General features: G+C 39.2%; 44 protein-coding genes and 2 riboswitches. Of the genes, 22 read left to right on the top strand and 22 right to left on the bottom strand.

The features are described 5' to 3' along the window. Nucleotides 1-361, top strand: a 361-nt coding sequence (locus ACGLXV_RS19395) for a cation diffusion facilitator family transporter (protein ID WP_391559962.1), incomplete at its 5' end; no start/stop codon positions are given. Nucleotides 362-402: 41 nt separating this feature from the next. Here the strand turns inward: ACGLXV_RS19395 and ACGLXV_RS19390 are convergent. The 4 genes from ACGLXV_RS19390 to ACGLXV_RS19375 form a co-directional block, all read right to left on the bottom strand. Then, nucleotides 403-1,107 (bottom strand): TerC family protein, encoded by a 705-nt coding sequence (locus tag ACGLXV_RS19390; RefSeq protein WP_391559961.1) that lies wholly within the window; start codon nucleotides 1,105-1,107, stop codon nucleotides 403-405. A gap of 28 nt (nucleotides 1,108-1,135) precedes the next feature. Then, nucleotides 1,136-1,292: riboswitch (yybP-ykoY riboswitch) on the bottom strand. A gap of 120 nt (nucleotides 1,293-1,412) precedes the next feature. Beyond that, entirely contained in the window at nucleotides 1,413-2,123 is a 711-nt protein-coding gene (gene chbG, locus ACGLXV_RS19385) for a chitin disaccharide deacetylase (RefSeq protein WP_391559960.1), read from the bottom strand. Between the two features lie 11 nt (nucleotides 2,124-2,134). Then, on the bottom strand, nucleotides 2,135-3,451 hold the full coding sequence (locus ACGLXV_RS19380) for a 6-phospho-beta-glucosidase (protein ID WP_391559959.1): 1,317 nt from the start codon (nucleotides 3,449-3,451) through the stop codon (nucleotides 2,135-2,137). A 72-nt stretch (nucleotides 3,452-3,523) separates the two neighbouring features. Continuing rightward, nucleotides 3,524-4,894: a PTS sugar transporter subunit IIC gene (locus ACGLXV_RS19375; protein ID WP_391559958.1), complete on the bottom strand. Its 1,371-nt coding sequence runs from the start codon at nucleotides 4,892-4,894 to the stop codon at nucleotides 3,524-3,526. Nucleotides 4,895-5,077: 183 nt separating this feature from the next. Here ACGLXV_RS19375 and ACGLXV_RS19370 point away from each other — a divergent pair, with 183 nt between their 5' ends. From ACGLXV_RS19370 to ACGLXV_RS19350, 5 genes are all read left to right on the top strand, one after another. Beyond that, entirely contained in the window at nucleotides 5,078-5,815 is a 738-nt protein-coding gene (locus tag ACGLXV_RS19370; protein WP_391559957.1) for a GntR family transcriptional regulator, read from the top strand. Nucleotides 5,816-5,964: 149 nt separating this feature from the next. Further along, nucleotides 5,965-7,176, top strand: a complete 1,212-nt coding sequence (locus ACGLXV_RS19365; RefSeq protein ID WP_391559956.1) for an MFS transporter — start codon at nucleotides 5,965-5,967, stop codon at nucleotides 7,174-7,176. A 186-nt stretch (nucleotides 7,177-7,362) separates the two neighbouring features. Beyond that, nucleotides 7,363-7,464, top strand: a riboswitch (purine riboswitch). Nucleotides 7,465-7,586: 122 nt separating this feature from the next. After that, the gene (locus tag ACGLXV_RS19360) at nucleotides 7,587-8,180 is read left to right on the top strand and encodes a xanthine phosphoribosyltransferase (protein WP_119709733.1); all 594 of its coding nucleotides are present in this window, start codon (nucleotides 7,587-7,589) and stop codon (nucleotides 8,178-8,180) included. After that, a complete protein-coding gene (locus ACGLXV_RS19355) occupies nucleotides 8,180-9,487 on the top strand; it encodes a nucleobase:cation symporter-2 family protein (RefSeq protein WP_119709734.1) in 1,308 nt (435 codons plus the stop codon). Before ACGLXV_RS19360 ends, ACGLXV_RS19355 begins: the two co-directional genes overlap by 1 nt. Nucleotides 9,488-9,572: 85 nt before the next feature. Further along, entirely contained in the window at nucleotides 9,573-10,664 is a 1,092-nt protein-coding gene (locus ACGLXV_RS19350; protein ID WP_391559955.1) for a DNA alkylation repair protein, read from the top strand. A gap of 62 nt (nucleotides 10,665-10,726) precedes the next feature. Here ACGLXV_RS19350 and ACGLXV_RS19345 read toward each other — a convergent pair whose 3' ends face one another. Then, on the bottom strand, nucleotides 10,727-11,197 hold the full coding sequence (locus tag ACGLXV_RS19345) for a hypothetical protein (protein ID WP_391559954.1): 471 nt from the start codon (nucleotides 11,195-11,197) through the stop codon (nucleotides 10,727-10,729). 143 nt (nucleotides 11,198-11,340) lie between these two features. Continuing rightward, nucleotides 11,341-14,427: an efflux RND transporter permease subunit gene (locus ACGLXV_RS19340; protein ID WP_391559953.1), complete on the bottom strand. Its 3,087-nt coding sequence runs from the start codon at nucleotides 14,425-14,427 to the stop codon at nucleotides 11,341-11,343. Between the two features lie 220 nt (nucleotides 14,428-14,647). On the opposite strand from ACGLXV_RS19340, the gene ACGLXV_RS19335 reads away from it, so the two are divergent. The 4 genes from ACGLXV_RS19335 (at nucleotide 14,648) to ACGLXV_RS19320 (ending at nucleotide 17,547) form a co-directional block, all read left to right on the top strand. Then, entirely contained in the window at nucleotides 14,648-15,499 is an 852-nt protein-coding gene (locus ACGLXV_RS19335) for a TetR/AcrR family transcriptional regulator (protein WP_391559952.1), read from the top strand. A 99-nt stretch (nucleotides 15,500-15,598) separates the two neighbouring features. Next, nucleotides 15,599-15,742 (top strand): hypothetical protein, encoded by a 144-nt coding sequence (locus ACGLXV_RS19330; RefSeq protein ID WP_391559951.1) that lies wholly within the window; start codon nucleotides 15,599-15,601, stop codon nucleotides 15,740-15,742. A 12-nt stretch (nucleotides 15,743-15,754) separates the two neighbouring features. Next, nucleotides 15,755-16,879: a metallophosphoesterase gene (locus tag ACGLXV_RS19325; RefSeq protein WP_391559950.1), complete on the top strand. Its 1,125-nt coding sequence runs from the start codon at nucleotides 15,755-15,757 to the stop codon at nucleotides 16,877-16,879. Nucleotides 16,880-17,013: 134 nt separating this feature from the next. Beyond that, nucleotides 17,014-17,547: a YceI family protein gene (locus tag ACGLXV_RS19320; RefSeq protein ID WP_391559949.1), complete on the top strand. Its 534-nt coding sequence runs from the start codon at nucleotides 17,014-17,016 to the stop codon at nucleotides 17,545-17,547. Nucleotides 17,548-17,589: 42 nt separating this feature from the next. On the opposite strand, the gene ACGLXV_RS19315 is transcribed toward ACGLXV_RS19320, so the two are convergent. From ACGLXV_RS19315 to ACGLXV_RS19305, 3 genes are all read right to left on the bottom strand, one after another. Beyond that, entirely contained in the window at nucleotides 17,590-18,354 is a 765-nt protein-coding gene (locus tag ACGLXV_RS19315) for an IclR family transcriptional regulator (protein WP_391559948.1), read from the bottom strand. Nucleotides 18,355-18,383: 29 nt separating this feature from the next. Continuing rightward, nucleotides 18,384-20,561, bottom strand: a complete 2,178-nt coding sequence (locus tag ACGLXV_RS19310) for a malate synthase G (RefSeq protein WP_391559947.1) — start codon at nucleotides 20,559-20,561, stop codon at nucleotides 18,384-18,386. Nucleotides 20,562-20,725: 164 nt separating this feature from the next. After that, nucleotides 20,726-22,810: a peptidoglycan D,D-transpeptidase FtsI family protein gene (locus ACGLXV_RS19305; protein ID WP_391559946.1), complete on the bottom strand. Its 2,085-nt coding sequence runs from the start codon at nucleotides 22,808-22,810 to the stop codon at nucleotides 20,726-20,728. A 161-nt stretch (nucleotides 22,811-22,971) separates the two neighbouring features. Between ACGLXV_RS19305 and ACGLXV_RS19300 the strand changes: the two genes are divergently transcribed. Then, nucleotides 22,972-23,745: a TraR/DksA C4-type zinc finger protein gene (locus tag ACGLXV_RS19300; protein WP_391559945.1), complete on the top strand. Its 774-nt coding sequence runs from the start codon at nucleotides 22,972-22,974 to the stop codon at nucleotides 23,743-23,745. Between the two features lie 26 nt (nucleotides 23,746-23,771). On the opposite strand, the gene ACGLXV_RS19295 is transcribed toward ACGLXV_RS19300, so the two are convergent. Continuing rightward, nucleotides 23,772-24,023 (bottom strand): sigma-G-dependent sporulation-specific acid-soluble spore protein CsgA, encoded by a 252-nt coding sequence (locus ACGLXV_RS19295; protein ID WP_391559944.1) that lies wholly within the window; start codon nucleotides 24,021-24,023, stop codon nucleotides 23,772-23,774. A 150-nt stretch (nucleotides 24,024-24,173) separates the two neighbouring features. Between ACGLXV_RS19295 and ACGLXV_RS19290 the strand changes: the two genes are divergently transcribed. Both ACGLXV_RS19290 and ACGLXV_RS19285 read left to right on the top strand, forming a co-directional pair. Further along, nucleotides 24,174-25,532, top strand: coding sequence for a S8 family peptidase (locus ACGLXV_RS19290; RefSeq protein ID WP_391559943.1), 1,359 nt, complete (start codon nucleotides 24,174-24,176; stop codon nucleotides 25,530-25,532). A gap of 91 nt (nucleotides 25,533-25,623) precedes the next feature. Beyond that, nucleotides 25,624-26,616 (top strand): potassium channel family protein, encoded by a 993-nt coding sequence (locus ACGLXV_RS19285; RefSeq protein ID WP_391559942.1) that lies wholly within the window; start codon nucleotides 25,624-25,626, stop codon nucleotides 26,614-26,616. On the opposite strand, the gene ACGLXV_RS19280 is transcribed toward ACGLXV_RS19285, so the two are convergent. The 3 genes from ACGLXV_RS19280 to ACGLXV_RS19270 all read right to left on the bottom strand — a co-directional run bounded on the left by ACGLXV_RS19280 (nucleotide 26,613) and on the right by ACGLXV_RS19270 (nucleotide 30,015). After that, complete coding sequence (locus tag ACGLXV_RS19280) at nucleotides 26,613-27,017, bottom strand: YugN-like family protein (RefSeq protein WP_119709748.1); 405 nt, start codon at nucleotides 27,015-27,017, stop codon at nucleotides 26,613-26,615. The two genes, ACGLXV_RS19285 and ACGLXV_RS19280, sit on opposite strands and share 4 nt — an antisense overlap. A 276-nt stretch (nucleotides 27,018-27,293) precedes the next feature. Further along, nucleotides 27,294-28,640 (bottom strand): glucose-6-phosphate isomerase, encoded by a 1,347-nt coding sequence (locus ACGLXV_RS19275; protein WP_119709749.1) that lies wholly within the window; start codon nucleotides 28,638-28,640, stop codon nucleotides 27,294-27,296. A gap of 211 nt (nucleotides 28,641-28,851) precedes the next feature. Beyond that, a complete protein-coding gene (locus tag ACGLXV_RS19270) occupies nucleotides 28,852-30,015 on the bottom strand; it encodes an iron-containing alcohol dehydrogenase (RefSeq protein ID WP_391559941.1) in 1,164 nt (387 codons plus the stop codon). Nucleotides 30,016-30,192: 177 nt separating this feature from the next. On the opposite strand from ACGLXV_RS19270, the gene ACGLXV_RS19265 reads away from it, so the two are divergent. Further along, nucleotides 30,193-30,426, top strand: coding sequence for a DUF378 domain-containing protein (locus ACGLXV_RS19265; RefSeq protein ID WP_160546205.1), 234 nt, complete (start codon nucleotides 30,193-30,195; stop codon nucleotides 30,424-30,426). Between the two features lie 40 nt (nucleotides 30,427-30,466). On the opposite strand, the gene ACGLXV_RS19260 is transcribed toward ACGLXV_RS19265, so the two are convergent. Together ACGLXV_RS19260 and yugI are read right to left on the bottom strand one after the other, a co-directional pair. Beyond that, nucleotides 30,467-31,663 (bottom strand): ornithine--oxo-acid transaminase, encoded by a 1,197-nt coding sequence (locus ACGLXV_RS19260; RefSeq protein ID WP_391559940.1) that lies wholly within the window; start codon nucleotides 31,661-31,663, stop codon nucleotides 30,467-30,469. A 139-nt stretch (nucleotides 31,664-31,802) separates the two neighbouring features. Continuing rightward, entirely contained in the window at nucleotides 31,803-32,201 is a 399-nt protein-coding gene (gene yugI, locus ACGLXV_RS19255; RefSeq protein ID WP_119709753.1) for a S1 domain-containing post-transcriptional regulator GSP13, read from the bottom strand. Nucleotides 32,202-32,355: 154 nt separating this feature from the next. On the opposite strand from yugI, the gene ACGLXV_RS19250 reads away from it, so the two are divergent. The 3 genes from ACGLXV_RS19250 to ACGLXV_RS19240 all read left to right on the top strand — a co-directional run bounded on the left by ACGLXV_RS19250 (nucleotide 32,356) and on the right by ACGLXV_RS19240 (nucleotide 34,980). Next, nucleotides 32,356-33,702, top strand: a complete 1,347-nt coding sequence (locus tag ACGLXV_RS19250) for a sodium-dependent transporter (RefSeq protein ID WP_391559939.1) — start codon at nucleotides 32,356-32,358, stop codon at nucleotides 33,700-33,702. Nucleotides 33,703-33,797: 95 nt separating this feature from the next. Next, complete coding sequence (locus tag ACGLXV_RS19245) at nucleotides 33,798-34,007, top strand: helix-turn-helix domain-containing protein (RefSeq protein ID WP_391559938.1); 210 nt, start codon at nucleotides 33,798-33,800, stop codon at nucleotides 34,005-34,007. Between the two features lie 115 nt (nucleotides 34,008-34,122). After that, on the top strand, nucleotides 34,123-34,980 hold the full coding sequence (locus tag ACGLXV_RS19240; protein ID WP_391559937.1) for a DegV family protein: 858 nt from the start codon (nucleotides 34,123-34,125) through the stop codon (nucleotides 34,978-34,980). Nucleotides 34,981-35,032: 52 nt separating this feature from the next. On the opposite strand, the gene ACGLXV_RS19235 is transcribed toward ACGLXV_RS19240, so the two are convergent. Together ACGLXV_RS19235 and ACGLXV_RS19230 are read right to left on the bottom strand one after the other, a co-directional pair. Next, a complete protein-coding gene (locus ACGLXV_RS19235; protein WP_391559936.1) occupies nucleotides 35,033-36,196 on the bottom strand; it encodes an aminotransferase in 1,164 nt (387 codons plus the stop codon). Further along, the gene (locus ACGLXV_RS19230; protein WP_119709758.1) at nucleotides 36,196-36,699 is read right to left on the bottom strand and encodes an Lrp/AsnC family transcriptional regulator; all 504 of its coding nucleotides are present in this window, start codon (nucleotides 36,697-36,699) and stop codon (nucleotides 36,196-36,198) included. The genes ACGLXV_RS19235 and ACGLXV_RS19230 overlap by 1 nt, the downstream gene beginning before the upstream one ends. Before the next feature lie 169 nt (nucleotides 36,700-36,868). On the opposite strand from ACGLXV_RS19230, the gene ACGLXV_RS19225 reads away from it, so the two are divergent. Next, entirely contained in the window at nucleotides 36,869-37,693 is an 825-nt protein-coding gene (locus tag ACGLXV_RS19225; RefSeq protein ID WP_119710704.1) for an alpha/beta fold hydrolase, read from the top strand. Nucleotides 37,694-37,734: 41 nt separating this feature from the next. Here the strand turns inward: ACGLXV_RS19225 and ACGLXV_RS19220 are convergent, their stop codons facing one another. Continuing rightward, nucleotides 37,735-37,995 carry a DUF1871 family protein gene (locus ACGLXV_RS19220; RefSeq protein WP_391559935.1) on the bottom strand — a complete coding sequence of 87 codons (261 nt, stop codon included), beginning with the start codon at nucleotides 37,993-37,995 and terminating at the stop codon, nucleotides 37,735-37,737. Nucleotides 37,996-38,082: 87 nt separating this feature from the next. Between ACGLXV_RS19220 and ACGLXV_RS19215 the strand changes: the two genes are divergently transcribed. Continuing rightward, nucleotides 38,083-39,249 carry a MalY/PatB family protein gene (locus ACGLXV_RS19215; RefSeq protein WP_391559934.1) on the top strand — a complete coding sequence of 389 codons (1,167 nt, stop codon included), beginning with the start codon at nucleotides 38,083-38,085 and terminating at the stop codon, nucleotides 39,247-39,249. A 78-nt stretch (nucleotides 39,250-39,327) separates the two neighbouring features. Here the strand turns inward: ACGLXV_RS19215 and ACGLXV_RS19210 are convergent, their stop codons facing one another. After that, the gene (locus tag ACGLXV_RS19210; RefSeq protein WP_391559933.1) at nucleotides 39,328-39,531 is read right to left on the bottom strand and encodes a hypothetical protein; all 204 of its coding nucleotides are present in this window, start codon (nucleotides 39,529-39,531) and stop codon (nucleotides 39,328-39,330) included. A 76-nt stretch (nucleotides 39,532-39,607) separates the two neighbouring features. Next, complete coding sequence (locus ACGLXV_RS19205) at nucleotides 39,608-40,324, bottom strand: peptidylprolyl isomerase (protein ID WP_391559932.1); 717 nt, start codon at nucleotides 40,322-40,324, stop codon at nucleotides 39,608-39,610. A gap of 95 nt (nucleotides 40,325-40,419) precedes the next feature. Here ACGLXV_RS19205 and kapB point away from each other — a divergent pair, with 95 nt between their 5' ends. Next, nucleotides 40,420-40,797: a kinase-associated lipoprotein KapB gene (gene kapB, locus ACGLXV_RS19200; RefSeq protein ID WP_391559931.1), complete on the top strand. Its 378-nt coding sequence runs from the start codon at nucleotides 40,420-40,422 to the stop codon at nucleotides 40,795-40,797. Between the two features lie 38 nt (nucleotides 40,798-40,835). Here kapB and kapD read toward each other — a convergent pair whose 3' ends face one another. Continuing rightward, complete coding sequence (gene kapD, locus ACGLXV_RS19195; protein WP_119709764.1) at nucleotides 40,836-41,459, bottom strand: 3'-5' exonuclease KapD; 624 nt, start codon at nucleotides 41,457-41,459, stop codon at nucleotides 40,836-40,838. A 262-nt stretch (nucleotides 41,460-41,721) separates the two neighbouring features. Between kapD and ACGLXV_RS19190 the strand changes: the two genes are divergently transcribed. Continuing rightward, nucleotides 41,722-42,897 carry an MFS transporter gene (locus ACGLXV_RS19190; protein ID WP_391559964.1) on the top strand — a complete coding sequence of 392 codons (1,176 nt, stop codon included), beginning with the start codon at nucleotides 41,722-41,724 and terminating at the stop codon, nucleotides 42,895-42,897. Nucleotides 42,898-42,926: 29 nt separating this feature from the next. Next, nucleotides 42,927-44,744 (top strand): transglycosylase domain-containing protein, encoded by a 1,818-nt coding sequence (locus ACGLXV_RS19185; protein WP_391559930.1) that lies wholly within the window; start codon nucleotides 42,927-42,929, stop codon nucleotides 44,742-44,744. A 36-nt stretch (nucleotides 44,745-44,780) separates the two neighbouring features. Here the strand turns inward: ACGLXV_RS19185 and ACGLXV_RS19180 are convergent. Continuing rightward, nucleotides 44,781-44,872, bottom strand: a 92-nt coding sequence (locus ACGLXV_RS19180; RefSeq protein ID WP_391559963.1) for a DUF5366 family protein, incomplete at its 5' end; no start/stop codon positions are given.

The following is a 44,872-nucleotide window of genomic DNA, read 5'->3' as shown; positions in this document are numbered from 1 at the left end:
GTATATCGCGGATCCCATTATTTCCGTCATTGTTGCTTTATTAATTTTACGTAGTGCATGGGGTGTCATTTCTCATTCTCTTCATATACTAATGGAGGGAACACCACCATCTGTGAATCAAGAGGAAGTTAAGAATGCCCTTGAATCAATTCAAGGTGTGATCGATGTGCATGATCTCCATATTTGGACGATCACATCTGGACTTCACTCTCTTACTTGTCATTTACTGGTGAAAGAGGAACACCATTCACAAACGATTTTACAAGAGGCGATTCGGACACTAAGCAGTCGATTCCACATTGACCATTCTACGATACAAATTGAAACATCAACCGATTTACATCAAGCCCTAAAAATATAAAAAAAGTGCTCCCTTTCTAAATTGGGAGCACCTTGCATATCTTAGTGAGAACCAGCTTTTTTCAGTTCAAATGTTTCTTCGTTCTGAGTTGCAAGCTGTTTCTTTTTCACGGTCATACGACCAGCTAATAAAACAGCAGCAATGACTAGGATCTCAAAACCATACTTGATAAATCCGTTAGCAAAAATTCCATTTAGGAATCCTTCTCCAACGATCATTTTTGCTGCTGTCCAAGCTAGAATAGCTGAACCAATGGTTACGATAACTGGGTAACGTTCGATCCATTTAATAATCATTGTACTACCCCACATAACAACAGGCACGGAAACAAGTAATCCAATAATTACTAACGTCATATTCCCATGAGATGCACCTGCAATTGCCAGTACATTGTCTAGTCCCATTAACGCATCAGCGATGATCACCGTACGTATGGCTGCCCAGAATGTATCTCCGGCTTTTACGTCACCGTGGCTATCGTCATCAGTCAATAGCTTATAAGCGATCCAAACAAGTAATAGTCCACCTACTAGATGTAAACCAGGGACCTTCAGTAACCAAACAACAGCAAGTGTTGCGACCACACGAATGATAATTGCTCCAAGTGAACCCCATAGTATAACTTTTTTCTGCTGTTCCTTTGGAAGATTTCTAGCTGCTAATCCAATAAGGATGGCATTATCACCGGCAAGAACTAAGTCAATAGCAATGATGGTAAGTAGTGCAGTTAAAAATTCTAGTTCCATAAATATTCCCTCCTAAAAATAAGTTCTTATCGATTTTTTTGCCTACAAAATAAAGAGACCCTTGCCATTGTAGGCAAAGGTCTCGCTAAGCACAAGTAAAATGCCAACAAAGCCGATGGATTGCTCCATGGAATGACGACTTTGTTTCAGGAAAATTCCTGACGCTACTCCCCTTTACTGAGAAAGGAAAATCGATATTCAAGTAATATTATACTATTACTATACTCTAATCAAAATGATTACATGACTATTATTACATAAATTTATTACTATTTGCAACTATAAAACTTGTAACATTTTCCCTTTTACAATAATTGAATGCCTTCAGGTAACACCACTGCTTTTAAAATATCTACCTCTTCTATGCGCTTGTACGTATAGGAGGAACGATTTAAAAGGGCAGTATCTAAGTAAGCGGGGTGAGCCATGACTTCAATTTTTATTGGTTGGGTGAAGCTTTCCTTAAGCTTGTCGAAATACTCTGCTTCCAACCCGTCTCCATAAAAATCAAATAGGGCCACATCTGAGAACGGCTCGACTCCTTGAATTTGTTCTAATCCATTTGCTCTAACCGGTAAGTTATATTTTTTAGATAATCGTTGAACAACCGGTAATAGCTCCTCAATCGTATGAACATGGTGATGACTATCCATATGTGTAAGGGATACACCTGAGGTTAGGAACTTTTCAATTTGAGCTGTCCATTCTCTCTCCACCTCTTCAAGAAGTACAGTGGCTTTTTTCGAGTGGAGCTCCGACAGGGAATGAAAGGATCCCTCTTCATTTGTAAGTGACGAAACATCTTGTAAAAGAGGTTTCCCGCATGTAAGGACTAAATGAATTCCGACTTGCAGGCTAGGATGCTCTTTTGCAAGCTGAATGGCCTGCTCCGTTCCTTCCATATTCATCATCATTGTGGCGGAGTTCACAATTCCATTCAGATGAGAGTCAATAATCCCATAATTCACTCCAGAACTAAAACCAAAATCGTCTGCATTTACAATTAATTGAATCATGTACATTCTCCTTATCTTAAAGTAAACTGTGGCAAATGCTCTTTATGCGCTTCTAACATTTCATTAAGAATCGTCTTCGCTGTTTGATCACTTGGAATAAAGGGATTCATGGTCATGGCTAGAAGGGCTGTATTATAGTTTCCAGTTACCGCTGCTTCAATGGCCACCTCTTCAAAGGATTTCATATAACCAACTAGTCCTCTAACCGCTACTGGCAGTTCTCCCACACTAATTGGTTTCGGACCATCTTTTGTAATGACACAGCTTACTTCTACAGCGGCATGAGCAGGAAGATTAGAAATAGCACCGTTATTTCTTGTGTTCACAGCTTGGATATCACGCTTATCTGTATACATCGAGTGGATCAATCGAACGGCTGCATCACTGTAGTAAGCTCCACCTCTTTTTTCTAGCTGTGGAGGCTTGATGTCTAGGCTTGGGTCCTTGTATAACTCGAATAAATCATCTTCTAATCTCTTTACAACCTCCGCTCGAATATTTCCTTCACGGAATTTTTTGAGCTCTTCTTCTAGCATGTTACCAGACTTGTAATAATAATTATGATATGGACATGGAAGGACATTTAATGCTTGTAAAAATTCAGGCTCCCATCCCATCGCATGAATATTTTGCATCGTAATCGCCTTGTCTGGGTCTGTTAAAAGGGAGATCACTTCCTTTTTCACTGAAACTCCGTCCACAAAGACATCCAATCCATACACTAGATGATTTAATCCAGCAAAATCAATTCTCACTCGGCTGTGGTCCACACCTAATAATTTCGCAACTCCCATTTCCATCCCGATTGGAACATTACAAAGCCCTACTACTTTTATTTTCGTATGTTTTAAGACAGCCTCTGTCACCATACCAGCTGGGTTTGTAAAATTGATGAGCCACGCATTGGGACAAAGCTCCTCCATCTCACCGCATATATCGAGGATCACCGGGATAGTTCGGAAGGCTTTAAACAGTCCACCTGGTCCGTTCGTTTCTTGTCCTAACACTCCATGCTTTAATGGTATGCTTTCGTCAAGTTTACGAGCCTCTAGCAAGCCTACTCGTAATTGGGTTGTGACAAAGTCTGCCCCTTCTAACGCTTTTCTTCGATCGAGTGTTAAGTGAACCTCGATTGGAAGCCCTGCTTTTTCGACCATTCGTTTGGCTAAATTCCCAACAATTTCAAGTTTCTCTTTTCCTGCCTCTATATCAACAAGCCATATTTCTCTTATTGGTAGTTCGTCATAATACTTAATAAATCCTTCTATTAATTCGGGCGTGTAGCTAGATCCTCCGCCAATCGTTACAATTTTTAATCCTTTATTCATGATTTGACCTCCTTATATTTAAAGAAAAAGAAACTCCCTGGAAAGGTACATAACCTTGCCCAGGGAACGAGTTTACATTTTCAAAGTATCAGTGGGAGCTTCAAGTTCTCTTTCTCTGTCTTTTCTTGCTTCTATCTTTCCTTGGGCAATGACGAATGGTAGATAGATAGCAATCGAGACTACTAGGTTTATAGCCGCAAGAACCGCTCCAGAAATATGACCACCGGTAGCTAGTAAACCACCTAGAATGGCTGGTGTTACCCATGGGATATCAGCCACAACTGGATGAACTAGGCCGAAGCTAATCGATAGATACGCGATAATTGTCATAACAATTGGACCTAAAATAAACGGAATGAACCAGATTGGGTTTAATACAATTGGCAGACCAAATAGTATAGGTTCGTTAATTTGGAATACCCCTGGAGGAGTCCCTAATGCTAACAGCTGTTTATGCCTTCTTCTTCCGGCAATAAACATCGCAATGAGCAAACCTAGTGTCGCTCCCGAACCTCCTAAGTAAACAAAGGCATCCAGGAAAGACCCGGCAAGAATGTTATAGTCCTCAAGCTTCTCCACACCTTGCGCATACAAATTCAAGTTTTCCTGTCCCAACTTCGTCATTAAAGGTGTTGTAATTCCACCTAAAATATTGGGTCCGTGTAATCCAATGACCCAGAAGCCATGAACTAGAGCAACAATTAATACCGCAAATGGCAAAGAATCCACTGCCCCAGTTAAAGGCGTAACAAGAACTTTATTTAACCAATCATTTAAATAAGCGCCGTCACTAATGAATTTTCGTAAAATAAGACCAAATAAACCCATCGTAAAAATGGTCGCCATCCCAGGCAGAAGTTTTGAAAAAGAACGTGCTACCGCTGGTGGTACACCATCTGGTAATTTAATCACCAAATACTTAATCTTCGCTAACCGCACAAAAATTTCAGTCGCAATAATAGAAACGATAATACCTGTAAAAAGTGCAGTAGCATTAAAGTAATTCCAGCTAATGAATCCCCAAGCACCACCAGTGACGGCCTCTCCTCCTTCAGGTGTGAGGGTTACATTTCCTATTTGGGGAATGAGTACAAAGAAAGCTGCACCAGCAACGAGCATCGCTTCAAACCCATCATCACCATAGGATTTCGCAAGCTTGTAGGCAATTCCAAAGACAGCAAAAACGGTCATAAACGCAAGCGTCCCCCACCAAATGTCTCCGCCAAGCGTATTCCATGTTTCTCCGAATAAGGCAACCATCATTTTCTGATACGGTTTCCCAATCCCTGGTACAGATCCTAGGTTATTTAACAGGACGGCCAAAGAACCAACCATCGTAATCGCAATCATTCCAACCAACGCGTCACGAATCGCAAGTAAATGCCTGTTATTCCCCAACTTGTTCGCTACCGGCATGATGTATTTATCAATAAAATTCATCATCCACCAATTCCCCCTTATGTTGTTTTTTTGAGAGCGCTTACCAAGATGTATCTCCATTGTAATGACTTATACATCATATTTCAATACAATTATTAAATTTGTCACTACAAATTTATTTCCCTCTAATTGAAGATACAAATGATGAATAATGTTTGCTATAATGAAACAAGGAGGTTATCCGATATGAATGAAGAGATAAAAGATGGAAATGCCCTACATTTACAGGTGAAGGAAGCAATTATCCAGCTAATAAAAGATGGAGAATATCCACCAGATTCGCAGCTCCCAACAGAGGCAGAGTTTTGCGAAACCTTTGGGGTTAGCCGTACGACAGTAAGAACAGCACTTCAACAGTTAACATCAGAGGGATATATATACCGAAAAAGAGGAAGCGGTACATTTGTATCTAACAATAAAGTGAAGCAAGTGTTGACCACAACCATTGAACGTTTTTCAGATCAGATCTCGATGCAAGGAAAAATACCGTCGATTAAAGTCATTAATTTGGAAGTGGTTCCTGCGGACGATTATTTGATGAATCTTCTAAAAGTAAGCGAAGGCGAGCCTGTTAATCTACTCGAACGAGTTCGTTTTGTGAATGATGAGCCTCTTCAGTATGAAATCTCTTATCTTCCTTGGTATAAAACGCCTGCTATTCGTAAAGAAGGCTGCGAAGATTCACTGTACAAGCTGTTACAAACTCAATATGACCTTCACATAAGTAAAACAGTTGAGAACTTAGAACTGTATCTTCCGGATGAGGATGTAGCGAAAAAGCTTCATATTCCAGTGGGCAGCCCTTGCTTTTCTTTAGATACACATGCGTACTTAGAGGATGGAACCATCATTGAGTACTCAAAAACGATATTCCGTGGAGATTTGACCCATTTTATTATTGAAAGAAATTACAACAGAGTGTAGAGCTCTGTTGTTTTCATTTGTCGTGACAACATAAGTTTCCATCAAATTTACCCATGACAGATTTTAGAAAAACTTATATAATAATCTTCGGGATACGAAATTTTTTGTCATCATAAGAATATATTAAGTTAAAAAGAGGATATAAAATCATGTGGAAAAATCGGAATGTATGGATTATTTTAATTGGGGAGTTTATTGCTGGGGTTGGATTATGGACCGGAATTATCGGAAATTTAGAATTTATGCAAGCGAAGGTACCATCAGATTTTCTTAAGTCGCTTATCCTTGCTACTGGATTATTAGCAGGAATTCTTGTTGGCCCTCTTGCTGGTCGAATGACCGATCAGTATAGTAAAAAAACAATCATGATTTATTCGGGAATTGCCCGTATGTTCAGCGTCATCTTTATGTTCCTCGCTCTTTATACCGGCTCCGTCTGGTGGATGGTCGTGTTTATGATTGGTATTCAGCTCTCTGCTGCTTTTTATTTTCCAGCACTACAATCAGCCATCCCTCTAATAGTTGCAGAAAACCAACTTCTCCAACTGAATGGAGTACATATGAATGTGGCGACCATTTCACGTGTACTAGGTACGGCTTTGGCTGGTGCCATGCTGGTCGTTATGCCGTTATCCATGTTGTATGTAGCATCTTTTGTTGCTTACGGTATTTTACTCGTTTTCACCTTCTTTTTAAAAATGGATGAGCATGCTATATCTAGTTCATCTCTTAAAAATAACGGTTCTAGCGGATTTAAAGACGTCCTCCCTGTTATCAAAGGAATGCCCGTAGTCTTGATGACACTCATTATGGCACTTGTTCCATTGTTGTTTCTTAGTGGCTTCAATTTGATGGTGATTAACATTAGTGAGATTCATGATGACTCCTCGATTAAAGGATTGATTTATACAGCAGAAGGCATTGCCTTTATGTTAGGAACGTTTGTGATTAAAAGGCTCAATGATAAATGGTCTCCTTTTACCATTATTTTCGTTTTTTCAACCGTGATCGGTTTGGGTCAAATCTCCTTGTATTTTGTTGAGATCAAGGCTCTTGCTATTCTTTCTTTTGCAATAGTTGGTTTTGCAGTTGGCTGCTTTTACCCGACCGTCTCTACTTTGTTTCAAACGAAGGTTCCAAAGAGCTTTCACGGCCGCTTCTTTTCGTTCCGAAATATGCTTGACCGGATCATGTTTCAGGTCGTGCTACTAGGAACCGGGTTTTTATTAGATGTGGTTGGATTGCAGATTATGGTACTTATTTTCGGAGCCATTTCGTTACTCACTACAGGAATCTTTTATAGTAGAAATAAACAGCATCCTGTTGAGTTAGATGTGGAAGTTGCAACGGTTACCAAATAAATCCATCAAGAGGTGTTCATTATGGACACCTCTTTGTTCGTATTTTATTGCCTTTTAGCTGAGTTTTCATATTTATCTGACTAATGAAACCCTTAACACGAATATTATTTCATCATTTTACCAGTAACTTTCGGAATTATTCGCTATTTCACTATTGAACTACAATATAATGGTGGTATAATAATTACTAACTTCATAGGATTCACTCATATAATAGCGAGAATATGGCTCGCAAGTTTCTACCGAATTACCGTAAATGATTCGACTATGAGTGAGCAATGGGAATTGCTACGATATTTGTTTTATCCATGCAAACCACGCCTTTTAAAGTCTAAGGTCATTGCTTCACTCAATTTGATGTGAATGCAATGAAGTTAGGCTTTTTTATTTTTCTTTCTTAGGGAGGACATATGAAGTTATTACAGGACAAGATTTTACAAGAGGGAAAAGTACTCTCCGAGTCTGTTTTAAAAGTTGACTCGTTTTTAAACCACCAAATTGACCCTCAGCTCATGCTAGAGATTGGTGAGGAATTCGCTCGTATATTTGCAAATGAAGGTATTACAAAGATACTCACACTTGAGTCTTCAGGGATCGCTCCTTCGGTTATGACAGGATTAAAGCTTGGCATCCCTGTTATTTTTGCTAGAAAGCGCAAGTCTCTTACATTAACAGACGATTTACTAACGGCAACTGTTTATTCATACACGAAACAAGAGTCTAATGAAATCTCTATTTCTAACAAATTTATTGAAAAGGGTGATCACGTCCTTATCATTGATGACTTTTTAGCAAATGGAGAAGCTGCCTTAGGTCTTATCGAGCTTGCTACACAGGCTGAAGCAACGATTGCTGGAATTGGAATCGTTATTGAAAAATCGTTCCAAGCTGGTGGAAAAAAATTAAGAGAACAAGGCTGGAAGGTTGAGTCACTAGCAAGAGTAGAATCCCTTTCAAATGGAAAGGTCAAATTTGTAAAAGACAAGGTGGAGGAATCAGTATAATGAAAACAAATCCGTTCAAACTTACTTCTTTAGGAATTCAACATGTACTTGCCATGTATGCTGGGGCAGTTATTGTTCCACTAATCGTCGGAGGAGCACTTGGATTAACAGGCGAGCAATTAACGTACTTAGTTTCGATCGATATTTTAATGTGCGGTGTGGCAACACTTTTACAAGTTTGGAAAAATAAATTCTTTGGAATCGGCTTACCTGTTGTTCTTGGATGTACATTCACTGCCGTTGGTCCAATGATTGCAATCGGTGGAGAATATGGGATTTCTGCCATTTATGGATCGATTTTAGTTTCGGGTCTTTTCGTTGTTGTGATTGCGAAGTTCTTTGGAAAGCTCGTTCGATTTTTCCCACCTGTAGTAACAGGTTCAGTTGTAACAATTATCGGGATTACGCTCATTCCTGTTGCTATTAACAATATGGCTGGTGGTCAAGGAAGCCCTGATTTTGGTTCTATGACAAACATTTCTTTAGCTTTTGGAACTCTTCTTTTTATTATTGTTTTATACCGCTTTTTCACAGGTTTTGTTCGTTCGATTTCGATTCTTTTAGGTTTATTAGCAGGTACAGTGGTTGCTGCCTTTATGGGAATGGTTAATTTTTCAGCTGTAGCTGAAGCTAGCTGGTTCCACATGGTCACTCCTTTCTATTTCGGAATGCCAACATTTGAAATCACAGCGATTTTAACGATGATCCTCGTTGCGATGGTAAGTTTGGTTGAGTCTACTGGAGTATATTTTGCCTTAAGTGATATTTGTGAAGAGGAAGTAACGGAAAAGGATTTAGCTAACGGGTATCGTGCAGAAGGCCTAGCTATTCTTTTAGGTGGATTATTTAATTCTTTCCCATATACTACGTACTCACAAAACGTTGGTCTTTTACAAATCACGGGTGTAAAGAGCAAAAATGTGATTTATACAGCTGGAGCCATGTTAATTCTATTAGGATTTATTCCTAAAATCGGTGCCTTAACAACGATCATTCCTACATCTGTTCTAGGTGGAGCCATGATTGCGATGTTTGGAATGGTTATTGCGTATGGTATTAAAATGTTAAGCAAGGTGAACTTTGCCTCACAAGAAAACTTATTAATCATTGCTTGTTCGGTTGGAATTGGTCTTGGCGTAACAGCTGTTCCTGACCTTTTTGCTCAAATGCCATCAAGCATCCGCATTTTGACTGATAACGGAATTGTTGCTGGCAGCATTACGGCAATTCTATTAAATATTGTATTTAACGTAGCTCCGAAAGCGGAACGTGTTCAACCGGTTTTGAATGAGCAGAAAGCATCTTAATTTAAACTTTCGGCCATCCCACTGATGTGGGGTGGTTTTTTTGTTATTATTTATTTAATAAACAAAAATGGAAATGAGGATATATATGGCAGAGTTAATTAAAGATAGATATAGCCCTTCATTTTTTAACCAATTTATCAAAATCTTGAAGTCAGCTTATCCGAGCTTTGATGAAAACCAGTTTTTAACCTTTATTTATGATGACGAATGGGAACAGCGGGAATTCAAGCAACGAATTCGCCATATATCAGTTGCATTAAGAGAGTCCTTACCGCAATCGTATGATTCTTCTATTGAAATATTGCTGACTATCGCTCCACAATGCAAGGGTGTAGAATATTTGTTTTTTCCTGATTTTGTTGAAGTGTTCGGTCTAGACAATTGGGAAACCTCGATTTTTGCACTAGAGCAATTCACTAAATATTCGAGCTCCGAGTTTGCGGTTCGACCGTTTATTTTAAAGAACCAACCAAAAATGATGAATCAAATGCAGCATTGGGCGTTAGATGAGGACGAGCATATACGAAGATTAGCGAGCGAGGGCTGCCGTCCGCGTCTCCCGTGGGCACCAGTTTTGACTGCTTTAAAGAAAGATCCAACTCCCATCTTACCTATCCTTGAAAAATTAAAGGATGACCCTTCCCTTTATGTAAGGAAATCTGTAGCAAATAATTTAAACGATATTTCAAAAGATCACCCCAACTTATTAAAGCAAATCGTTCGTGAATGGAGAGGACAACATCCGCACACCGATTGGATTTTAAAGCATGCTAGTCGCAGTTTACTGAAAAAAGGGGATGTTGAGATTCTTCAACTATTTGGATATTCATCAGCGGCTAATATAGGTGTCCAAAATTTCACTCTTTCATGTGATCAACTATCACTTGGTGAGATATTAACGTTTTCATTTGACGTTATTAACGAATCCTTTGAATCACAAAATCTTCGAATTGAATACGGAATTGATTTTATGAAAGCGAATGGAAAACAAGCCCGAAAGATTTTTCATTTATCTCAAAAGACCTATTCATGTGGCACGACCCAATTGACCCGAGAACATGTATTTAAGAATTTGACTACACGCAAGCATTATGAAGGGTTGCACGGTCTAGTTATTCTTATAAATGGAGAAGAGAAAGCAAAGTCTGAATTTATTTTGAGGGTTAAGGAAGATTAAAGTAATCTATAAGAAATATTAAAACAGCCATTTTGCATTTGTGCAGGATGGCTGTTTCTGTGTTACCACCATTTCCAAATGGACCAATCGCCCCAGGTGTACTGTTTGTTATCATCCCAGTCTTTGTCATACCATGAGTAATCATCTTTATCATCGTCATCATGGTCATGATCATGGTCTCCTTTTTTCCAGCAATACCAATCATGCCATACGTCCTTTGACTCAACACATTTGCTACTATCTTTCTTTTCCCTTAGACATCCATCCCAATCTTCCCAGTCGTCATCGTCCCAATCGTGCTCCCAATCTTTATCCCAATCTTTATCCCCATCTTTATCCCAATCCTCATCTCCCCACTGTTCATCCCAATCATTACTCCCTTTCGAACTAGAAAAGAAAAAGAGGAAACTAAAAAAAGACTTTGTTGATTGTGAATCACTATAAGAGTAACTTGATGTTGCCAAAGCAGAGGATGGGAAAAGAAGACCAACAATCAGCATCACGATGGTCCAGTATTTTAAAGAGCTCTTCAAGAGTTCACCTCCTTTTATCACGTCATACTTTACTACTATTATAACACAATGTGTTCTTAATTAAGAACATTAATATTACGATCCCTCCCTCTAAAATAGAAAAACCCTCAATCAAAAGATTGAGGGTTCCAGCTTGTAACTGCTTAGTTTTCTTCAATTTCTCTACGATTTTTCTTCAACATTTTTGAAAGTACTTCATATACAATCGGTACAATCACTAGTGTTAGAAGTGTTGATGATGTTAAACCACCAATTACCGTGATCGCTAATCCTTTTGAGATTAGACCAGCTCCACCAGCGCCAAATACCATCGGTACCATTGCACCAATTGTTGCGATGGCTGTCATTAGGATTGGACGTAATCTTGTAGCTCCCGCTTCAATGATTGCGTCACGGATCGACATTCCTTCACGTTCCATATGAATAATGCGGTCGACGAGTACAATTGCGTTCGTAACAACAATACCAATTAACATCAATAGTCCCATCATCACGGATACAGAGATCGTCTCACCAGCTATCCATAGTCCAACGAAGGAACCAATCACCGCAAATGGTAAGGAGAATAGAATTGCAAATGGCGCTAACCCTTCTCCAAATGTTACAACTAAGATGAAGTACACAATAAGAATGGCTGCTAACATAGCTACCCCAAGTTGCGTAAATGTCTCTTGCATATCCGCTGCTACACCAGAAACTCCAAGTGTTACTCCCTTAGGCAGATCAAGTTTATCAATCTTTTTATCTGCTGCAGATGTTGCGGCAGATACATCATCTGTCGTGACTGTTCCAGAAACGGTAGAGTAGTATTCCCCTTCACTACGAGCTAATGTGTTATAGGTTGTTCCCTCTTCTACTGATACAAGTTCAGACAACGGCATGGTCGTACCTAATGCAGTTGGTATTTGAGTTTCCAATAATTCATCGATCGATTTTGCGTCTGTTTTTGCTTCACGTTGAACGATGACATCAATTTTTTCACCGTCATTTTCTACGGTTGTTAACACGTCTTCAGAACCTGTATTTGCTAGTGCTCCTACAATTTGTGCGGTGGTTAGACCGTATTGTAACACATCCTGTTGATCCACTTTTAACACATGCTCCACATATGGATTTTCCATATCAGATGTAACGTCTTCCAAGTTTTTCACATCTTTTAATGCATCCTCAACTTGGTTCACCGCTTCATTTAAGTCTTCTAAGTCTTCACTGTACAATGTGTAGCTTACTTCATTTGAACTCATACTACCCATCGCCATGTTTTGCGATTTCCATTCACCAGAATGATCAATGTTAAATACATAATCTTCTACTTCTTTTTTCACTTCAGGGAAATCTTTCATGTCAGGATCAAAGATCAGGTACATTAACGCACCTTTTGCCCCACCCGTCATGATAGACGACATATCTGTAGAAGCACTATTGTTATAAGAGATTTGAACAATGTCTATATCCTCACGTTTCATGAGTTCTTGTTCAACTTCTTCAATATTTTCTAGTGACTCTGCCTCAAGCTCACCAGCAGCTGGTGTGTATGTTAAATAAATTGTTTTTTCTTCTTCAGAACCCATAAAACTAAAACCAATGATTGGAGTTAAAGCAAGAGATCCCGCAAGTAATGCTACCGCAATGACAGATGTAATGATCTTATGATTTAATGCTTTAGCTAGCACACCTTTGTACCATGTTGCTAATCTTCCAACCTCGTTGTGCTGTTTAACTTTCTTTTCTCCATATAAATTTTTACGGAATAAGAAATGTGATAATGCTGGAACAATCGTAATCGCAACAATTAGTGACGCCCCTAAGGCAAAGGCCATCGTTAATGCAAACGGTCTAAATAGTTCTCCAACCATCCCGCCAACAAACATAAGTGGTGCGAATACCGCAACCGTTACAAGCGTGGATGATAAGATTGGTTTAAACATTTCAATGGTTGCTTCACGAATTAATGCACGACCTCTAAGCTTTTCATTTTCCAAATTCATTCGTCTATAGATATTCTCTACGACAACAATCGAGTCATCAATAACACGACCAATCGCTACCGTAATAGCACCTAAGGTCATAATGTTTAATGTAATATCAAGCCAATTCAATAGCAAGAATGCCATAAAAATAGAAACTGGAATCGATACGATTGATATAAGTGTTGATTTCACATCACGCAGGAATAAAAGAATGATGATGACCGCAAACAAGCCACCAAAGAGTGCTTTTTCTACCATTGTGAAAACAGAGTCTTCAATTGGTTTTCCTTGGTCTAATGTTACATCAATGACTAATCCATCAATGGCCTCTTTTTCTTCCTCAATCAAGTCTTTGATTTCATTAACAACTTCTACGGTATTTGCCTGTTGCCCTTTTGTGATTTGAATAGCAATGGCCTCTTCCCCATTTGTACGGGAAATAGATTGTACTTTTCCAACCGTTTCTATTTTAGCAATATCTCCTAATGTGACAAACGGAGTTGAATTTTCCGCCGTTGGTGTAACCGGAATTAATATTTCTTTTAATTCATCAACGGTTTTAATATCTCCATCAACGGCTACTGCTTCTTCTCCTTCTTCAAACTCTTGGAGACCTAACGATAAAGCCATATCACTAGCTTGAACCATTTGTTTCACAGTGTCTTCCGTTAACCCTAGAGCTTCCAACTTCTCTTGGTTATACGTGAATTGCACTTCCTCGATATGTTGACCCGTAATCGTTGTTGATCCCACACCATCAATATTGTTTATTTTCGGTAAGATGGTTTCTTCTACTGTTGTTGACAAGTCAACAATATCTTCCTCTGTGCTGGCTATTGATAAAGCCAAGACAGGCATCATATTCATACTAAGCGCCATAATCGATGGCTCTTCAGCAGCTTCCGGTAACGTTATATTATCTAGTGCTGCTTCTAATTCTCGTTTTTTCTCATCCATATCTACGCCATATTCGTACTCAATTTGCAATTGTGCTACGTTTGCAGATGAGTTTGAAAAGACCGCCTTAACATCTTCAAGCCCCTCAATCGTCTGCTCCATCGGTATCGATACTTCATCCATTACTTGTTCAGCCGTTGCACCTGGGTACACATCCATGACAATCAAATATGGAATGGATACATCTGGAATACTCTCCATCTTCATTTTTGTCCCAGAGTATATACCAGCAGCTGTTACAATAATGGTTAATAACCACACAGCAAGTTTATTTTTCAGGACGAAATTAACTAAACTTTTCAAACATTGTTCTCCCCTTTTGATTAATTCCCTATGATTTGTTATAATCAAAACTATAAATGACCACACAGTCACTACTATAACAATATAACTGACTGATCGGTCAGTCGTCAACTTGTTTGTACTCACAATGTGTTAATACGGACTACTATAAATAAAGATTCAAATTTTTTTATAAAAAAATTACAATTAGATTGGAACTTGGTTTAACGGGGGTTTTTCTATGAATGAAAAAGATAGGCAAATTATTGAAGTGAGCATGAGGCTTTTTGCCAGTAAAGGATTTTCAACAACATCCATCCAAGAAATTGCAACAGAAAGCGGAATTTCTAAAGGCGCCTTTTATCTACACTTCAAATCAAAAGATGACTTACTATTAGCTATTCTACAATACCATTTTGAGATGATAGAGAAAGCCTTCTCCGAACATGTAACAAGCGCGCATAGTCCTCGCGAAAAGTTTATCTCTCAACAAATGGCGTTATATTCACATTTTCTTACGCACAGAGACTTTCTTATTATGCTAACAAAAGAGCAAGCGATACCTAGAAATGAAACCATTAAACAGCTTTTATTAGGAAAGCAAATGGAATCTCATCAACACTATCGTAAAAGCATTATCGAAATCTACGGTCCGGATATTGAACCATACTCATGGGATATAACGATCATCCTTGAAGGTATGATTAAATCGTATATGGGGGTTTTATTATTTTCTTCCCCAGATTTTAATGTTAGACAAGTTACTGAGTTTATTCTCAAGAGAACAGATAGTATTGTGAAGGATATTTATGAAGACAGTCCCTTCTTAACAAACAAGAAAGTTGAAGAAATCATAAACTTTTTCCTATCGTCTGATCAGCCAACTATATTAAATATATTAAAAAACTTAGAAGAAGAGATAGAAAAAATAGGAGAAGACGAATTACTGGTTACTTTTCAGGTATTAAGGGAGGAAATAGAAAAAGAGAAGCCGCGAGTTCCTGTCATTCAAGGAATGCTATCCAACTTCAGTGGATATCCTAGCCTTGACCACTATAAAAATCTCATTTCAGAATATTATTCAAGAAAATAAACGTTCAGCGATTGAACGTTTATTACATAGATTGACCACTCAGTCATCAAAAAGATATAATATTACTGACCGTTTAGTCATATGAAATGAGGGGTAAACATGAAGCTAAATGAGTTAGTAAAACAGGCGGTTCGTGAGACAATGACAATAAGTAAACGATTAACGAGTGCACAAATTGTTGAAAAGCTACAGAAACAAGGAATACAAGCTTCACTATGTAAGCGCCTTGTAACACATGAATAGGAGTAGAGTCATTTGAAAGCAGCCATGTACAGTAGGCTTGTCCTAACCATTATTTTATATAGCGTCTTTACCTTTTATATCAGTTGGAATGTACATCTGTGGCTACAGTCCACTTTTTCAGTTAATATTCTCGGCTTAGTCATTGCTGTCATTTTTCTATTATCCTACAGCTATGTTCTAGCGAGATTTTTTAAAAAATTACTAATTCTAAAATACATAGGTTCCTATTGGTTCGGGATTATTCAATACACTTTGTTGCTTCTTCCGATTGCTGATTTTATTGGTTGGCTATTTATTTTTGCTGGCTTCTCATCTGACAGCGTTATTTTTTGGGTTGGTACCATTGTCCTTCTGGTGATGATCAGTATTTTGGGACTTGGTACTTTCAACGCCTATAATCCTGTGATTAGGGAGCATGAGATTGAAATAGATAAGGAAGCTCCGTTTTCCTCTCTCCGGGTCGTTATGGCATCTGATATGCACTTTGGCCATTTATCGGGTAAAACTCATGCTAATCGATTGGTTCATGAAGTGAATTCATTACAGCCTGATCTGATTTTGTTACCGGGAGATATTATTGATGATGATCCTGAGCCTTTTATTCAAAAAGGATTCGGTTCCATTATGGAAAAGCTATCAGCTAGATATGGTGTATACGGGATTTTAGGAAATCACGAATATTATGGTGGCGGAATTCCCATGTATATAAAAGAAATGCAGCGTATTGGAATTCCTATCTTAATGGACGAAACAGTTGTCCTTGAAGGCGGCATACAGGTTGTTGGGAGAAAAGATAAGACCGATCGTAACCGAAAAAACATTGAAAAACTACTAGAGAGTTTAGATGAAACAAAACCAATTTTTATTATGGATCATCAACCACTTGAGCTCGTTCAAGCAGCAGAGCACGGAGCCGATTTAATGCTGTCTGGACATACTCATCGTGGACAGATGGCACCGAATCACTTGATTACTAGAAGAATTTTCGAGCTTGATTGGGGTTACTTGAAGAAAAATCAGCTTCATGCATTTGTTTCCTCAGGCTTTGGCTTTTGGGGTCCACCGCTCCGAATTGGGAGCCGATCAGAAATCCTCTTGATTGATATTACTTTTACAAAAAACAGTTTGCGTACGTAGCGCAAACTGTTTTTATTTTTTTGAAAATTTATTTATTGACAAAGGTTTTATCCATATCATATAATTACTTCGAAATAAAATATATTTAATTCAAGATATATGAACTAAAACAAAACTATTGGAGGTATGTAAAAATGACAAAAGCAAAATGGGCAGTAGACACAGCACACAGCAACGTAGATTTTTCAATCAAACATATGATGATCGCTAAAACAAAGGGTGCATTCCATAAGTTCGATGCTGAAATTGAAGCAGATCCAACGGACTTAACAACTGCTAACATCGTGTTTAACGTGGATGTAGCAAGCATTGACACTCGTAACGAAGATCGTGACAACCACCTTCGTTCTGCTGATTTCTTTGATGTGGAAAACTACCCAACTATGACTTTCAAATCTACTTCTATTGAAAGAAAAGACGAAGATGAGTACAACGTAACTGGGGACCTTACTCTTCACGGTGTAACAAAATCTGAAACTTTTGTTGTAACTTTTGAAGGTCAAGGTAAAGATCCTTGGGGTAATGAAAAGGTTGGTTTCAGTGCAGAAGGTACAGTTAACCGCAGTGATTATGGTCTAACTTGGAATGCTGCTCTTGAAACAGGTGGAGTACTTGTTGGAGATAAAGTGAAGTTTTCTATTTCTTTAGAGGCTGCAAAGGCTGAGTAATACTTACTGAAGAAGCTCCAGGAACATTCCTGGAGCTTTCTTTTATCGATAGCCTAGTCGCTTTGAAATATTTGATCCTGTTTCAAGGACATGCGGTTTCAATTCTTCAATCCGTTCGTCCGTCATTCGGATAGTTGGTCCAGAGACGCTGAGTGCCGCTATCGCGTTTCCGGCATGGTCAAAGATTGGTACGGCAATACACGTTATTCCAACCTCATTTTCTTGCAGATCTAGGGCATATCCTCTTAGTTTAACTGCTTCTAATTCAGATAGAAATTTTGCACGCTCGGTAATTGTATATTTTGTATGGACAGGTAACCCTTTTCGTTGAATGATCTCCTCAGTGGTGCTAGTCGGTAAGTAGGCTAATATGGCTTTTCCTACGCCTGTACAATGCATTGGCGCTCGTCTCCCTACCTTTGAGTGCATACGAAGCGTCTCTGTCCCTTCAAATTTTTCAATATAAACGACTTCATCATGATCATAAACCACTAAGTGGATAACCTCATCAGTAACCTTTCCTAACTCATGTAAGTATGGCTTTGCTTCCGTTCGGATATCTATGGAATCCAAAAGCTTTGAACTAATATCCAAAAAGGTATAACCAAGCCGATAACGACCACTATCAGCATCTTGCTCAATATACCCGTACTGCGCCAACGTCGTTAGTATACGGTAGACGGAGCTTTTGTTTATATCCATCTGATTGGCGATTTCTGTAACGCCAAGACCTTCTTTTTTCCTAGAAACAAGAGTAATAATATCAAGGGCGCGACTCACCGATTTGACCACATTTTCTCTTTCCATTTTCTTCACCTCACGCCCTGATCTGTTGATTATTTTTGATGGGCAAATTTTCTTTTTGCTTCGATTCTTCGACGATGTAAGATTGGTTCAGTATACCCGCTCGGCTGTTCATATCCTTTAAACACTAACTCACATGCTGCTTGGAAGGCAACGGAATCCTCGTATCTTTCAGACATTGGACGGTAGTTTGGGTCTCCCGCATTTTGTTCGTCTACCACTTTTGCCATCCGCTTCATCGTTTCTAGTACTTGTTCCTTTGTACAAATACCATGATGTAGCCAGTTGGCCATATGTTGACTTGAAATTCGTAAGGTCGCTCGGTCTTCCATTAGGCCGATATGATGGATATCTGGAACTTTAGAACAGCCAACTCCTTGCTCCACCCAACGCACTACATATCCGAGTATTCCCTGTGCATTATTGTCTAACTCTGCTTGAATCTCTTCTTTACTCCAGCTCTTATCTCCTGCCACTGGAATGTTTAAAATATCTGCTTGATAGTTTTGTAGGTTTTGCTTCAGTTCCTCTTGAACTGAAACTACATGGACTTGATGATAATGTAGAGCATGAAGGGTCGCAGCCGTCGGTGATGGCACCCAAGCCGTATTAGCTCCTGCTTTCAAATGACCGATTTTTTGTTTCATCATTTCAGCCATCAAATCTGGCATTGCCCACATCCCTTTTCCAATTTGTGCTTTTCCTTGAAGACCCGCGGTAAGGCCTGTAGCGACATTGGACTTTTCATAGGCTTGAAGCCAAGTGGATGTTTTCATCTCATTTTTTCGTATCATCGCTCCTGCTTCCATTGAAGTATGAATTTCATCTCCCGTACGGTCAAGGAAGCCGGTATTGATAAACACAATTCGTTCCTTTACTTCATGTATGCAATTCTTCAAATTGAGACTCGTACGTCTTTCCTCATCCATTACCCCAATCTTTATCGTGTTCCGCCGAACAGTGATTAAGTCTTCAACCCGATTGAATAATTCATTGGCAAAAGCGACTTCCTCAGACCCGTGCATTTTTGGTTTCACAATATAAATAGAGCCCTTAGAGGAATTTTGATATAAGCCATTTCCTAAAAGAGAGTGCTTCGCAATTAAGCTTGTTAGTACAGCGTCCATGATCCCTTCTGGCACTTCATTTCCTGCTTGATCTAGGATGGCGTTAGTCGTCATTAAATGGCCGACATTTCTAACGAACATAAGGGAGCGACCTTTTAATGAGAATAGGTCTCCTTCTGGACTTGTATATTCACGGTCAGGTTGCAAGCTACGAGTTAGGGTTTGTGAGCCTTTTTGGAAGGAGGCTGTTAAGTCCCCTTTCATTAATCCTAGCCAATTTCGGTACACACGTACTTTGTCTTCGGCATCTACTGCGGCAACAGAATCTTCGCAGTCCATAATGGTGGTTAAGGCCGATTCCATAACAATATCTTTTACACCAGCATCATCTGACGCTCCGATTGGTGAATGGCGATCAATCTGGATTTCAAAGTGGAGGTCGTTATTTTTCAACAAGATGGCTGATAGATTTTCACTTCCACCCTGGTATCCGACGAATTGCTTTTGATTTTTCAACTGTGTCTTGTTTCCATTTGTTAGGGTAATGATTAGCTGACCATCTTGAATATGATAATTGGCTACATCTGAATGGGAGCCTTCCTGAAGAGGAGCCGTTTGATCTAAAAATTGCTTTGAAAAAGAGATTACTTTTTCCCCACGAATAGGATTATAAACTCCTGTTTTTGATGCTCCCTCTCCCTCACTAATAACGTCGGTTCCATAAAGGGCGTCATACAGACTTCCCCATCTCGCATTGGCGGCATTCAAGGCGTATCGGGCATTGTCAACAGGAACAACGAGCTGAGGGCCCGCTTGGAGGCATATTTCTTCATCCACATTTTCTGTTGTAACTTCAAAATCAGGTACTTCTTGTTCTAAATAACCGATCTCCGTTAAGAAGTTTTTGTAGGACTCAGGTGTGAAGGATGGTTGTTGTTTATGGAATGTGTTGATTTGCTGTTGGAGAAGATCTCTTTTTCTTAAAAGTGCTTCATTTTTCGGTGTTAGATCATGGACCAGCTCTGTAAGCCCCTCCCAAAATGATTCTTCATCGAGCTGTGTTTGTGGCAGCGCTTCCTTTTGGATGAAATGATAAAGCTCTGCTGCAATCTTTAACTTCCCCTTTGTTACATAAATAGACATTCTCTTTCCTCCCTATGAAAATAGATTGTTTCTTATTACGCAACGCTGTTTGTTATTTTGTATGTATTTATCGTAACACACAATTATTAGATAATTCAAACAGTATTTGGTGTGCATTTTCAAAAACAAAAAAACCTAGATCCCACCGAATCTAGGTTTCACTTTTATTGTGCTTCTGTTAACAATGCTTCTTCGCCCTCAACATTTGTTGGTATTTCTATAGCTCGTTGTTCTTCGTATTTGATAAATGCTTCGGCCACACGGTTAGCAATGCGTTTGTTCACTGGATGTTTGTCATTCGACGCCCATGGAACGACTACGGAGAACGCTACTTTAGGATTCTCCGATGGGTAGTAACCGACGAATGTTAGGTTGTAAGTTGCCTGCCCCCACTTGGAGCGATCTGGTCCGTAGTAATAGGTTTGTGCCGTTCCTGTTTTTCCTGATACGTCCATGGTAAAGGAGCCTTTTGCTGTCCCGTTCGATCCATTGACGACTCGGTAAAACCCTTCACGAACACGCGCCAAATCTTCATCTGTGTTTAATACTCGATTTAGTACTTCAGTTTCAATGTTCTGAACGACTGGCCCTAGCCCTTGTTCACTTATAGGTTCATGGACACTTGCCACAAGATGAGGCTTCACACGCATACCGCCATTTGCAATCGCTGAAACGTATTGTGCCATTTGAAGCGGTGTATACGTATCGTACTGACCGATAGCCATGTCGAGTAGTAACCCTGGGTTATCGGGAACTCCTTGGAACCCTGTTGCTTCGTTCGGAAGATCCACTCCTGTTGATACACCGAGACCAAATTGCTTATAAATATTTCTTAATCTCGTGTAATCCTCTTGTTGAACGGAAATTGGAGCTTTAGCCACATAATTAACGCCCGCCATTTTCATAACGGTATGGAACATATATACGTTACTAGATACTTCTAGAGCTTTTAAGTCATTCAAGCTTCCGAAGTTTTTCCATGATGACTTCGGCTTTGCTCCCGCTAAATAGATTGGTGAGTCGTAGAAGTAAGAACCATGTTTAATCGCACCGGTCTGATATCCAGCGAGAACGGTTGCTCCTTTAACTGTCGATCCCATTTCATACTGACTCGCAAATGCTCCAACAGAGTAGTCGAGTAGTTCACTCCTATTTTCCTGGTTAATCATTTTTCCTGCGATGCTATATACTTCACCAGTATATGGATGCATCATAACCACAAAGGCACGGTCAAGGAGGTTATTTCCTTTCCCTGCTTTTGCATCCCGTATTTCTTCTTCTAGTATCTTTTCAACTTCCTTTTGCAAGTCGGCATTGATACTTAAGCGTAAATCCATTCCTCTTGATCCTTCAGAAACGATTACTTCATCAACCACGTTACCACTTCGGTCGGTTACGTATTTCTTTTGACCTTTATTCGGATGCAATAATTCCTCATATTGGTATTCTAAATAGCTTTTTCCAACTCGATCGTTACGGGAGTAGCCTCTAGATAAGTAATAATTGCTTCTTTCTTCTAATATTCCTTGTTTGGCTGTTGTTACACTGCCTAAAACCGGCTTTAACATTTCACCAAATGGATAAATACGATTCCAGTCTGTAATAATTTCTACACCTGGAAGATAGCTGAGATTTTCCGATACCGTTGCCATCTCTTCAAGAGTTAGGCCCTCAGATTTAATCGTTTGAATTTCATACATATAGCCGCTAGTCATACGCTTATAGATAATAGCTTCCTCAAGCTCTTTTTCTTCAATTTCTTTCAAAGCAGTTTCAGGAACTCGCTCAATTTGAAGGGCATATTGTTCTTTCCCCGTAAGCGAAAGTTCCTTTTCCTTTAAGAGCTTTTCCGCTTCATCTGGATAAGCAGCTAACCAGTAATCCTTTAAATCTCTCTCTTTATAACTCTCTTTTTCTAAGCTTAATAGTTTTGCAAGTTTCCGCGTTACTTCAATTTTATCTTCAGTTGTCATGCCTGGTTCTTCTGAAAAGGCGACAGCATCCATTCCTTCATTATCTACAATCACTTGTCCATGTCGGTCATACATTTTGCCTCGAGGTGCTGGCAAACTAACAACCGTTGCATCAAGTCTTGATACTTCTTTACTATATGATTCCCCGAATACGATTTGTACTAATCCTAAACGGATAATGAGAAGTGTAAATAGACAAAATATAACAAAGAACAGTAGGTTTAACCGAAATGATCTACTTTTTAAATTCTTTTTAAGTAATTCCCTATTTCCCAATTTTCAGTTCTCCCTTCCACACCCAACTAATTATAACAAACTTTTAAGGAGAACTAGGAGACGAATCGACATTTTTTTCTAAGCACATTTTACCTTTTATGTTCCTACATATATCGGTAAATACTAAAACATGTACCAGACCAGCGAAAGGATTGGTTGAGATGCTATCAAGTCAGCAACTACAGCAATTTAAGCAAGTGTTAGAAGACCGTAAAGCTCAGATAGAAGAGGAATTTGAAAGCAATGATCATTTCAATTTGCAGCGAAGTCTTTCCGATTCGGTAAGTGAACTTTCTGTTTACGACAACCACCCTGGTGATGCTGGAACCGAATTATATGAACGAGAAAAGGATCTCGCTCTTAACGAGCATTATCGATTGGAATATCGTAATACACTTGAAGCCATAGAAGCCATCAAAAACGGAACATACGGTACATGCGTTGTTTGTCATAAAGAGATCCCTGTTGAGCGTTTAGAAGCTCTTCCAAATACACTTTATTGTATAGAGCACACTCCAGATAAAGTGACCTCACATGAAAGACCGATTGAAGAAGGTGTATTAATGCCTCCTTTCGGTAAATTTGATATGGATGAGACCGATGAAAATGTCTCATATGATGCAGAGGATTCCTGGCAGGATGTTGCAAGCTATGGAACGTCTGAGAGCCCATCAGATTTAGTGGAGCAAGTGGATCATTATAATGACATGTATATCGAACCTCAAGAGAATGTTGGTTATGTGGAAGATTACGAAAACTTTGTAGGCGTCGATATTACCGGAAAGCATGTAACTGTCTATCCAAATAAGCAACATGAAAAGTATGAAGAGGAACTCGACGAAGAAGGCATTATGACAACCTTTGGTGATCTTCCGGCCGTTGAGCATGACCCTTATACGGAAGAAGCTCTAGAGAGAGATGAAAAAGGACAATGATTTCATTGTCCTTTTCTCTGTCTTTTTTAAAACAAAAGCTCGTACACCTCATTTAATTGTTTGGCACGGGTCTCATCTTGTTCATTGTTGGCATGCTTAATTTCCTCGGGCAAAATACTGTTCAAGAAATTATTCTCTTCATCAGATAGGCTTCGGACAAAACTTTCTTCCGTTGGAAAATGTCCTTGCTCAATCTTTTTAAATATATATTCGGCTGTGTCAGATCGATCCGTATAGTTCGATAAAATTTCTCTTAAATAAGCTAATGGCTTGTTCATTCAGGTTCCCTCCTTTTTATGGCACATACGTACATTTTTGCTGTTTTGCTCGAGATTTATGTATGTTTCTCGCTTCCTTAAAATTACCATCAATACTAGGACAGTGACTGAACATCCTAATAGTAGGAAATAAACGATGAGGTGAGAAGGATGTTTCGAAGAACAAGACCGCTTATGCTTATTGGATTAGCATTATTGCTGATTATAGGTGTTGCTCGAATGATGCCCGATCGAGAAGTAAGAACGCTCGACCGAAATACGATAGATATGCGAAAAGTGAATGATGAACCTTCTCAAGATCATACATCTAGACTAATGGATTTAAACAATGATCCATCCAATAACCGCTTAGTTTCAAAGCTTAATCATCATTCAGAAATTCAGATTATTAACCATAATGAAGACGATCAGAGTCACTACTACGAGCATGAGGCAACCGTTAAATTTAAAACAGAGATTAGCGATGAACGGCTTGCTCAAATTAATAAAGAGATTGATGCAAGTAGAAGTGAAAAATTAGCGAACCTATATATGTTTCGTTCCAAATCAAAAACGACTCACCAAATGCTTCTTTACTTCCGTGGGTTAGAGGAAGTGGAATATGCAGAACCTAACTTCATTCTTTTACAAAATGAAGCGGTCGCACCAAATGACACTTATTATCAAGAGCAGTATCAATGGAATCTTCCCGTAATAGAAACAGAAAAAGGATGGGATATTTCTAAGGGTGATAAAAATGTCGTTATTGCGGTTGTGGATACAGGCGTAGATTTGGATCATCCGGATTTAAAGCATAAATTGGTTGAAGGATATAACGCGATTGATGAGAAGGCTACCCCAGATGACGATAATGGTCACGGGACACATGTTGCAGGTATCATCGCTTCTGAGACAAATAATCACGAAGGAGTGGCTGGAATCACATGGTACAATCAAATTATGCCAGTAAAAACATTAGCGAAGGACGGATATGGTTATACGTTCGATATTGCAAAAGGCATTGTCTGGGCCACAGACCATGGAGCCGATGTCATTAATTTAAGCTTAGGAAATTATCAACCCGCTACCGTTTTAAAAGAAGCTATTCAATATGCATATGATAAAGGGGTCGTTCTTATCGCTGCCTCTGGTAATGATAATACGAACCAGCCAAGTTACCCTGCTGCTTTTGACCAAGTTCTAAGCGTATCAGCTATTGGTTATTCAGGGGAACGGGCCTCTTTCTCGAACTATGGAAATTATATCGATGTAGCCGCACCGGGTGTTGATATTCCAAGCACCTATTTCGAAAACCAATATGCCGCCCTTTCTGGAACATCCATGGCGTCTCCACATGTGACAGGATTAGCTGGGTTAATTTTATCTACCAATCCAACTTTATCCAATAAGGAAGTCATGGACATTATTCGTTCTTCAAGCTATGACATTGGAGAAGTTGGGAAAGATGAATATTTTGGGGAAGGATTAATTGATGTGAATAGAGCATTAGCTGCTGCTAAAAGGAAATAACGTAAGACCCTCGTTCCTGAGGGTCTTTCTTCGAGTTTAACACAAATGAATATGGTCTATACTTTTAGAGAAACTTTTAAGAGGTGAGGGTATGCACCACCGAATTTATACTGGCTTCTTAAGATTGCCTACGCTTGTCCGAATATTAACCATGGCTATTTTACTCGTTCTTTTTTTTGGAGTAATAATCTATCTTGTTGAGCCAGAGAGATTTCCTACTGTCTTTGAAGGAATCTGGTGGGCCATCATAACGACATCTACCGTTGGATACGGGGACTACTCTCCAGAAACATTTCTGGGAAGAATAGTAGGAATTCTCCTTATTTTTATAGGCGCTGGGTTCTTATCCACATATTTTATTACCCTTGCTACAACAGCCGTATCCAGGCAAAACAATTATCTAGAAGGAAAAGTTCATTTTAGAGGGGATAGACATTTGATTATCATTGGATGGAATGAACGATCAAAAGAAATTATTCAAACGCTTCGAACAATCGATCAATTCTCAGATATTATTTTAATCGATGAAACTTTAGAATCAAATCCCATTATGGATGCAAGGGTGCACTTTATTAGAGGGAGAGCTTCTCAAGACCATGTGTTAATAAAGGCAAATATTGCAACAGCCGAAAAGGTCCTCATTACAGCCGATCAGCATAAGGATGAGCTGGATGCTGATATGAATACGATTCTTGCACTACTTACCATTAAAGGATTAAATCCTAACATTACCGCCATTGTAGAAGTTCTTACCCGTGAACAGATGGCAAATGCGAAAAGAGCTGGCGCTGACGAAATCATTCAATCAAACCGTATGATGAGTTACATTATGACAAATTGCATCGCCACCGATAGAATTGTATCCACTTTTGTTGAAGTACTTGATCAACTTCATGGAAGTAGAGTTTACTTCCATCCAGGCAAGGATTATGTTTCTCAATCATTTTATTCCGCGAATGGGGAGTTGCTTAAAGATGGAAAGCTTTTAATCGGCATTAAAAGAGGAGAAAACACGTTGGTGAATCCTCCTCAAGAAACGGTTATTAATGATCATGATGAGTTACTTATTATCGACCGACTTTAATCGATAAGAATTTGTTCGAGTTCTTGAACGAGTGCCTTACCGATATCTGCAAATTTTTCAGGAAAGCTTGCGTCCTTATCAATCGGTTCTTGGAACTGGTCAAAGGAAGCAGATGCATTGCCAATATAAGCATGATCGTCTAAGTCGTCTTGATATAGATGCGATAGCAATAATGGTCTTTCCATCGCTACCGTACAATTTCGTGCGTCTAGTTGTCCATCTACTACTCGAAACGGAACTCTTAAAAATTGATACCCTTTTTCATCATCAATTTTATAATCTAAGTATCCGTGATCGTAATCCCAATTACCGCCAATAGTATAACCCAGCGGCTTCAATAATTGCTCTAGCTTATACAAATCAAAGTGCTTGCCTTCAATTTGTGAAGGAATTTGAATCATAGCCATCCCCCTTTTTCTTTTAGTTTCTCACAAAAAAAAGAGTGTTAGTCAAAAGAGAGAAAATCTCTAATGACTAACACTTTTTTCCTATAAGATAAGGAGGTATAAATAGAACTTTGAACAGTGTCTAGCTCCAGCGCCCAGCGACTAGTGTACTTCGCTCTCTTCCCTGCGATAAGTCAACATCGGATCGCTTTGCTCTCCGTGTTTCCTTTATCTCAGTCAGAGCGCTCCAGTCCATACGTCGCAAAACGGGCGCTTGCGCTTTTCTTATAATTATAAACGCTTTTCAAGCTCCGCTTTCTTCTCTTCGAATCCAGGTTTGCCTAATAATGCGAACATGTTCACTTTGTATGCTTCTACACCAGGTTGGTCAAATGGATTTACACCAAGTAGGTAGCCGCTCATTGCACATGCTTTTTCAAAGAAGTATGCTAGGTAACCGAATGTGTAAGCATCCATTTGTGGAATCGTCACCACTAAGTTAGGAACTCCGCCGTCTGTATGTGCAAGCAATGTGCCTTCGAATGCTTTGTTGTTAACAAAGTCAACCGTTTGGCCAGCAAGATAATTTAATCCGTCTAAATCGCTATCCGCTTCTTCAATCGTTAGCTCATGACGAGGATTTTCTACAAGTACAACTGTTTCAAATAGGTCACGACGACCTTCTTGAACGTATTGACCTAAAGAGTGTAGATCTGTTGAGAAGTTTGCAGATGAAGGGTAAATTCCTTTTTGGTCTTTTCCTTCGCTTTCTCCAAACAGCTGCTTCCACCATTCTGCAAAGTATTGCAAGCCTGGCTCATAGTTAATAAGCATTTCAATTGTTTTTCCTTTGTTGTAAAGGACATTACGAACTGCTGCATATTGGTATGCTAAGTTTTCTTCAAGCTCTGAGCTTCCGAAGTCATCGCGTGCAGCTGCTGCACCTTTCATCATTGCTTCGATATCTGCCCCACTTGCAGCAATTGGAAGTAAACCTACAGCCGTTAGAACCGAATAACGACCACCCACATCATCAGGAATGATGAATGATTCGTATCCTTCTTCAGTAGCTAGAGTTTTTAAAGCTCCTCTTGCTTTGTCAGTTGTTGCATAAATACGCTTCTTCGCTTCTTCTACTCCGTACTTTTCTTCTAAAAGCTTACGGAAAATACGGAAAGCGATGGCTGGTTCTGTTGTTGTCCCAGACTTAGAAATGACGTTAAGGGAGAAATCCTTTCCATCTAAAAGATCCATAACATCTCTCATGTATGTAGAACTAATGTTGTTTCCGATGAAGATAATTTGTGGAGTGCTACGCTTTTCCTTTGGCAATGCATTGTAAAAGCTGTGTTGAAGCATTTCGATGGCAGCGCGTGCGCCTAAGTATGAACCACCAATTCCACATACTAATAGAACATCAGAGTCTTGCTTGATTTTTTCTGCTGCTTTTTGGATGCGTGCAAATTCTTCTTTGTCGTAGTTAACTGGAAGGTCAATCCAACCTAAATAATCATTTCCAGCTCCTGTTGCTTCATGTAATGAATGATGAGCAACTTTTACAAAATCACGTAAATAAGTAACTTCATGTTCCCCAAAAAAACTAAGTGCTTTTGAGTAATCAAAACGAACGTGTGTCATGAATGATCCTCCAATGATTTGTTGTTTACTATATCACTTTATCGAAAGCTGGTTAAGGAATCAAGAACTGTCTACTTATGTAAGCGCACACATTTCAAACAAATGTGTTAATTGTTAAGAAATGCTCAAAAACCCACCTTCTTACCGTAGTATTTCCACGCCTAAGAAAAAGAAACGCGTGCAATTACGAAAATTGCACGCAAAATAATTTTTATAAAGAAGCACGGTAAATCGCCATGACATCTTCTTTGTTTAACTTTGTGAAGTTTCCGAATTCGCCGTATACCATTGCTTTGTCAGCCATAACTTCGATTTGGCTATCGTCAATATCGTAGTCTGCTAAGCGTGATGGTGCACCGATTGAGTTCCAGAACTCACGAAGTTTATCGATTCCTTCTAAACCTACCTCTTCGTCTGTTTTGCCTTCTGCATTTACTCCGAATACGCGAACAGCAAGCTTCTTGAAGCGTTCTGGTTTCACTTTTAAGTTATGCTTCATCCAGTTCGGGAATAGAATCGCAAGTCCTCCACCGTGTGGGATATCGTAAACAGCCGAAACCGCATGCTCGATATTATGCGTTGCCCAGTCTCCACGGTATCCCATAGAAAGCATACCGTTTAATGCCATCGTTCCACTATAAAGTATGGTTGCACGATGCTCATAGCTTTCTAGGTTTTCAAGGAGCTTAGGTGCTGATTCCATTACGGTAAGCAATAATCCCTCACACATACGATCCTGAAGTTCTGTATTTTCTGTTAAATGGAAGTAATGTTCAAACACATGTGTCATCATGTCGACAATTCCGTAAACGGTTTGATCTCTTGGAACCGTATATGTATTAACTGGATCTAGAATAGAAAATTGCGGGAAAGTAACTGCACTGCCCCATCCGTATTTTTCATTTGTTTCCCAGTTCGTAATAACAGAGCCTGAATTCATTTCGGAGCCTGTTGCAGCTAATGTTAATACCGTACCAAACGGAAGCGCTTCCTTTGCAACGGCTTTTCGAGTCATAAGGTCCCATGTGTCACCGTCATACTTCGCACCAGCAGCAATTGCCTTTGTACAGTCGATAACACTTCCACCACCAACGGCTAATAGAAAATCAATTCCTTCATTTCTGCAGATTTCTACTCCCTTTTTGACTGTAGAGATACGAGGATTAGGTTCCACACCTGATAACTCAAATAACTCAACATCTACTTCTTTTAATAATGACAAGACCTGATCATATAGGCCATTTCGTTTAATGCTTCCGCCTCCATACACAAGTAACACTTTCTTGCCGTATTGAGGTACTTCTACCTTCAATTGTTCAATAGTGCCTTTACCAAAAATCAATTTCGTCGGATTAAAAAATGTAAAATTATCCATACTTCATCCTCCTATTCAATCTTTATTATGTTCCAAAATAGTAGCGAATGCAAAAAAATAGACTCCAAAATTCTTCCTATGAAAATGTATAAAAGGGGGACAAGAATCAAACGATAAGATTGTGTAACTTTATATAGCCAAACTATATAAAAAAACCATCCCAAGGAGGAAATCTGTATGAGTACCATTCAACGTATTGCACTAGTACTTACAATTATCGGGGCTATCAACTGGGGATTAATTGGATTCTTCCAATTTGACTTAGTGGCAGCTATCTTTGGCGGACAAGGTTCTGCACTTTCTAGAATTATCTACGGCTTAGTTGGTATCGCTGGGTTATTAAATCTAGGCCTCCTATTTAAACCAAATGAACAAACCGTGAGAGATCCTGAACCAAGACCAACTCGCTAATTTTAAAAAATCCTTGCACCCAAAAAGTGCAAGGATTTTTTTATGTGCGTAATACTTTCTTAATTCGTTCAATCGCCCAGTCAAGGTCTTCGTCACTAATCACTAATGGCGGAGCAAAGCGAATAACTGTGTCATGTGTTTCCTTACATAACAGTCCTTCTTCTTTCAACTGCTCACAGTACTTTCTAGCAGGGACCGTAAGTTCGACACCGATAAACAGTCCACGACCACGAACTTCTTTAATGATTGGGTTCTTGATTTGTTGTAATTTTGAAAGAAAATAGCTTCCAAGCTCCTGAGAACGTTCCGCTAACTTTTCTTCCTTCAGTACTTGTAAAGCGGCAATGGAAACCGCACACGCCATCGGGTTGCCACCGAATGTTGACCCGTGCGACCCTGGATTAAAGACACCAAGAACTTCTTTGTTTGCGACGACGCAAGAGATTGGGAATACTCCTCCACCAAGCGCCTTTCCTAAAATATACATGTCTGGTTCAATGCCTTCCCATTCACAAGCAAACATTTTCCCCGTACGGGCAAGTCCAGCTTGAATTTCATCGGCAATAAATAGTACATTGTTTTCTTTACAAAGGTCAAAAGCAGCAGGCATAAACCCTTCAGGTGGAATAACAATGCCCGCTTCACCTTGGATAGGTTCGATTAAGAAAGCAGCTGTATTTGGAGTGATTGCAGCTTTTAATGCTTCGATGTCACCATATGGAATCAGCTTAATTCCTGGTAGCATCGGTCCAAATCCACGCTTATACTCTTCTTCAGAAGATAGAGAAACCGCTGTCATTGTACGCCCATGAAAATTACCTAAGCATGCAATAATCTCTGCTTGATTATCTTCTACACCCTTCACATCATACGCCCACCGACGTGCAGCCTTAACCGCTGTTTCCACAGCCTCCGCACCAGTATTCATAGGCAATGCCATTTCTTTATTTGTTAATTCACAAATCATCTCATACCATGGTCCAAGCTGATCATTATGAAATGCACGTGATGTAAGTGTCACACGATCAGCCTGTTCCTTTAATGCTTCAATAATTTTCGGATGACGATGACCTTGGTTTACAGCCGAATACGCGCTAAGCATATCCATATATTTGTTACCTTCAGGATCCTCCACCCAAACACCTTCTGCTTTAGAAATAACAATCGGAAGAGGGTGATAGTTATTAGCCCCAAACTTTTCCGTTTGCTCAATCACTTCTTGTGACTTACTCGCCATATTATTAACCTCCGATCTCATTCATTCGTGGTGAAAAAACTACCTTTTCTTAGTGTATCTTAAAAGAATAACTTATGTCCTTTCTCGAGAAAAAAACATAAAAAAAGTGGGAGAATTTCTCCCACACTTTAATCATTTATTATCTTTGTGATTGCTCAATCCACTCTTGTAACTTATCTTTTAGCGTGTTAAAGCCTTGTGGTGCTTCTGTATCTTGCTTGATAGCAGCTGCAGCTGTACGCTTTCTTGGCTTCTTCGGAGCAGCCTTTGGTGCAGCTACTGGTGCTTCAGGAGCTTCTACAGTTGCGCGGATAGAAAGACCGATTTTCCCAGCATTTTCATCGATAGAAAGAACCTTTACTTGAACTTCATCTCCTACTTTAAGGTGCTCGTTAATATCTTTAACGAATCCGTGAGTAATTTCTGAAATATGAACTAACCCTTGAGTATTTTCATCAAGTGCAACGAACGCACCGTATGCTTGAATTCCCGTAACTTTACCTGTAACAACACTTCCAACTTCAATTTTCTCTGACATAGAAACACTCCTAAATATAGTTTATTTATCATTTTTATACGCAATATAAGATTATATCACAATGTCACATCTTATTCAAAAATTTTTACTACACAATAGTCCGAAAATATAGTATTATGGGAAAATATCTTTTAAAGTAGGTGTAAAAACTGTAATGAAAACACATGAGCAATGGACATCAAAGATTGGCTTTATTCTTGCAGCAGCTGGCTCTGCAATTGGTCTAGGAGCCATTTGGAAATTCCCATACATGGCTGGAACAAATGGTGGAGGACTCTTTTTCCTTCTTTTTTTATTGTTAACTTTATTTATCGGTGCACCGATCCTTATTGCTGAATTTATTATTGGTAGAAATACGCAAAAGGATGCAATCACCGCCTATAAAATTCTTGCTCCAAACTCAAAATGGAAGGTTATAGGGTATTTAGGAGTCATCATTTCAGGACTTATCTTATCTTTTTATAGTGTGGTAGGCGGATGGATCTTATCTTATCTATTTCGTAGCGTTACTGGCAGTTTAACAGGACTCTCTCAGGATCAGTACGGATCTCTATTCGGTACGATTATTAGTAATCCTATTGAAGCGATTGTTGCACAAGCTATCTTTATGATACTAACCATTTTCGTGATCCAAGGCGGGGTTCAGCAAGGAATTGAGAAAGCTAGTAAATACATGATGCCGGCCTTATTTATTCTTTTTATCATACTAGCCATACGTTCCTTAACTCTTGATGGCGCATCAAAAGGAGTGGAGTTTCTCCTTAAACCAAATTGGAGTAGTCTAACCCCTGACACCATCTTACTAGCGCTAGGACAGTCCTTTTTTGCTTTAAGCGTTGGTATTTCCGTTATGGTTACGTATGCATCTTATCTTTCTAAAAAGGAAAACATTACTAAGTCAGCATTTTCGGTTGTTGGTCTTAATATTTTTATCTCTCTACTTGCTGGTCTCGTTATTTTCCCAGCAGTATTTGCACTCGGATTTGAACCTGGGGCAGGACCTGGTTTGGTGTTTGTGGTCCTCCCTGCCGTATTTAACGAAATGGCATTTGGCGCATTCTTTTTAACGATTTTCCTTGTGCTGCTTTTGTTTGCGACATTAACCTCTGCTTTTTCCATTTTAGAAATTGTTGTAGCGGCTATTGTTAAAGAGAAAACAGAACAGCGCAAACAATGGGCTTGGAAAACAGGCATTGTTATTTTTATCTTTGGAATTCCTAGCGCATTATCTTTTGGAGTTTGGTCTGATGTTCTAATCTTCGGAAAAACGATCTTTGATTTTGCAGATTTTATTGCAAGTAATATTGGGATGCCGTTAGGAGCCTTTTTTATCTCTATTTTTGTTGGGCACCGGCTTCCATACAAGCTATTGAAAAGTGAGTTAGCATTAGGAACATTCGGGAATATGAACAAGCTGTTTACAATCTGGTATTTCACGATTCGATTTATCGTTCCCGTTGCGATTATTTTTGTATTTTTACGTTCGATTGGTCTTTTGTAACTGTAACGAAACGTTCACGATTGGGATAAATTCCCCTATCCTAATCGTGATAAAATAAATAAAGAATATAATCTTTTTCGAAAGGAAGATGAGCCATGACTGCAATTGGGCAAAACATTAAACGCTTTCGGGAAGAATTAGAAATGTCACAGCAGGAGCTTGCTATTAAGATCCGTGTTGGCACTGCTACGATTGACAAATATGAGTCAGGCGTACAAACTCCTGACACACAAACCATTTTAAAAATATCTACTGTACTTGATATTCCAGTCTCTGAATTGATGCAACAAGAAAGTCATATATAAATAGTAATAGGTAAAGCGAGGGATTTGTTCCTCGCTATTCGTTTGTTTCATTCAGTTTATTTGGAGATTATTTTTCATTATCATAGTGCTTATATAACATCTTATGGAGGATATTATGGCAAAGAAAATTGCTTGGGTAACCGATTCGACGGCAAGCTTCTCAGAAAAAGATCAAGCTTGGTTACAAGACAATCATATATACGTGGTTCCCCTTTCGTTCACGTTTGGAAACGCAACCTTTAAAGAGGGTGTAGACATAACTACCGAGGAATTTTATGAGATGATGAGTAACTCAAGTTTTCCGCCAACTAGCTCACAGCCTGCCCTAGGGGACTTTATTGACCTTTATACCCAATTAAAAGAAAGCTACGATGAAGCGATCATTATCCATGTATCTAGTGAACTATCTGGAACGTACTCCACATCCACACAAGCGGCTGAGATCGTTGGTTTCCCTGTACACCCAGTTGATTCGTGGATCGGTTCTTTTCCGTTAAAGTTCTTACTAGAAGAAGGAATCACCTTGTATAAGGATGGACTAAAGCCCTCTGAAATTGTAAAAGAACTTCTTTCGTTAAGAGAAAAATGCCGCTTGATCTTAATTCCTGCTAACTTAGATCAATTGAGAAAAAGTGGACGAGTCTCCAATTTTGGCTCTATTTTAGGAAATCTTCTACAAATAAAACCACTGCTTGCTTTTAAGGAAGGGAAAGTAAATATCGTTGAAAAAATTCGCACGATGAGAAAAGCGGAGCAGGCATTAATAGACCGTTTGCACGAAGCGTACAAGCAAGGAATCTACGATCGAATTGGAATTATGCACGCAGGTGAAAAGGAGATCGTTGAAAGTTTACTCTCAAAAATTATGGCCGAGTACGAGTCATTGAAGATCGAAGTACTCCCATTAATTCCTGTTGCTGGTGTTCATACAGGCGTAGGAACCATTGCTTTGTCATATATCATGAAGGATTAAATACTAGAAAAAAGGACAACTGTTTACGGTCAGTTGTCCTTTCTTATGGATATTATCTTTCAACAAACCGTTTGATTCGTTTCACCGCTTCTTGTAAATGTTCCATGGATGAAGCGTACGAGCAGCGAATATGCCCTTCCCCGCTACTTCCAAACACATTACCTGGAACAACTGCTACTTTTTCTTCGATCAATAATTGTTCAGCAAATTGCTCTGATGACAGACCTGTACTTACAATGGATGGGAATGCATAGAACGCACCACCAGGGATATGACAGGAAAGCCCGATATCATTTAGTGACTGAACAAAATAGTTCCTTCTTCTACGATAACTTTTTTTCATATCCTCTACGTCTTCTCTGCCGCCTTTTAATGCCTCAAGTGCCGCGTACTGCGCCATCGTCGGAGCACACATCATGGCATATTGATGAATTTTTAACATAGCTGCAGTTAGTTCTTCGTTGGCACATACAAAACCAAGTCTCCAACCTGTCATTGCAAAGCCTTTCGAGAAACCGTTAATAAGAAGGGTTCTATGTCTCATGCCTTCAATCGCAGCAAAACTTACATATTGTTCATCATAGGCAAGCTCTGCGTAGATTTCATCAGATAACACGAGAAGATCATGCTTTTCGATGAATGTGGCAAGCTCTACTAATTCTTTCTCACCCAGCATTGTACCTGTTGGATTATTGGGAGAACAAAGCATAATCGCCTTCGTCCGGTCGGTAATCGCCTTTTCTAACTGATGAGTTTGAATTTTAAAATCGTACTCTTCTGTTGCTTGAACCGCAACTGGCTTTCCACCTGCTAACGAAACTAGTGGTGCATAAGAGACGAAGCTTGGTTCAATAACAATGACCTCATCACCTGGATCGAGAATCGCACGTAATGCAATGTCTAATGCTTGACTCGCTCCAACGGTAATGATTATCTCGCTTTTCGGATTATAATCCACATGAAATTGCTTTTTCATATACGAGGACACTTCGTTACGAAGCTCTAATAATCCAGCATTTGCTGTATAAGATGTATAACCTTGTTCAAGGGAAAGAATGGCTGCTTCTCTAGCTGACCAAGAGGTGACAAAGTCAGGCTCACCTACCCCTAAGGAAATAACCCCTTCCATTCCTGCTGCAAGATCAAAAAACTTACGAATTCCAGATGGCTTAAGGTCTTCTACCGTTTTTGCCAAATAAGATTTTGTCTGTTTCATTACGGTGACACCACAATTCTCTTATCATCGTCTGCTAATGGTTCAAATATCGTCCCATCATGCTTATATTTTTTCAAAATAAAATGAGTGGTTGTTGATAAGACAGAATCAAGAGTAGATAGTTTATTTGAAACAAATCTAGCTACTTCATTCATCGATTTCCCTTCAATAATGACGCTAAGGTCATAGGCACCTGACATCAAATATACGGATTTTACTTCTTTAAATCGGTAGATACGTTCAGCTACTTCATCAAAGCCTACTCCACGCTTTGGTGTTACCTTCACATCAATCATAGCGGTAACGCCTTCATGACCGTCAATTTTAGACCAATCCACTACGGTTGTGTAATGAACAAGAACTTTCTCCTTTTCAAGCTTCTTAATAAGCTCAACTGTTTCTTGCAAGCTTAGGCCGATCATTTTCGCTACATCTTCAGATGAAATTCGGGCATCCTTTTCAAGAATTTCTACAACTTCGAGTTCTTTTTCCGAAAGTTTCATGCGTTAACATCCTTTTCTGCTTTATCGCTTAAAATAGTTACATTATAACAAAAATGCGTAAAAAATAATTTAATTTTCAAATTTATCATCATATTTTTTTATGATTGTTTTTGTCATTGATGGGTATTCTATGAAAAAACAAATTGCCGTTAAAGGAGTGAATACGAAGATGGATGACGCTAGCATCACCGGTACGATCAATATTAACGGAAACGACCTGTATTATGAACATTATAAACATTCTCAAGCAACAGATACGCTATTGCTCATTCATGGGTTTCTCTCGTCTACCTTTAGCTTCCGAAGACTAATTCCTCTTCTTCGTGAGGAATTTAACGTCATCGCCATTGATTTCCCGCCATTCGGTAAAAGCGGTAAATCAAAGAAGTTTATTTACTCGTATGAGAATATAGCACATTCGATTATTTCCTTTGTGGAGCATCTTCATATAAAAAATGTATCGATTATCGGTCACTCGATGGGGGGACAAATCGCTTTAAAAATCTCGCAATTACGGCCTGATCTCGTAAAACGCTCGGTATTATTATGTAGCTCTGGCTACTTAAAACGAATGAAACTTCCTCTTGTTCTATCTAGTTATCTTCCCTTTTTCCACTTGTATGTGAAAAGACATCTTGCAAAATCAGGAGTGAAGAAAAATCTTGTTAATGTCGTGCATGATCATTCGATGATTGATGATGATATGTTGAACGGATATTTAGTCCCTTTTTTAAAAGGAGATATTTTCCCAGCCTTAACTCGGATGATACGGCATAGAGAAGACGAGCTGGATGAGTCTGATTTGAAAAAAATCGAGACTCCGTGTCTGCTCATTTGGGGCGAGCATGACAGAGTTGTCCCACTAAGGGTTGGAAAACGATTGAAGCAAGATTTAAAGAACTCCGAGCTCATTGTGTTAAAGGAGACAGGACATCTTGTACCTGAAGAACGACCTGAAATAGTACACAAGTATATTAAAGAGTTTCTTGTGTAAATAAAGCTTCAAGCCAGTATCCGCTTGAAGCTTTTTTAACATTACAACGAGCAAGAGCTTTCGTTTTTAATCGCTAACAATTCTTCGGCCATGGCTGTACATTCAGATAAAGGAATGATTTCTTCAAAAGAAAACTCATATATGCTTTGGATTTTTCGAGCAAGCTCTTTTACAGATGACAAAACGTGTACTGCTTGAATCGTATCCGCAATTTCTGGATCATAGCTGTCTTCCCCATATCCGAGTGGATCCCATTCTATCAGACGCTGTAACAAACTTAAATTCATTTCGAGCATTTCCATGTAAAATCACCTTTTATTTTATCTTTTCGTTCACATATCTTATCATATTACATAGATCAAATAAAATGGAAAAAGGTGAGGTGCTTTATGACTACATATGATTTTGATAAAGTGATTGACCGAAATAATACGGGATCTGTTAAATGGGGGCTCCTGCACGATGTGTTCGGAAGCAGTGATCTTCATCCGATGTGGGTAGCAGATATGGACTTCCCGCCGCCTACTGAAGTAACAAATGCGATTCGAAATCGATTAGAGCATGAAATTTTCGGCTACACCTTTGTTCCCCCATCTGTTGGAAAAGCCATTCAAGCTTGGGTGAAAACAAGACATAATTGGGAGATTCGTCAAGCATGGATTACATACAGTTCAGGAGTTGTCCCTTCTATCAGTACGGCCGTCCAAGCATTTACTTCTGTTGGAGACAAGGTAATGCTTCAATCTCCTGTGTATACTCCGTTCTTTTCTATGGTTGAAAAAAATGAGCGCGTGGTCGTGAACTCTCCATTAAAAAATGTAAATAACCGTTACGAAATCGACTTTGAGGATTTTGAAGCTAAGCTGAAAGAAGGCGTTAAGCTATTTATATTATGTAATCCTCACAATCCAAGCGGAAGAGTGTGGAAAAAAGAAGAACTTCTTCAAATCGGTGAACTTTGCAAAAAGTACAATTGCTTAATTTTATCAGATGAAATTCATTCCGATCTTGTGTTTGATGGAACTACGCATGTCCCGATTGCGAGCTTAGAGGACTTTGCTGATTTTGTTGTCACTTGTATCGCTCCAAGTAAAACCTTTAATTTAGCAGGCTTGCAGGCTTCTGTAGTGATTACTAGCAATCAGAAACTTCAAGAGTTATTCCAAGCTGAACAACAAAAGCAAGGATTTCATACATTAAATACGTTTGGAATCGTTGGAATGGAGGCAGCTTATCTTCATGGTGAAACATGGTTAACCGAAGCTCTTGCATACATGGCAGAAAATATTCGCTATGTACAGGAGTTCCTAGAGGCTGAGCTTCCACAAATAAAGATGATGCAGCCGGAAGGTACGTACTTAATCTGGATGGATTGTCGTGAGCTTGGACTTTCAGATGATGACTTAAAGAAAGCACTGATCGAAAAAGGAAAACTTGGACTCGAACCTGGACCAAAATACGGCCCGGGTGGAGAAGGCTTTGTCCGTATGAATGTAGCGTGTTCAAAAGAACATGTGACAGAAGGATTGGAGCGATTGAAAGCAGCATTTGCTTAATAGTCAGACGGAAGAGTAGGACTCTTCCGTCTTTTTGTTTAAATTAAAAAACGCACACTTTTCAAGAAAAGTGTACGTTTATCCTTTGTTTTGGTGCTCACTCATAATTTGATTTTCTAATTCTTTTGCTTTTGCTTCTTCTTTTCGTGAAATTTTTACGATAAATCGCATCGTGAAAATACAGAGGATTAAGAAGATGGTAAAAGAAATAGCTGCAGGAATGTATTCAGACTTATCTTCTGGAAAATATAGAAACAATGATAATATAAACGAATGGAACATGACGATCTTCCTTTCTGCATACGAGCAGTCATTCATGCCTATTATATCAAGGTTCCTACCGATCGTCCAAGGACGATTACTTCAGCACAGTAATCTTCTTGATAACAACATCTTCTTCCGGCTTATCACCTTCTCCTACTGGAGTGGTAGCTATTTTATCAACCACATCCATCCCTTCAATCACTTGACCAAACACGGTATGTGCTTTATCCAACCATGGAGTACCACCATCTTCATACTGCTTGATCACTTTATCGTTGTAACCAGCTTGCTTCATTTGGTCTACTAAGCCAGAATCGAGTGTTTTATTTTGAACGATAAAAAACTGACTTCCATTCGTGTCTGCCCCAGAGTTAGCCATTGATAAGGCACCTCTGAAATTATAAAGCTGATTAGAGAACTCATCTTCAAATGGCTCTCCATAAATGCTTTCTCCACCCATTCCTGTTCCATCTGGGTCTCCACCCTGAATCATAAAGTCATTTATTACACGGTGGAAAATGACTCCTTCGTAATATCCCTCTTCACTATGAGTAATAAAGTTTTCTACTGCCTTTGGAGCTTGTTCTGGGAACAGCTTGATTTTGATATTTCCCATTGATGTTTCCATTTCGACCAGTCTTTCCTTTTCACCAACCTCTGTGGTTGCCTGTGGAAGCTCAATATTTTCTTGGTTAGCGGTTTCATTATTGCTTGCATTTCCGTTCGAATTATCCGTACCTTCTTCATTGCTTGTCCCACAACCAGTGACAAGGAAAACAACGAATAATAAACACGCTAGGAATTTCTTCATGTAATCACCCTCCAAAATACTTTGTTTTTCATAATGCTTACGTCATAATTATTATCATATACAGTTCTAGCCCAATTTGAAAGGAGAAACGAAAAATGTCCGACATTCAAATCGGTGACAAGGTCACAGCAATTTATAAAACCGGAAAGTATATTGGTGAAGTAACAAACATCCGTCCAGAGACCATTCTTGTTCGCGTCCTCGCTGTTGTTACTCATCCGACACAAGGAGATTTACATAGTCATAAGGATGCAGATGTGCCTCTTTTTCATGAAAGACGAGCTCTTGCTTACCGAGAACAAGCCAACATCCCTGCAAAAATGGTAAAGCCCTATACAGACGAAATTCCTGAATACAAAGAGTCCCTAACGAATGCCATTCAAAAATTAAGAGATACGTTGGCTAGCGATGACACCCTTTGGGCAAAAAAGAGCCTTGAAAATATCTCAACACTTGAGAAAGAATACTTCTAACACACAAAAGCCAAATCCAGTTTGAGGGATTTGGCTTTTTATGCGAACTTATTAAGTACTTTGGAGAAATCAATGCGGTCACCAATCGTGGTTGGTGCATGTCCTTGAAGGTACTTTTTATCCTTCTCAACTAAACGAAAAATATTGAATGTGGTTAATGCATCGTCCAGCGCCCGGTGGTGCTTGCCTGTTCCTTCCTTGCCATACTCTTGTACCGCTTTCCATAAGCCAGTTTGATTTTGGTCTCCGAAGAATCGCTTGTACTCCATGGATAAATCGAGTTCTTCCCCTTTTAAAGGAAAAGGTAGACCGGCTTGTTCGCAGTTATTACGAAGAACCCTCATGTCCATATTGCCCCATGTAACGATTGTAAGGTCTAATGAAGGGGAACTTAACTGCTCAAACTTTTTCACAAGATCTGTAAAACTAATGCCACCATTGACTTGTTCCTGTGAAATTTTCAAAAATGATTTACAGCGGTCCGATAGCATAGGGAAACGATTAGGAGTGACATACGAAGAAAATTTCTCGCAGATTTGATCATTTACAACCGACACAATGCCAGCCTCAATGATTTCTGGGTAAAAACCTCTAAACCGCTCAGATCTCTCAGGCATCGTAAACTCAAAATCAATAAATAAATACTGATGCTCCTTCCTCATCTTACGTACCCTCTTTCCTCCTTCGAGTATCACTACCATTATATGAAATAACCATTCCAAAAAATGAACATGAATGTTTTTTTATTATATCATGATTTTTATTAATTTTTTCACTTTTCTGTTTAATTCATTCGAATAAAGTGTGAAAAGGAATATCAGCCCTAAAATATGCTATAATTTCCATAAGCTAATATTTAGTAAAACGAAATAATTACAATAAGAAGGTGTTTTTGCTTTGTATCAAAAAAGAAATTTACGAATTATGTGGATCGCAAATTTCCTCGTATCTGCAAGTGCAACGATGATTCTTCCTTTTTTATCGTTGTACATTGAAACATTTGGATCTTTTTCCCCGGACTATGTTCAAAAATGGGCTGGGTATGTGTTTGGGGTAACCTTTTTAGCAGCTTTCTTTATTTCACCTTTATGGGGACGGTTTGGAGATAAACATGGGTATAAGCCTATTTTGATGATTACCGGATTCGGTATTGGTATCAGTATCTTTTTCATGGGGTTTACAAATTCTGTTATGGAGCTCTTTATCCTGCGACTTGTTATGGGTGTCGTTACTGGATTTATCCCCACCTCACTCGCCCTCATATCCTCACAAACTCCAAAAGAGATTGCTGGTAAGGTACTTGGAACGTTACAGATGGGTACCGTCTCTGGTGGCCTGCTCGGTCCATTATTCGGAGGATTGTTAGCAGACAGTTTTGGTTTTCAATATACGTTTTTCATCACCTCCTTCGTAATCGTTGCTGCTACTCTTTTAGTCTCGTTTGGAATTCATGAAGGGAACGACCGACAAAAGGTGAAGGAGAAGAATGCTTTTACCCAAAAGGAAGTGTTTTTTTACATTTTTAAAAATCCTGTCCTGCTCTCGATCATGATCCTATCATTATTAATTCAAACCGCTAACTTTAGTGTACAGCCACTATTAGCTCTGTATGTCAATGAGCTTGTCCAAACGACCCATATCGTTTTTCTAGCAGGGGTTGCTTTTTCAGCAACCGGATTTGGGAACTTGTTAGCCACTCGGCGTTGGGGGAAGCTTGGTGATGATATCGGGCATGAACGAGTGATCCTCATTTTATTACTCTCTGCGTCCATTCTATTTATTCCGCAGGCACTTGCTACCCAGTTATGGCAACTTGTGTTGTTCCGTTTTATGTTCGGAATGGTGGTTGGGGGAATCCTTCCTTGTATGACCGCTTATATCCGACAAGTCGCTCCCCTTTCCATACAAGGGGAAGTATTGGGCTATAACGTAAGTTTTCGATTTTTAGGAAACGTCATTGGACCTGTAATGGGTGGACTTATTTCGGGGTGGTATAATATCTCAACTGTCTTTTTTGTCACTAGTGCTTTATTCCTTGCTGCTTTTGTCTTATTATGGTGGAGTGTGAGAAAAACAGAAACACTGCTATCTTCATCATAATTTTTTCATAGAAAGGGAATCGGCCAAACATGAAAGCAGCAACTGGTTATTTGTTTATTATCCTGCTTCTCCCCGTCTTTTTCCTGCTTGCCTATTTTTCTAGCAAAGAGGTACGCTCTTTTGATACTTTCGATCATGTGATAGAAAACAAGATCCAGTTAGAAAAAACAAACTTATCACAAACAAGCTTGATCAAAGATCGCAATGGGGAAACAGTTTTAGAATGGTACAGCACGGTAAATCGCATTGTTTTACCATCTGAGGACATTCCCGAGCTATTGCGTGAGGTGTTTGTTCTATCAGAGGATCAGCACTTTTATGAGCATATTGGCTTTGACTTAACAGCCATGGGTCGTGCACTCACGATCAATATTCAGTCAAACGGAATTGAGCAGGGAGCAAGTACGATTACACAGCAGCTCGCTCGAAATTTATATTTAACTCATGAGCAATCCTACAATCGAAAGCTTAGTGAAATTCTTTACGCCTACAAGCTAGAGAAAACTTACTCAAAAAAGGAAATCATAGATTTATATATTAATTCTATTTATTTTCAAAATGGGGCTTACGGAATTGAAGCAGCGGCTAAACATTACTTTAACCGCGGAACACTTGAACTTACAAAAGCGGAGCTGCTTTTTCTAGCTGCTGTTCCGAACAATCCGACTTACTACGATCCATTAACCCATTTCGATCGAACAAAAGCGCGTCAAGAGCGTCTCATAGATTTATTAGTTGAAAAAGACAAGCTCTCGGCTTCAGAAGCAACAGAAATAAAAAATTCGCCTATCAATCTAACATTGCATGAACGAATTGACGAAGCACCTGATTACATGGCGTATGTTCAAAATGAATTATCTCAATTAATTGCCCTTTCAGAAGGATTAACCAACGAGGAACAGATTGACAATCGGGTAAAAGAAGTGATTGCTTCCGGAATTAGCATTGAAACTTCATTGGACCAAAGTCTTCAAAATCGAGCAAAAACAGCGGTTAGTGATAATCTACCATTTATCGATGTGGAAGGTTCTGTGGCAGTCATTGACCATACAAATGCACAGATACTTGCACTCGTTGGCGGAAAAAACTATCAAAAAGGTGAATTCAATCGGGCGTTCCAAGCTTATCGTCAGCCTGGTTCATCGATAAAACCATTACTTGTTTACGCACCTTATATACAAGAGACGCAATCCTCTCTATCTAAAACAGTAAATGCAGGAGAGCTCTGTATTGGTAACTATTGCCCTGAAAACTATGGTGGAAAAATATACGGGAATGTAACACTTGAACGCGCGTTTGCCAACTCATACAATACACCGGCTGTTCGACTTTTAAACGAAATTGGTGTAGAAACGGGCTTTCAATATCTTACATCATTCCCTTTTAAGAAGCTAGTAGCCGAGGATCATGTGTTACCAGCTGCCGTTGGTGGCTTTACGTATGGAATGTCACCATTAGAGCTGACAGGAGCTTATACCTCCTTTTATGATGGAGGGTACCAGCATCCACGTGCGATTCGTAAGGTTACCGATTTACAAGGAAAGGTTCTTTACGAATGGAAGGATGAGAAAAAACAAGTCTGGTCTGCTGAAACCGTCAGTAGCATGCGCAATCTTTTATCCGAAACGGTCTCTTCAGGAACCGCTCGAAAAGCCCATTTATCTCAAGCAACATACCAAGGCGGGAAAACAGGAACAACGAATAATTACCAAGACTACTGGTTTGTTGGTTTAACAGATACGCTAACGGTTGGAGTTTGGGTAGGAAGAGACATGCCATCCAGCATTGAAAATATTGAGCAATACTCTCCACATCTTTATATATGGAAAGCGATTATGTCGCACTAAAAACAAAACCCCGGATGAGTTCTTCATCCGGGGTTCTTATACTGGTAAACTAGCAACGATGCTGTTGTATACTTTTAACGCAATAAATACGACACCTAACACGAGGGTTGACCAGGTAAGGACCTGAA

This window comes from Robertmurraya sp., assembly GCF_036676585.1.
Taxonomy (GTDB): domain Bacteria; phylum Bacillota; class Bacilli; order Bacillales; family Cytobacillaceae; genus Robertmurraya_A.
Note: the sequence above shows the minus strand (reverse complement) of the source record. Positions and strands in the feature narration are given on the sequence as shown.

Bases quoted from the DNA above. Each gene is read 5' to 3' on its own strand.
- ACGLXV_RS19315 (WP_391559948.1), bottom strand. From the start codon at position 18,354: ATGGAAAGAGAAAATGTGGTCAAATCGGTGAGTCGCGCCCTTGATATT.
- ACGLXV_RS19205 (WP_391559932.1), bottom strand. From the start codon at position 40,324: ATGAAGAAATTCCTAGCGTGTTTATTATTCGTTGTTTTCCTTGTCACT.
- ACGLXV_RS19295 (WP_391559944.1), bottom strand. From the start codon at position 24,023: ATGAACAAGCCATTAGCTTATTTAAGAGAAATTTTATCGAACTATACG.
- chbG (WP_391559960.1), bottom strand. From the start codon at position 2,123: ATGATTCAATTAATTGTAAATGCAGACGATTTTGGTTTTAGTTCTGGA.
- yugI (WP_119709753.1), bottom strand. From the start codon at position 32,201: ATGTCAGAGAAAATTGAAGTTGGAAGTGTTGTTACAGGTAAAGTTACG.
- ACGLXV_RS19275 (WP_119709749.1), bottom strand. From the start codon at position 28,640: ATGACACACGTTCGTTTTGATTACTCAAAAGCACTTAGTTTTTTTGGG.
- kapD (WP_119709764.1), bottom strand. From the start codon at position 41,459: ATGAGGAAGGAGCATCAGTATTTATTTATTGATTTTGAGTTTACGATG.
- ACGLXV_RS19190 (WP_391559964.1), top strand. From the start codon at position 41,722: ATGTGGATCGCAAATTTCCTCGTATCTGCAAGTGCAACGATGATTCTT.
- ACGLXV_RS19350 (WP_391559955.1), top strand. From the start codon at position 9,573: ATGGCAGAGTTAATTAAAGATAGATATAGCCCTTCATTTTTTAACCAA.
- ACGLXV_RS19235 (WP_391559936.1), bottom strand. From the start codon at position 36,196: ATGAAACAGACAAAATCTTATTTGGCAAAAACGGTAGAAGACCTTAAG.
- ACGLXV_RS19250 (WP_391559939.1), top strand. From the start codon at position 32,356: ATGAAAACACATGAGCAATGGACATCAAAGATTGGCTTTATTCTTGCA.
- ACGLXV_RS19370 (WP_391559957.1), top strand. From the start codon at position 5,078: ATGAATGAAGAGATAAAAGATGGAAATGCCCTACATTTACAGGTGAAG.
- ACGLXV_RS19310 (WP_391559947.1), bottom strand. From the start codon at position 20,561: ATGTCTATTTATGTAACAAAGGGGAAGTTAAAGATTGCAGCAGAGCTT.
- ACGLXV_RS19285 (WP_391559942.1), top strand. From the start codon at position 25,624: ATGCACCACCGAATTTATACTGGCTTCTTAAGATTGCCTACGCTTGTC.
- ACGLXV_RS19260 (WP_391559940.1), bottom strand. From the start codon at position 31,663: ATGGCGAGTAAGTCACAAGAAGTGATTGAGCAAACGGAAAAGTTTGGG.
- ACGLXV_RS19245 (WP_391559938.1), top strand. From the start codon at position 33,798: ATGACTGCAATTGGGCAAAACATTAAACGCTTTCGGGAAGAATTAGAA.
- ACGLXV_RS19230 (WP_119709758.1), bottom strand. From the start codon at position 36,699: ATGAAACTTTCGGAAAAAGAACTCGAAGTTGTAGAAATTCTTGAAAAG.
- ACGLXV_RS19210 (WP_391559933.1), bottom strand. From the start codon at position 39,531: ATGTTCCATTCGTTTATATTATCATTGTTTCTATATTTTCCAGAAGAT.
- ACGLXV_RS19355 (WP_119709734.1), top strand. From the start codon at position 8,180: ATGAAAACAAATCCGTTCAAACTTACTTCTTTAGGAATTCAACATGTA.
- ACGLXV_RS19330 (WP_391559951.1), top strand. From the start codon at position 15,599: ATGAAGCTAAATGAGTTAGTAAAACAGGCGGTTCGTGAGACAATGACA.
- ACGLXV_RS19335 (WP_391559952.1), top strand. From the start codon at position 14,648: ATGAATGAAAAAGATAGGCAAATTATTGAAGTGAGCATGAGGCTTTTT.
- ACGLXV_RS19380 (WP_391559959.1), bottom strand. From the start codon at position 3,451: ATGAATAAAGGATTAAAAATTGTAACGATTGGCGGAGGATCTAGCTAC.
- ACGLXV_RS19240 (WP_391559937.1), top strand. From the start codon at position 34,123: ATGGCAAAGAAAATTGCTTGGGTAACCGATTCGACGGCAAGCTTCTCA.
- ACGLXV_RS19300 (WP_391559945.1), top strand. From the start codon at position 22,972: ATGCTATCAAGTCAGCAACTACAGCAATTTAAGCAAGTGTTAGAAGAC.
- ACGLXV_RS19220 (WP_391559935.1), bottom strand. From the start codon at position 37,995: ATGGAAATGCTCGAAATGAATTTAAGTTTGTTACAGCGTCTGATAGAA.
- ACGLXV_RS19290 (WP_391559943.1), top strand. From the start codon at position 24,174: ATGTTTCGAAGAACAAGACCGCTTATGCTTATTGGATTAGCATTATTG.
- ACGLXV_RS19185 (WP_391559930.1), top strand. From the start codon at position 42,927: ATGAAAGCAGCAACTGGTTATTTGTTTATTATCCTGCTTCTCCCCGTC.
- kapB (WP_391559931.1), top strand. From the start codon at position 40,420: ATGTCCGACATTCAAATCGGTGACAAGGTCACAGCAATTTATAAAACC.
- ACGLXV_RS19265 (WP_160546205.1), top strand. From the start codon at position 30,193: ATGAGTACCATTCAACGTATTGCACTAGTACTTACAATTATCGGGGCT.
- ACGLXV_RS19270 (WP_391559941.1), bottom strand. From the start codon at position 30,015: ATGGATAATTTTACATTTTTTAATCCGACGAAATTGATTTTTGGTAAA.
- ACGLXV_RS19225 (WP_119710704.1), top strand. From the start codon at position 36,869: ATGGATGACGCTAGCATCACCGGTACGATCAATATTAACGGAAACGAC.
- ACGLXV_RS19320 (WP_391559949.1), top strand. From the start codon at position 17,014: ATGACAAAAGCAAAATGGGCAGTAGACACAGCACACAGCAACGTAGAT.
- ACGLXV_RS19365 (WP_391559956.1), top strand. From the start codon at position 5,965: ATGTGGAAAAATCGGAATGTATGGATTATTTTAATTGGGGAGTTTATT.
- ACGLXV_RS19280 (WP_119709748.1), bottom strand. From the start codon at position 27,017: ATGATTCAAATTCCTTCACAAATTGAAGGCAAGCACTTTGATTTGTAT.
- ACGLXV_RS19360 (WP_119709733.1), top strand. From the start codon at position 7,587: ATGAAGTTATTACAGGACAAGATTTTACAAGAGGGAAAAGTACTCTCC.
- ACGLXV_RS19215 (WP_391559934.1), top strand. From the start codon at position 38,083: ATGACTACATATGATTTTGATAAAGTGATTGACCGAAATAATACGGGA.
- ACGLXV_RS19375 (WP_391559958.1), bottom strand. From the start codon at position 4,894: ATGATGAATTTTATTGATAAATACATCATGCCGGTAGCGAACAAGTTG.
- ACGLXV_RS19390 (WP_391559961.1), bottom strand. From the start codon at position 1,107: ATGGAACTAGAATTTTTAACTGCACTACTTACCATCATTGCTATTGAC.